Raw genomic sequence first — 54,194 nt, forward strand, 5'->3', positions numbered from 1 at the left:
GCTTTTCCACCGCCTCATAGGCCCCGGTCGACGCCCCAGACGGCACCGCCGCCCGACCCATCGTCCCGTCTTCGAGGATCACATCAACCTCAACCGTCGGATTGCCCCGACTGTCCAATATCTCGCGCGCGTGTATGTCTATGATCGTGCTCATCTGCGGGTCCTTAAGGCTACACATTGTTGCCCGCCTCTTATCAGCAACCCGTTCGATGTGCACCAGTCGCGCTATCGCTAACGCGGCTCTTTTTTGAATTTTAGGGCTAACGGTTTGTTGTTTGCGCCAACAGTCTCAGGCCGGAACCAATGCTCTGGCCAACCGCCGTTCGCGGACAAAGGTATAAAGACCTGACCCGATGATCAAACCCGCCCCTGTCAGCGTCATCGCATCCGGGCGTTCGTTGAACATCAGCATGCCCGCGATCATCGAAAACACCAGGCGCGTATAGCGGAAAGGCATCATGGCCGAGGCCTCGCCCACGCGCATCGCCGCGACGATGCCGTAGTAGCCCAACATGCTGAAGATCACCGCCGCCACATACGGCAGGGTCTGAGCCGATTGCACGGGCGCAAATGTTTGCCCGGTCGTGATCATCAGCGCTGTTCCCGCCAGTATCGACGCGATGTAGGCCTGCATCGCAACAACGGTCGAGGCCACCCGCACGTCCAGCTTGCGGGTAATCAGATCGCGCGCGGCTATCAAAAAGACCGTCGCGAGAACCAAAAGCGTTTCCGGCTGGAATCCATCCAATCCGGGGCGAATGATCATCAGAACACCAAGAAATCCGACGCCAATCGCGCTCCACCGTCGCCAGCCCACTTTTTCGCCCAGAAACAGCGCCGCACCCATGGTCACCGCCAAAGGCAGCGCCTGGAATACGGCTGCGACCGTCGAAAGATCGATCAACGACAGAGCCGTTACGAAAAGAACCGCTCCCAGACCTTCGGACGCGGCGCGCGCCATCGGCAATAGCTGCCATGCGGCCGGATCAAAGATCCGTTTGCGCGTCGCAACGGACAGCAGGGCGAAGCTCGTGCCGCAAAAGACACCCAACGCAATCAGAATTTGCCCGGTCGGAACAGAGGCCGACAGGTGTTTGATAAACATATCCTCGATTGCAAAAGCTGCCATCGATCCGACCAGCAGCAGGATGCCGTTAACGTTATTCATGCGCGTTTCCGTAGGGACAGGCGGCCAAAGACAGCCACCAGGTCAGCAGAACCGCAACTTTCGCGACGTCGCAAGCGTTATTGCGACATGTTTGATGAATAAGCGTGTGCCGAACTATTGCGGTTGGTGATGGATCAATCCTTTTCCAGCGGAACACCGTAGAGTTCCAGCCGATGGCCTTTCAGCTTGTAGCCCAGCTTGGCCGCGATCTTTTCCTGTAGCGCCTCGATCTCGGGGTCGACAAATTCGATCACCGCACCCGATTGCATGTCGATCAGGTGATCATGGTGATCGCGTTCGGCGTCTTCATAGCGCGCGCGCCCGTCCCCGAATTCCAGCCGTTCCAGGATACCGGCCTCTTCAAACAGTTTGACCGTGCGATAGACAGTGGCGATCGAAATGCCCGAATCTTCGGCCGAGGCGCGGGCATAGAGCTCTTCCACATCCGGGTGATCTTCGCTTTGCTCAAGCACGCGGGCAATGGTGCGCCGCTGACCTGTCATGCGCAGGCCCTTGGCCTCGCACCGGGCGATGATCGTGTCCGACATGGTTACCCCCAGTCTTGTTCGGGCTTCTGTCATAATACGTCGGCGCGCCGCGCGCCACAGGCGATTTCGCCTTCAGGCGCTGCGTTGCAAATCAGCCCAGACCGGCAGGTGGTCCGAGGCGATATGCGCGGGGCGCACATCATGCACCCCATGGGCCGCGGCGCGCAGCCCCTCGCCCAGCGCAATCCGATCCAGCGCGCCCAGGGGCTGGGCCGCTGGAAAACTGGGCACCGGGGGCAGGAACCGCATGTCAGGCGCTAGATGATCCAGGACGGGCTGGCGCGACCATTCATTGAAATCACCGGCCCAGACCGTTGGCATCCTGGTCAGATCAGATTCACTGCGCCGGATATGTGTGATCTGTCGACGGCGCGAGGCTGAAAGCAGGCCCAGATGCATACCCATCACACGCAAGGGACCAATGGGCGTCTCAAACTCGACCCGCACCGCACCGCGAGGCTCCAGCCCTGGCAGTTCGTGGTGTCCGGTCTGGCGAACCGAGATATGATCGCCTTTCCAGATGACGGCGTTTCCATGCCAGCCCAAACTGCCGGCCCCGCCCAGATCGACGATCTGCCAGCCGGCCTCGTCGAGCATGAAGTGCGGCAGCGCCGCGGGTCGTGGAGGCAAACGTTTGTCAGCCTCTTGCAACACAACGATGTCGGCCTGCATGCCCTCGATCACCTGCAGAATGCGCTGCGGTTGTCTGCGAAAATCCAGACCGATGCATTTTTGAATGTTGTAGCTGGCAATGCGAAGGGTCTGTGTCATGAAACGGTTTTGTTCGGCATTTGATGATCCCTGGCAACCCGGCCCTGCTCAAAACTGCGTAACCATCAGATGGACCGGCTCACTACCTTCTGCGGATGAGGCATGTCCCGTTCCCGTCACGTCTTCTGCCCAGAACAAATCCCCTGCAGTGAAATCACGCACCTCACCCGACCCGGCCTGAACGCGAAACGTGCCCGACAGCACCGTCGCAAGCTGTTTCTCGGGCGAGCGATGCTGAACCCCCGCCCATCCCGCAGGCAAAGTCAGAAAGACGAAACGTGCGGCGTCAAATTCGTCCGAGACATGGAACGGTTTGGCAGGCGGCGCAAACGATTTGAGTTCTAGGTCAACCTCCTGGTCTTCAAAATATGAAACGCCCTCGGCATCTTCCAACAATATGGAGTAGCGCATGACATTCTCCTCAAAATCACTCGGACCAGTTCGCCGTGCCAGTCATTATGCAATATTCTTCGGGGTTGGTAAGTCATCAACGAAAAGAGCGTTTCAACGGTTTGAAGCCGTCTGGCGCGCCGGGGCTTCATGTCTGTTGCCTGTTTACGTCCCGCAAAACGTGGCGTGGACCACCTCGTTCTGGGCCGGCGGGTACGTGAGGTCTGTTGCGCCCAGCTGGTCTTCATACGGCCGTGCCAACACATTGTTCAGGCGATGGAACGGGTCATAGTCGCCTTGCACGGCTGCCTGAATCATCTGTTCGATTCGGTGATTCCTGGGGATGAAGGCCGGGTTTGAGGCGGTCATGATCTGTTTCGGCGCGTCCTCATGCGTCAACCTGCTCTGCCAGTCCTGAGCCCAGGCGTCAAAAGCCTCGGGGTTGGTGAACTGATCGCGCGCCTTGTCGCCGCCCAGCGCCCGGAAGGTGTTGTTAAAATCCGCCTGGTTCTCGGCCATCAGGGTCAGCAGCTTTGTAATAAGTTCCTGATCTCCGTCGCAGGCAGTTGTCAGGCCGATTTTGGCGCGGAATTTCGCCAGCCAAGCAGCCTGGATCAGGTCGGGCATGGCATGAACGATCTCGGTCGCCTCTTCGACTGCGGCCTCTTTGTCTTCGAACTGCTGGATCAGGGCCGTGGCCAGTTGCGCGATGTTCCACACGGCGATTTCGGGCTGATTGGAATAGGCATAGCGCCCCATCCGGTCGATCGAGCTGAAGACGGTGTTCGGATGATAGCTGTCCATGAAGGCGCATGGGCCATAGTCAATCGTCTCACCGGCGATCGAGCAATTGTCGGTGTTCATCACACCGTGAATGAACCCTACTCCCATCCATGCCGCAATCAGACGCGCCTGCGCATCCCGTACCGCGCTGAGCAATCCCATCGGGCCTTTGGCGTCAGGATAGTGTCGGGCGATGGCATAGTCGGTCAGTTGCCGCAGGTTATCCATCTGCCCCCGCGCGGCAAACACCTGAAAACTGCCGACACGCAAATGGCTTTGCGCCACACGTGTCAGCACTGCGCCGGGCATTGGCCCTTCGCGCAGCACGATCTCGCCAGTCTCGACCGCGGCCAGGGCCCGGGTTGTGGGGATGCCCAGCGCGTGCATCGCCTCGGACACTATGTATTCGCGCAAAACGGGCCCCAACCAGGCTCGCCCGTCGCCTTGCCGCGAAAACGGCGTGCGCCCCGAGCCCTTAAGCTGAATGTCACGGCGCAAGCCATCGGTGCCGATCACCTCTCCCAACAGCACGGCACGTCCGTCGCCCAGCTGCGGGTTGTAAGTGCCGAACTGATGGCCGGAATAAAGCTGCGCCAACGGCTCGGCCCCGTCGGGCATGGCATTGCCGGCAAAGACCTGCGCCATATCCTGCACCTCGGCAGGAGAGATACCCAGCACCCCTGCCAGGTCGTCGTTGAATGCCACCAGTTTCGGCGCGCGCACGGGTTCGGGGGCCTGCCTCGCGTAAAACGTGTTGGGCAGCCGGGCAAAGCTGTTGTCAAAAGGGATCGTCAGGGTCATGCGGCAAACATATGCCCCTTGTGTGCGATTACCATAGCCCTGCTGCCCGACACGTGCATAATCGCCCAAAATCCGATGAGGCCCACAATGACCGCGCAAGAGATCATTGATCACCTGAACCTGCAAAAACACCCCGAGGGCGGCTGGTACCACGAAACCTTCAGGGCTGAGTCGCAAGGCCGGTCCACTGGCACCTGTATCTACTTTCTGCTCAGCGCAGGTGAAGTCAGCCATTGGCACCGCGTGGATGCTGCCGAAATCTGGCTTTACCACGCAGGCGCGCCGTTGGTTCTGTCTATGAGTGAGACCGATGCAGGTCCGGCCACCGACCACGTTCTCGGCCCAGACCTGTCCATCGGCGCTCTGCAATTGGTCGTGCCAAAGGACCATTGGCAGTCCGCTAGAACGACCGGAGACTACACGCTAGTCAGTTGCGCCGTCACCCCGGGGTTCGAGTTCGAAGGCTTCGAACTGGCCGCGCCCGGGTTTGACATCCCGCGGGCCTAGCCTCATGGATCACCGCGCCCTTATCGCATCGATACCGCCCGAGGCGAAAGACAGCCTGCAGCGTCGTTCGGATGCGGCAGGGTTGCGTCACCTGGTGCTCTATACGTGCGTGCTTGCGGTGCTCGGCACCGGTATCGCCCTGCGCGTGCCGCTTTGGCCGCTGCTTATCCTGCCGCAGGGAATTGCGCTGGTGTTTCTGTTTACGCTTAGCCACGAATGCACCCACAAGACACCGTTCCGCACCGGATGGGTCAACGAAGTTGTCGGGCATCTGGTTGCCGTTGCGATCGCCCTGCCCTTTGTTTGGTTTCGATACTTTCACCTGGCCCATCACAAATGGACAAACCATCCGGAAAAAGACCCCGAACTGGGCGGAAAGCCTCGGCCAAACGACTGGCGCAGCCTGACCCTCTACCTCAGCGGTTGGCCTTACTGGAAAGGGATGGCACAAGTCTTGTGGCAAAACGCATTCGCAGAGATCGACGCGCCCTATCTTCCCGAACGCCAGCATAAGGCTATGCGCTTTGAGGCGCGTGTTTTGCTCGCGATCTACGCGCTGGCTCTGATCAGCCTTTTGTTTTCATCCACGTTGTTCTGGCTCTGGTTCCTGCCTCTGGTGGTTGGTCAGCCCTTTCTGCGTCTATACCTGCTGGCCGAACACGGGCTCTGCCCGCCGGTCGCCAACATGCTGGAAAACTCGCGCACCACGTTCACAAACAGCATCGTCCGCTTTCTAGCCTGGAACATGCCGTACCATGCCGAACACCATGCGTTTCCAAATGTCCCATTTCATCAACTGCCTGCCTTGCACGGCTGGACCCAAGCCCACCTGAAGTCCACGTCCGACGGGTATTCCGAGTTTACGGCAGACTATGCGCGCGCATTGGGGCGCTGACGACGCCGCCGCCAATCAGAGCACTCACACCCGTTGTGCCGGGGCATGAGGTCGGCATGCCGCGCGCCACCCGCACAGCGAGATAGGCAAAGGCCTGCGCCTCGAGCATATCGCCGTTCAGGCCAACGGCCTCGACCGGCTCAACCGGGCAATCCAGCGAGACGCGCAGCATCTCCATCAAAACCGGATTGTGACGCCCGCCGCCAGTGACCAAAACCCGCGACGGGGCTTTGGGGCAATGCTCCATCCCTTTGGCGACACCGGCCGCGCACATCGCAGTGAGGGTGGCAACTGCATCTGCATCGCTTAATTCCTGCACCAGACCGATCATTTCTGCGAAATCGTTTCGATCCAGAGACTTCGGAGGCATCCGCACAAAATAGGGCTCGGCCAGAAACAGCTCAAGCGCGCCTGTTTCAACCGTCCCGTCCCGCGCAATGGCACCATCGCGGTCCATCGGCAGGCCAAGCCGCGCTTGCATCAGATCATCCACTGGCGCATTGGCGGGACCGGTGTCAAAAGCCAGCAGCGCGCCGGGCTCTTCCGGCCCTGCAAAGCTCGGGTCAACGTAGGTCAGGTTGCCCACACCGCCCAGGTTCAGGAAACACACCGGCGCAGTCTCGCCAATCCATTTGGCGCAGGCAAAGTGAAAGAACGGGGCCAGCGGCGCACCTTCGCCCCCCATCGCCACATCATCGCTGCGGAAATCCCAGACCACCGGCAGGCCAAGCGCTTGTGACAGGCCCAGCCCATCGCCCACCTGCAGTGTTCCCCGCCCTTTGGGCTCGTGCGCCAGGGTCTGGCCATGGCAGCCGATCAGGTCAACCTCTTCGAACTCGGACAGAACCTCGGCATGGGATCTTGTCACCACTTCGGACGCAAGCTCTACATCGGGGCCGTTCCACTGCCCCAAGGCGGCTTTCAACACGGCACGCTCTTGTCCGGAATACGCACGATAGAGGCTGGGTCCAAAACCGTAGATCTCACGTCCGTCCGTCTCGACGACCGCCGCATCCACACCATCCAGCGAGGTGCCCGACATTGTTCCCAAGGCCATAACCGGCCCTTTGCCCTTGATGGTCGCGTTCACTGCCCCCTCCTGAACTGGGAAAATGCGCTGTGGATCGATTGGCTCAACCCTACGGTGATTTGCCGACACGTTGCCCACCAACGCACGGCAAAGGCAAGGGCGTTGCGCCAGAGGCCCGACTTTTTCAAAACCCGTCGCAGGATCAGCACGCATCCTGCTTTGGCCCCTGAAACGCCCACCATGGGTCGCGATGCGCGCGGCTGCACCACCATGGATTTTCTTGGATTTGATGCCTTTTCCTTGGTTCTGACGCCGCCTATACAGTGCCCCGCAACATAAACCCAAAGGGCACGCTATGACCTACCACCCCAAATCAGATTTCATCGCCACGATGATCGAGCGCGGCTTTCTTGCCGACTGCACCGATTATCAAGGCCTTGACGACGCGCTGATCAATGGGTGCAAGCCGGCCTATATCGGCTTTGATGCAACGGCCAAGTCGTTGCATGTGGGTAGCCTGATCCAGATCATGATGCTCCGCTGGTTCCAGAAAACCGGCCACCAGCCAATCACCCTGATGGGCGGCGGGACCACCAAAGTGGGCGATCCGTCGTTTCGCGCGGATGAACGCCCCCTGCTGGGCCCCGAGCAGATCGATGAGAACATCGCGGGCATCAAAAAGGTGTTCTCGGCTTACATCGACTACGATTCAGACGCCGAGAACAAGGCCCTGATGCTGAACAATGCCGAGTGGCTGGACGATCTGAATTACCTCGATTTCCTGCGCGACATCGGGCGGCATTTCTCGGTCAACCGGATGCTGTCGTTCGAGTCGGTCAAATCCCGGCTGGACCGCGAACAATCGCTGAGCTTCCTCGAATTCAACTACATGATCCTGCAGGCCTATGATTTCCTTGAGCTGAACCGCCGCTATGGCTGCGTTCTGCAGATGGGTGGCAGCGACCAGTGGGGCAATATCGTCAACGGTATCGACCTGACCCGCCGTGTGCTGGATCACGAGATCTACGGCCTGACCTCACCCCTGCTGACCACCAGCGACGGCAAGAAGATGGGCAAATCGCAGGACGGTGCCGTTTGGCTGAATGCCGAGATGCGCTCGCCCTACGAATTCTGGCAGTTCTGGCGCAACACCACCGATGCGGATGTGGGCCGGTTCCTGAAGCTCTACACCGAATTGCCGGTGGATGAGTGTGACCGGCTAGGCGCGCTGCAAGGGTCCGAGATCAACGAGGCCAAGATCCGTCTGGCTAATGAGATCACAACCCTGCTGCACGGGGCCGAAGCCGCAGCAAATGCCGAGGCGACGGCGCGCGAAGTGTTCGAAAAGGGTGGCGTTGGCGATGACCTTCCGACCCTGACCCTGTCGGATGCGGACCTTCCGGTGTCGATCGTTCAACTGATCGTCAAATCGGGTCTGGCGAAATCCGGGAAAGAGGCCAAGCGTCTGATCGCCGAAAACGGTGCCAAACTGGACGATGCGCCGTTGACGGATGCGGGCCTGATGATCGATGCCGGGGCGCTGTCCTCACCCATCAAGCTGAGCGCGGGCAAAAAACGTCACGCTTTGGTGCAGATGGGGTAACACCTTTGATCGGCTAAAAGAAAAACGGCCACCGGATGCGGTGGCCGTTTGAGTTGGTGCCTACAAAGCCGTCAGTGAACTTCAGGCGAAAGGTTACTTTTTGCCTTTTTCGCCACCTTTTCCACCTTTGTCGCCGCCCTTGCCTTTGCCGCCTTTGTCGCCGCCTTTGCCTTTGCCGCCTTTGCTGCCGCCACCTTCGTCGTTATTGGCGTTATTGCCTTTGCCTGGGCTGCTGCCTTCAGGACCGTTTCCGCTCCCGTTGTTGCCCTTGGATCCGCCTTTTCCACCCTTGTCGCCGCCTTTGCCGCCACCTTTACCGGGTTTGCCGTCTCCGCCTTTGCCAGGCTTGCCGTCACCGCCTTTGCCGGGCTTGCCGCCACCCTTGCCGGGTTTACCGTCGCCACCTTTGCCGGGCTTGCCGTCGCCGCCCTTGCCAGGTTTACCGCCGCCGTTGCCGGGTTTACCGGGGCCGTCATCGCCGCCATCCCCTGGATCGGTTCCGCCGCCGTCACCTGGACCGGCTCCACCACCATCTCCCGGATCGGCTCCACCGCCGTCACCTGGATCAGTGCCACCACCATTTCCGGGGCCGGTGCCTCCACCGCCGCCTGCGCCACCGCCGGTTCCCGCTGAACCGCCGCCGCCACCAGAGCCAGAGTTGCCTCCGCCACCGCCGCCATTGCCGCCGCCGGTGTTTTCAGCAAAGCCACCAAACGAGCCGCCATCGCCCGATACGTCCGAGCTTCGGTTCTCACCGGACAAACCGGACCCCGACAGGCTGGCCGTCGGCAAGTCTGTCAGCACGTCTGTCAGCCCGGGGCATTGCGCCGCTGTGTTTTGCAATATGGCATCGAAATTTGAATGGTTCTTCAACCGGTTGACAAAGCCACGCGTCACATGCGTGCATTCGCACATCGTCGCGTAGTCGCCAGAGTTGGCCGCGTTCCGTGCCGTTTTCCAATCGCAAACCTCAGGCGCTGCAGCTGCGCTGCTGGCCATCAGAACGCCGATGAAAGGTGCAATGGCAAATGCACCCAGCTTGTGTTTCGTACTCTTTAACATGTCGGTACCTCCTGACTAAGAAACACCCGACCTTGTCAGGCTATTCGTTCACGAAATGGCGACGATGCGTGAAGTGTGAATGAACAGTTTCTGATGATTTGTTAATGTCGCTTTAGGCCGGTGGGATAATCAGACTGACCATTTCTCTGGACAGGCCACCGCAGAACCCATTATTGAACATGTGTTCATAAAACTGGGAGACATCCGCCATGCATCTGTCGAACACAGCCGCCATCGTCACCGGAGGCGCCTCGGGCCTGGGCGAAGCAACAGCGCGGTATTTTGCAGAACACGGCGCGCAGGTCACCATCCTTGACCGCGACGACAGCCGCGGGCCCAAAGTCGCGGGCGAAATCAACGGCCATTTTGTACGAACCGATGTCACCGATGAAAGCTCGGTCGCAGATGCGGTGGCCTTCGGCATGGAAAAAATGGGCAAAATCACAGCCACGGTGAACTGCGCGGGAATTGCCTATGGGATCAAAACGGTCGGCAGGGACGGCCCGCACCCGTTGGACGCGTTTCAGCGCACAATCGACATCAATCTGGTGGGTACGTTCAACGTCTCTCGGCTAACCGCTGTCGAAATGTCCCGGAACGACCCCGACCCTGACGGCGCGCGGGGTGTGATCATCAACACCGCCTCTATCGCTGCCTTCGACGGGCAAAAGGGACAAGCGGCCTATGCCGCATCGAAAGGCGGGGTTGCGGGCATGACTTTGCCGATGGCGCGCGATCTGGCCTCGACCGGCATCCGCGTCATGGCCATCGCGCCCGGTATCTTCATGACTCCGATGCTGGCCGGCCTGCCAGAAGAGGTGCAGGCCCAATTGGCCGCCGATGTCCCAAACCCTGCCCGTTTGGGCGACCCGCGCGAATTCGGGCGGCTGGCAGGGTTCATCGTCGAAATGGGCTATCTGAACGGAGAGGTCATCCGCATCGACGGTGCGCTTCGGATGCGATAGATCTGGTCCATGACCGAACGCGAGAAAATGATTGCCGGCGCGTGGTATTGCTGCCTCGACCCCGAGCTTGATGCCCTGCGCGCAGCGGCTCGGCGTGCGGTTCACGCGCATAACACCTGCCACCCCGACAAACGCGGCAACTTAGATCCCGCATTGCGTGCTCTGCTGGGTGATCCTGGCGACGATTGTTTCTTCGAGGCGCCGTTTCACTGCGCCTATGGTATTCATATCCACCTGGGCAAACGGGTCTATTTCAACGCTGGCTGCACCATTCTGGACACGGCACGGGTGCAGATCGGCGATGACACGATGTTCGGACCTCAGGCACAGATTTACTGTGCGCAGCACGCCAAAGACCCGGCAGAGCGCGCCCGTGGGCTGGAAATCGCGTTGCCCGTGACAATCGGGAACAACGTCTGGGTCGGCGGTAGCGCGCTAATTCTGCCCGGAGTGACAATCTGCGACAACGCCATCATCGGTGCAGGCGCGGTGGTCACAAAGGACGTCGCCGCCGGTGAAACCGTTGTTGGCAACCCTGCGCATCCTCTCTGACAGGGCTCAGGACAGAACCCGATTCTGACCCCAATCGGCAAGCGCCTCGATCACCGGACGCAACGCCTGCCCCTTTGGTGTCAGGCTGTATTCCACTTTGGGCGGTATCTCTGCATACACTTCGCGATGTACGATCCCATCGGCCTCCAACTCGCGCAATTGTTTGGTCAGGCTGCGCTGTGTCACAGTTCCCAACGCCCGTGACAATGCATTGAACCGCATTGTCCCGCCGAGCAAGTGATAGATCACCAGGCCTTTCCACTTGCCCGAGATCTGCTCCAACCCGGCCTCGACCGGGCAACCGCCGCTGCAATCATATCTTTCGAACCGATCCATCCCAGACCTCATGTTTTACAGTATACAAACGGTGCCTACCTGCAAAAATAGTGCGTACTTGTGCGATTGGCCTGTGTGTCACATATCTCAAACCATCGCAACAATTCACCCCAAGGACACACCATGGCCCTGACCATTCTCGCCCAAATCACCGCGCACCCCGGCAAAGAAGACCTTGTACGCGCCGAACTGGAAAAGCTGATCGACACCACACGCCGCGAAGAGGGTTGCATTCAATACGACCTGCATGTCGACACCACCAATCCCGGCTTTTTTGTCTTTTATGAAACCTGGGAATCGCGCGCGCTGTGGCAGACACACATGAATGCACCGCACCTTGCGGCCTATATGGCGGCGACCGAATGCAGCGTTGCCGACTTTACCCTGAATGAGATGGCACGGATCGGATAGACACCCGTCAAATACCCGGGGCCCTACGGCCCTGGGGCATCGAGTGTTTTGGGAAATCAGGTTAAGCTTGCCCTTAGCTCGCCTCGGCTTTTTCTTCGAGCGTCAGCCATTCTTCCTCAGCCGCGGCCAGCTTTTCCTGACGCTCAACCAACGCATCAGTCGCCTTCTGGAATTTCACCGGCTCACGCGTGAACAATTCCGGGTCGGACATCAGTTCTTCAAGCTTGGCAATCTCGGCTTCCAAACGCTCGATCTCTGCTGGCAGTTTCTCCAACCGGTGTTTTTCCGAGAATGACAAACCCACTTTTGGCCTTGAATCCTGCTTCACCTTCGGCTTTGAGGACTTTGTTTTTGCTTCTGTTTTTGCGACAAGATCACCCCGCTGAGCAATATAGTCGGTCCAGCCACCGGCATAGACCGTCGCGCGGCCATTGCCCTCCATCGCGATTGTGGTCGTGGCGACGCGATCCAGAAAATCCCGGTCGTGGCTGACCAGCAAAACCGTGCCATCAAAATCGTCCAACAACTCCTGCAACAAATCCAGGGTTTCGACATCCAGATCGTTTGTCGGTTCGTCCAACACCAACAAGTTCGACGATTTGGCCATCAGCTTGGCCAGCAACAGCCGCGCTTTCTCTCCCCCCGACAAGGATTTGACAGCCGCCCGTGCCTGCTGATCGTCGAACAAAAATTCTTTGAGATATCCCACAACATGTTTGGGCTGTCCGCGCACCATCACCTGGTCCGCCTTGCCCGACACGCGCATCTCGGGATCGCCGGTCAGGCTGTCCCACAGCGTCATCTCGGGATCCAACTGCGCTCGCGCCTGATCGAAAACCGCGACCTCCAGATTGGTCCCAAGGCTTACAACCCCTTCATCCGGGGCCTCCTGCCCCAAAAGCATCTTCAGAAGCGTCGTTTTGCCCACGCCGTTTGGCCCCACAAAGGCCACCCGGTCGCCGCGCTGAACCAATAGGTCAAAGTTCCGCACAATTTGCGTGTCGCCGAAGTATTTGACCAATCCCTTGGCCTCGATCACCTTGCGGCCGGATTTGGGACCAGCCTCAAGCGACATGGCCGCCGCCCCCTGCCGCTTGATCTGCGCGGCTTTCTCGGCCCGCAGGGCCTGCAAGGCGCGGACCCGACCCTGGTTGCGCTTGCGCCGCGCGCTGATGCCTTCCACAGCCCATTTGGCCTCAGACTTGATCAGGCGGTTCAGCTTATGGCGCTGCTGATCCTCTTCATCCCAAATTTTGTCACGCCATGCTTCGAACGCGTCAAAGCCCTGCTCCTGCCGTCGTACCGCGCCACGATCGATCCACAAGGTCGCTCTGGTCAGGGCCCGCAGGAACGCGCGGTCATGCGAGATCAGCACAAAAGCGGCGCGCGTCGCGCCCAGTTCCCGCTCCAACCAGGCGATGGCCTCGATATCCAGATGGTTGGTCGGCTCGTCCAGCAACATCAAATCGGGCGCTTCGGCCATCAACTTGGCCAAGTCCGCACGCCGCCGTTCCCCGCCCGAGGCGGTCTCAACCGCGCGCGAGGGATCAAATTTCAACCCTTCACCCGCGCGCTCAACTTTATAGAACTCTCCCGGCTCCAACCCGCTGGAGGCATAATCACCCAGCGTCGCGAACCCCTCCATCCCCGGGTCCTGCTCCATATACCCAACGGATTTTCCCGGCGGCACGACAATGTCGCCCTGATCAGCCTCGACCAGACCCGCCATCACCTTCATCAAAGTGGATTTACCCGACCCGTTCCGCCCCACTAGGGCCACACGGTCGCCGGGCTGGACCACCAGATCAAGGTCCGAAAACACCGGATCACCCCCGAAAGTCAGGGAAATGCCGGACATCTGCAACAAAGGAATTCTCGCCATGCCCGCCAGCTAAACCGGCAGGGCTGGCGCGTCAACGTCCGCATCTTCTTCTCGTTGAAAATACGGAAATTACACGACCACCGCCCGCAGCAGACGTTTCCGGGCTGGGGGAATCGCATCGATCTCAAGCCCGGTGAACACGTGCAGCGTATTCATGTGCCGGTCCACCACTGCATGATCACTGACCCAACCGCCCATCATCAGATAGGTGCGCAGCAAGGGCGGCATCCGCCGCATGGCCTGCTTCAAGTCCGGTCTGCGCCGCAGCCGAGCAGCAAAGCGGAAGACATCGGGGGCTTTCACCCTTGGCAACCAGCGTTTCGGGGCCAGATGCCGATGTTTTAGCATCGCAAAAGCATCCAGATACTCCGTCGTCTCGGTCCCTGCGAAGGAAGAGCACCCAAACAGCATCTGCACGTTGTTCTGGTCCACAAAGGCGGTCATAGCGCCCCATGCCACGCGCAGAATATCCGCGTCGGTCCGGTTGGGATGAATGCAAAAACGCCCAATCTCAACCATACGCCCCTCAAAGCCCTCCAGCCCGGACAGATCGTAAAACTGGGCCGAGTAACTGCGGCTCACCTCTGTCCCGCTGTCCATGGTCAACAGGCGAAAACAACAGACCAGTTGAAAATCTTCCCGGCTGTCTTCGACCAGAATATGTGTGCATCTGGTGTCAAAGACATCCCGATCCGGCTGCGTTGTGCCAAATGCTATGCTGCGCAGGTCCTGTGCGGCAGCGACATCGGCGGCCGATCGCGCCAGACGCGCGCGATACCGGCCCTTGTTCAACACATCTGCATTCGCCATGGTCGCATCCTCCGCGGTTGCTGACCCGATCTTCGGTGCGGCGTCCCTAACACTAGATGTGTGACCATCCGATGAAATCACAAGACGTCGCAGAAAATTAGTTGGCGCCCGGGATGTTCGCCGGGTTGAAGTTGCCGATGTTGCCCAACAGCTGACGCAGGAAGCCTTTGTCCTGAACGCCCGAATCCGTCACACGACGCTCCAGCGGGATGACAAGACCATCCTCCAGCCCAAAGCGTTCGATATTGCGCACGACCCCGCGCTGATCAAAGCTGATGGCCACCAGTTCGCGCTCGACCACTTCGGGCTTTTTCGGGCCATAATGCCGGATCCGAGACGACACGTAGTAATAGCCCGAGTCGCGGACGACGCCCGAAGCACTGGGCGCTCCAATGGTTTCTTCAACCGTTTCGCGGGTATCCACGCCGACCTTGATCTGCGCCAACTCTTCGGCCGGAGGGATATAGCCGTGGTTCTTGAAAACCGGCGTGCAGGCAACCGCCGCCAAGAGGGCTGCAAAGGCCAGCGATCTGGTCGCCGGTTTCAAACTGATTGCACGCTTCAACATTCACACCCTCTTGCCTTGGCCTTGCGCGGCTTCTATCCGATTACAGAAACCGGTGCTCCGGTTCAACACAGGAAAGGGTCACAAATGACCGCACAGAAACCGTTTCGCGTCGCCGATCTGCCGCAAAACGCCCCAACGCAGTTCGAATTGCGCCCCGATGCCGATGTTATGAACGCCCTGAAACAAGATCTGGGCCTGCTCGGTCTACGCAAGCTGTCGTTTGTCGGCACCCTGCGCACGCAGGGCAAGCGTGACTGGGTTCTGGACGCAAATCTCGGCGCGACGGTCATTCAACCCTGTGTGATCACCCTCGAACCGGTGACAACCCGGATCGAAACCCAGGTGCGTCGGGTCTTTGTGGCCGATTGGCACGAACCGGACGAGCCCGAGTTCGAAATGCCCGAAGATGATGAGACCGAACCCCTGGGCACTGAAATCGATCCCGCACAAGTCATGGCCGAGGCGCTGTCCCTTGCCCTGCCCCAATACCCACGCAAAGACGAGGCGGAATTGGGTCAGGCCAACTATACCGAACCCGGCAAACAGGCCATGACCGATGACGAGGCCAAACCCTTTGCCGGATTGGCGGGTTTGCGCGATGCGCTGAAAAAAGACGAGTGACAGGGGCCTGATTTCCTGTCATAGCAGGCCCCGAAAAAATCGCTTGAACATGTCGAGAATCGCAGTATTTTCGCGCGCTCATCGGAATTTGGGTTGGACATTGCGGGGCTCGTCCCCTAAACGCGCGTCAAACCACGAGAAAAACGAAGTACGAAACCCGGCCGGCAGCGAATCTGCCAGCCCATATCAGACAAAGGTTGAGACCATGGCCGTCCAACAGAACAAAGTTTCCAAGTCGCGTCGCAACAACCGCCGCGCACACGACGCTCTGGTTGCTGCAAACCCGAACGAATGCCCGAACTGTGGTGAGCTGAAGCGCCCGCACCATGTCTGCGCGTCCTGCGGCCACTATGATGATCGTGAAGTCGTCGCACAGGCCGACGAAATCGACCTGGACGAAGACGCGGCCTAAGCCTGATTGGACGCGGGCCAAGGCATGACGGATCAGCCCCAGCAAACCGGACGGATCACCATCTCGGTTGACGCTATGGGCGGAGATTCGGGCCCCGCCGTTGTTGTGGCGGGCATTGCCAAATCCGCGAACAAGAACCCCAAGATCGGGTTCATTCTGCACGGTCAGGAATCGCTCCTGCGTAAACTGGTTGCCAAACGGCGCGTCCTTGAGGGGCGCGTCGTTTTTCGTGATTGTCCGGACGTCGTCAAGATGGAGGACAAACCCAGTCAGGTTGTGCGCAGCGGCAAGCAGACCTCGATGTGGTCGACCCTGGAAAGCGTCAAGACCGGCGAGGCCCATGGTGCAGTGTCCTGCGGCAATACCGGCGCGCTGATGGCGCTGTCGATGATGCGCTTGCGCAAACTGCCCGGGGTGAACCGCCCCGCCATCGCCATTCTGTGGCCGTCGCGCAATCCGCAGGGCTTTAATGTCATGCTGGATGTGGGCGCAGATGTGCGCGCCGACGCCAAAGATCTGCTGCAATATGCGCTGATGGGTGCATCTTATGCCCGCAACGGCATGGCCCTGTCGCGCCCGCGGATCGGCCTGCTGAACGTTGGCACCGAAGAACATAAAGGGCGCGCGGAACTGAAAGAGGCGCATGCCCTGATCTCGGGGTTTGCCGAGCAGGCCAATTTCGATTTCGTCGGCTTCGTTGAAGGCAGCGATATTCCCGGCGACACGGCGGATGTCATCGTTACGGATGGGTTTACCGGCAACGTGGCGATCAAGACCGGAGAAGGCACCGCCAGCCTGATCGGCGATCTGCTGCGGCAGGCCTTCAAATATACGCCCCTGTCGCGTTTGGCCTCGATTTTGGCAATTACCTCGCTAAATCGTCTGAAAAAGCGGATCGACCCGCGCCGGGTGAACGGCGGTGTGTTTCTGGGCCTGAACGGGACGGTGATCAAATCCCACGGCGGCGCGGACGCCACGGGTGTTTCCGCGGCGGTCAAACTCGCCTTCACTTTGGCCGAGTCGGGCTTTTCGGAAAAATTGGCGGCACGGGTTGCATCCACAGCCGCCCTTGCACAAGATGCCGCGCAATCTGCGTCGCAATCGGAATAATAAGAAAAAGGCAGTACCCCAACATGGCAGGCCGTTCAGTTGTTGTAGGTGTCGGGCATTATTTGCCAGAGCGTGTTGTCCCAAATGCCGAGTTCGAAAAAACTCTGGACACAACGGATGAATGGATCAAGACGCGCTCGGGCATCGAACGCCGCCACTTTGCCGCCGACGGGGAAACCACATCGGACCTTGCAACGCATGCGGCAAAAGCCGCGCTTGAGGATGCCGGGCTGACAGCTGACGACATCGACGCCATCGTTCTGGCGACCTCGACCGCTGATCTGACTTTTCCATCTGCCGCCACCATGGTGCAGGCCCGGCTGGGCATGACCGGCGGTTTTGCCTTTGATGTTCAGGCCGTTTGCGCCGGGTTCGTCTTTGCCCTCAGCAATGCCAATGCGCTGATCCTGTCAGGTCAGGCAAAGCGCGTGCTTGTGATCGGGGCCGAGACCTTTTCGCGCATCATGGACTGGACGGATCGCGCCACCTGCGTGCTGTTCGGCGACGGCGCCGGCGCGCTTGTGCTTGAGTTGCAAGAGGGCGAAGGCACCCCGGAAGATCGCGGTATCCTGTCAACCGACCTGAACTCGGACGGGCGCTATCAGGACCTGCTGTATGTCGATGGCGGTGTTTCGACTCAAACCACCGGGCATTTGCGGATGCAGGGCAATCAGGTTTTCCGCCATGCCGTTGAAAAACTGTCGAAAACCGCAGAAACCGCACTGGATCGTGCCGGGTTGGGCTGTGATGATGTCGACTGGATTGTGCCGCATCAGGCCAATATCCGCATCATTCAGGGCACCGCGAAGAAAATGGGCCTGCCGATGGACCGCGTCGTTGTCACGGTGCAGGACCACGGAAACACCTCTGCCGCGTCCATCCCGTTGGCCATGTCCGTGGGCAAGCAACGGGGTCAGATCAAGCCCGGCGATCTGATCGTGACCGAGGCTATCGGGGGCGGTTTGGCTTGGGGCGCCGTGGCATTGCGCTGGTAACTGGCACAATCCGGCTTACGCAGCCGCTTGCAATTCATTGATATTGACAGCGAATTTGCCGTCAACATATGCTTTGATATCGAAAGGGGTGCTGGCATGAGCGATAAAACACTGACGCGGATGGATCTGAGCGAGGCGGTATTTCGCGAGGTTGGTCTTTCACGGAATGAAAGCGCGCAACTTGTGGAAAGCGTTTTGAACCATATGTCCGATGCTTTGGTCCGCGGCGAACAGGTGAAAATCTCATCCTTCGGCACGTTCAGCGTCCGGGACAAAACCGCCCGGATCGGAAGAAACCCCAAAACCGGTGAAGAGGTTCCGATCCAGCCGCGCCGCGTGCTGACCTTTCGCCCGTCGCACCTGATGAAGGATCGCGTCGCCGCCGGGAATCGCAAGTAAGCCCTGAGGCCCGCTGAGATGAGCAAGTCCCCCGACGCATTCCGCACAATCAGTGAAGTTGCGGATTGGCTCGGTGTTCAGGCGCATGTGCTGCGCTTTTGGGAAAGCCGTTTCACACAGGTCAAGCCGGTCAAACGGGCCGGTGGGCGCAGATATTACCGCCCCAACGACATGCGTCTGCTGGGCGGGATCAAGAAGCTGCTGCACGAAGACGGCATCACCATCAAAGGTGTGCAGCGTATTTTACGCGAACAGGGCGTGACCCACGTGGCCTCTCTGTCGCCTAGCCTGGATGATGAACCCGCAGGCACGGCCACTGACGACAGCACCGTGGTGCCGTTTTCACCAACCCCTGCCCCTGCCGCAGAACAGATTCGCCTGGACCTGCAAGAGCCACCGCACTCTGCAACACCCGAGGCGGTCAATGGCAAAACCCAGCCCAGCGACACGCCCGAAACCACTGTGGCCTCACCTGCAGTAGATACGGCCCCGTTGCTTGGGGGGGTGGCGTCCTTGGCCTGGAACCGGTCGGAATATGATGACGAGCTGCTGCATCGTATCGCGCCCATCGCCAAGGATCTGCGCAGCTGGCTGGACCGAGTGGAAAGCCGGTCGGCGGGATAAGATAAAAGGCGATGATTTCCTCTTGCCCCCGCCGGGAAAGTCTTTATGAACACTCCAACGTCGGGCTATGGCGCAGCCTGGTAGCGCGTCCGTCTGGGGGACGGAAGGTCGCAGGTTCGAGTCCTGCTAGCCCGACCAAATCACACCGACGTTTATGGCAAATTGGCCAGATCCCGCTCTGGCAACCGGGGGGATCAGAATGACAGGCGTGTGCGCAAGCCAGCAGATCGAAGCCATGATCGAGCGTGCGGAGATTACCGCGCAGCCCGGCATTATTCCCGAACAAATCCAACCGGCCAGCCTGGATCTGCGTCTGGGAACAGTAGCTTACCGTGTGCGCGCCTCGTTTCTGGCTGGTGAAGGCCGTTCCGTTGCAGATCGCCTGACCGAGTTCGAGATGCACCGCATCGATATCTCGGACGGCGCAGTGCTGGAAAAAGGCTGCGTCTATCTGGTGCCGCTGATGGAATCGCTGGCTTTGGACGCGGGCACCAACGCGGTGGCAAACGCCAAAAGTTCGACCGGACGGTTGGATCTGCTGACCCGCACGATCACAGATGGCGGCACCGAGTTTGATCGGGTGCCCGCAGGCTATTCCGGCCCGCTTTATGCCGAGATCTGTCCGCGGTCGTTTTCGGTTCTGGTCCGCCCGGGCATGCGTCTGAACCAGATCAGGTTTCGTCAGGGCCAAGCGGTACTGAGCGATGCTGAATTGTCGGCCCTGCACGCCGAATCGCCTTTGGTCGATGGGCCTGCTGTCATTCAGGACGGATTGGGCTTTTCAGTGGATTTGCGCCTGCCCGATACCGATCTGGTGGGCTATCGCGCCAAGCCGCACACGGGTGTCATCGATCTGGACCGGATCGGCGAATATGATCCGCAGGAATACTGGGAAGAGGTCCGCACCCGCGACGGGCGGATCATCCTTGACCCCGGTGCGTTCTACATTCTTGTCAGCCGTGAAGCGGTCCACATCCCGCCTCTTTATGCCGCCGAAATGGCCCCCTATCTGGCGATGGTCGGAGAGTTCCGGGTGCATTACGCGGGCTTCTTTGACCCCGGCTTTGGCCATGCCGAGGCGGGTGGAGCCGGGTCCCGAGGTGTTCTGGAAGTGCGCTGTCACGAGGCACCGTTTGTTTTGGAACACGGTCAGGTCGTGGGGCGGCTGGTCTATGAGAAAATGGCCGAACTTCCTGCGCAGCTCTACGGTGCGGGCATTGCATCGAACTATCAAGGACAAGGCCTGAAACTGTCCAAACACTTCAAAACAGCAGGCTAAGTCCTTAGAATTTCATGAAACGCCGTGCTTGCCGCGTCAACCGTTGGGCCTGCTTCATGTTCTGTTTCTGGCGCTTGGCGTCCTGCTGCATATGCCGCGCCGCCTCGGGGTCGGACCGATCCCCGGCCTGTTTCGAACCACCCATCCGGCTGGCCATGTCAAAGCCTTTGTCGACGCCCTTGTTCACAAGGCGGCGCGTGATCTGACGTATGATCATGTCGATGATCCGGTTGGCGTTCATGGTTCAACTCCGTTTGTTGCCCCTCAACATAGGTGAATTTTGAGGTTGCGAAAGGGGGTTTGGATCACTCTTCCTCGAACAGTTCCGATTGGTCCTGATCATCGTCTTCCGCCCCCTCGCCCAAGGGAACAACACCGGGCGGTGGACGGTTTTCCAAAAGGCCGGCGGCGCGGAGTTCCTTCAAGCCCGGCAGATCGCGCGCGTTTTCCAAACCGAAATGGTCCAAAAACTGCGGAGTCACTACAAAGGTCACCGGACGGCCCGGTGTCATGCGGCGACGGCCCAGACGGATCCACTCCATCTCCAGCAGCTGATCGATGGTGCCGCGCGACACCGACACACCGCGAATTTCTTCGATCTCAGCCCGGGTACAGGGCTGATGATAGGCGACAATCGCCAGCGTCTCGATCGCTGCACGGCTGAGCTTGCGCGTCTCAACGGTTTCCTTCTGCATCAGAAACCCAAGGTCCGGCGCGGTGCGGATGACCCAGGCCTCGCCCACACGGGTGACGCGCACGCCACGGCCTTCATATCGCTTCTGAAGCAATTCAAGGGCTTGCGCTGCATCGCTGCCATGCGGCATCCGCGCCTCAAGGTCGGCGATTGTAACGGGCTCGGCGCTGGCGAACAGCACAGCTTCGACCATGCGCTCCTGCTCGGCCAGAGGTGGCGCGTCAAACAGGGTTCCGGTGCCGTCTTCCTGCGGGGCGTCAGTCACGGGTGTCAGTCCTCTTGCGTAAGCTGATCGGGGCAAAGGTTTCGCTCTGCCGGATCTCCATTTGCCCTTCTTTAACCAGTTCCAGCGACGCGGCAAATGTCGCCGCCGTGGCCGACCGTCGGCGCACGGGATCAGCGTCCCACCCTTCGGGCAGATAGGTCTCCATGTCTGTCCAGGTGCCTGCAAAGCCAATCAAAGGCCGCATCCGTTCCAGCGCCTGCTCCATGGTAAATACGGCGTCGCGATCCATGACAAAGGGGCGAAATTCATCCCGCGTTCGGATACGCGCATATCCCTGCATCAGGTCCAGCAGAGTGGCGGAATAGGTCACAGTGCGAACACGGGTGATGTTCTCGCCCTGCCCGCGCTTGAAAAAGTCCCGGCCCAATTGGTCACGCGCCATCAGACGCGCCGCCGCGTCCCGCATTGCTTGCAGGCGTTCCAGCTGAAAGGCCAGATGCGCGGCCAGTTCCTCACCCGAGGGGCCATCGTCATCCGGGTCGGGCGGCAGCAGCAGGCGCGACTTCAGGAACGCCAGCCACGCGGCCATGACCAGATAGTCGGCAGCCAACTCAATCCGCAGCGCACGGGCCTTTTCGACAAAGGCCAAGTACTGCTGCGCCAGCGCCAGAACCGAGATTTTGCGCAGGTCGACCTTTTGGGTCCGCGACAGGGTCAGCAACACGTCCAGCGGGCCCTCGAACCCGTCCACGTCCACAATCAATGCCTCGGCGGCCAAGCGATCGGCGACCGAGGCAGGATCTTCGCTGAAAAGACTATCCGACATATACCTGCCCGCCCATTAGGGCAGATAGTTCCGCCTCGGCGGCAGGGATGTCAAGCGCCTGCGGTGCAACGCGCTGTGCCAGCGCCCGGTCGGCGCGGGTTTGCGCGGTATCCGTCATCTCTCCGGCAGTCTCAAGCACAGCTTTTCGGTCAGCATAAGAACCGTTGCAATGCAGAACCACATCACACCCCGCCGACAGCGCCTGCTGGGCGATGTCGGTTGGCGCGCCGCGCAGGGCTTTCATGGTGATGTCGTCGGTCACGATCAGACCGTCAAACCCGATACTCGTGCGGATCAGGTTGATCATATGGGCTGAAATCGTGGCAGGTTTCGGGTCGATCTGGTCATAGACAAGATGGGCGGTCATCCCCATCGGCAGATCGTTCAGGGCTCGAAACGGGGCAAAATCGGTCGCGGTCAACTCCGCCTCGGACAGGGTGATCTGCGGCAAATCGTGATGCGTGTCCAAGGTCGAACGACCATGACCCGGCATGTGCTTCATCACCGGCAGAACGCCGCCGTCCAAATGACCCTGCGTCGCAGCCCGGCCCAGACGGGCCACCTGAGCAGGGTCGCCCCCGTAGCATCTGTTTCGCAGGAAAGCGTGCGTTTCAGCCCGAGCCAAATCTAGCATCGGGGCACAATTGCTGTCGATGCCCAGCTCGAACAACTCGTTGGCGATCAGACGATACCGCAGGTACATGGCCCGCTCTGCCGCATCGCCGGCCTGTTCGACGTGATCCAGCGGCGGCATCCATTCGCGCGCCAACGGCGCCCGCAAGCGCTGTACGCGCCCGCCCTCCTGATCGATGGTGATGGGACAATTGCGTCCGACTGCCTCACGGAAATCGTCGCAAAGTCCGCGGACCTGATCGGCCGTGTCGATATTTCTGGCAAACAGAATGAACCCGAACGGGTTCATCTCGCGGAACAGGGATTTTTCGTCCGATGTCAGGCGTAACCCGGTGGCATCGGTGATGACCGCGCCAAATCTCAACGCACAGCGACCGGGATGCAATCTGCACCCTGCGCCACCAGCGCCGCGCAGAATTGGCGTGAGTCACTCAGGTTGTCAAAGCCAAGCACGCGCAGCCGATAGAACGTGCGACCACCGCTTGAGGTTTTCTGGATAACACGCTGTTTTCCATCCATATAATCGCCAAACTGCCCGCTCATCCGGTCCCATTGCGCGCGCGCGACTTCGGGGCTGTCATAGGCCCCCAGCTGCGCCAACCGAGTTCCTTTGGCCAGATCATCCGGGCTGACATCCAGACCTGCGGCGGCCTTCACGGCAGCATTGATTGTCTGTTCCGTTTGGCTTGAGGCTGAAATACCGGCAGGTGCGGCCCGGGCCGGCCTGACATGCGGACGCAAAGACCGGCGCACACCTGGCAAAGCGGCCAGTTTCGGGTCAGGCAGCTGCGCTGCATAATCCACCGGATCAATGGCAGGCTCTTCTTCCAACGATGCGATCTGAACGCCTTCGGCAGGCTGGTCGTCAGTCGTCGCGGCCTCGCCCGCCAATTCGGCGACCAGCGCATCAACGGCGTTTTGACGCAGTTTCAGCGCATCATCCTGCGAGATCTCTTCTTCGACGACATGCACGGCCTTGGTTGGGACAAGCGTGCCCATCGGTGCGTCTTCGTCGGTCAGTGATACGGGGCGGGGCGCAAGGATCAGGCGGTCCGCGGGTTTGGCAGCAGAACCCACAGCCGCGACCGCATTCACGGCAAGCCCCTGATGATCGGCGGTTGTTCCGCCGGGTTTCTCGGGTTGAATGCGCATCGGACCTTCGACGGCGCGCACGACCGGCACTCCGCTGACGTCCCGCATGACCAGCTTGTAACCCCAGACGGCGACGCCCGCCACCAGTGCAAGTGAAGCGACCGCACCCACTACATTCAAGGCACGCCCGATGCCGGAACCGGCGGGCGCCGTACCTTCGTAGTGCTGAGATTCGCCCGGATGATCATAGTCATCCTGCGCATACGGTTGATTCGTGTAATGCATATGCTCGGGGCGCATCTGCCCCGAGTAATCGTGACTCGTCATTTCCGCCTCACCGCCCGATTGCGCCTTAAAACGTGGCGCGCGGGTCATTTCTTGTCTGCCTCAATCCGGCGGTTCGGTCGGTATTGGTTACCGCATCTCCTGCGCCGGGGTGACACCAAGAATACCCAGACCTGCTGAAATCACAACAGAAACGGCACGGGCCAGTGCGATTTTTGATTGGCTTGTGGCAACATCGCCATCCTGGATAAATCGCAGCTGAGTTTCGTCATTGCCCTTGTTCCACAGCGCATGGAAATCCCCTGCCAATTCATAGAGATAGAAAGCAACGCGGTGCGGTTCATTGGTGCGGGCAGCAATTTCTACCAAGCGCGGCCATTCGGCCAGCTTCTTGGCAACCGTCAGTTCCGAAACGTGGTCGTTCTTGCTCAGATCAGCCGCGACAAGGGTCGCATCATCGGCGGCAATCCCGGCCTCAGCGGCGCGACGCAGCACGCTCATGACCCGGGCATGGGCGTATTGCACGTAGAACACCGGGTTCTCGCGGCTTTGTTCCAACACCTTGTCAAAATCGAAATCCAGCGGCGCGTCGTTCTTCCGGGTCAACATCACAAACCGGGTCACGTCGGGCCCGACCTGATCGACCACATCGCGCAGGGTGACAAAATTCCCCGCCCGCTTGGACATCTTGAACGGCTCGCCATTCTTCCACAGCTTCACCAACTGGGTCAGCTTGATATCCAGCGATACGTTACCATCGGACAGCGCCGAAACAGCCGCCTTCATCCGTTTGACATAACCGCCATGGTCTGCGCCGAACACGTCGATCAGCGCGTCAAAGCCACGGCTCACCTTGTCATAGTGATAGGCGATGTCGGGGGCGAAATAGGTCCACGACCCGTCCGATTTCTTCACCGGGCGGTCCACGTCATCCCCATGCTCGGTCGATTTGAACAGGGTCTGCTCGCGCGGTTCCCAATCCTCGGGCTTCTTGCCCTTTGGCGGCTCCAAAACGCCCTCATAGATCAGGCCCTTGTCGGTCAGCGATTGCAGAGCGGCCTCGATCCGGCCTGTGCCATAGAGAGATTTCTCTGAGAAGAATACGTCCATCTCGACGCCCAGAGCCTTCAGGTCTGCCCGGATCAGGTCCATCATCGCGTTGGTCGAAAACTCGCGCAGCTCTTGCAGCCATTCGCTCTCGGGCTTGTCGATCAGACTGTCACCGTATTTCTCTTTCAGCGCCTCGCCGATCGGGATCAGATAATCGCCGGGATACAGCCCCTCAGCAATCTCGGGGCTCAGCCCATTGGCCTCGCGATACCGCTCATAAGCGGACCGCGCCAGCACGTCGACCTGCGTCCCACCGTCATTGATGTAGTATTCCCGCGTCACATCATGGCCGGAATAAGCCAGCAAACTGGCCAGCGTGTCGCCGAACACCGCCCCCCGCGTATGGCCGACATGCAACGGACCTGTGGGGTTGGCCGAGACATATTCGACATTGACCTTTTGGCCATGCCCCATATCCGAGCGCCCATAATCGGTGCCTTTCTGAAGCACCGCAGCCAGAACACCCTGCCAGACCGATGGGGCCAGCCGCAGGTTCAGGAAGCCCGGCCCCGCCACTTCGGCACTCGTGACCCGATCATCTGCCGCAAGTTTCCCGGCCAGCGCGTCCGCAATGTCACGCGGTTTCATCTTGGCGGGCTTGGCCAGAACCATGGCCGCATTGGTTGCCATGTCCCCATGCGCGGCATCGCGCGGCGGTTCGACCGCCACGTTGTCAAAGCTCAGCCCGTCAGGCAGCGCGCCTTCGGACTGCATCTGTGCCAGCGCGTCCAGCACCAGGCCGCGGATCTCGGAAAACAGGTTCATTTCGAATGTCCTTTTGCTTGCCCGGCGGTTTACCACGCAAAGCGTCGAGGTCAATGGATGCATGTGTTTGACCTGCGACCTGACGCGTCGCAGAAAAGCTAAGCGCCCGTCAGTCGCGCGTGGTCCTGCAGGGCAAACCGGTCCGTCATACCGGCGATATAGTCCGACACGATACGCGCCAGCGCCGTTTCATCGCTGGCGGCTTCGATATCGCAATGCCACCGTTCCGGCATCTGCTTGGGATCGCCGAGGTATATGGGAAACAGGTCCTCGACCACTTTGCCCACCTCGGCACGCACCTCCATCACACTGGGGGCACGATACATGCGTGTGAACAGAAAGGCCCGAATTTGCTTGAGCTGCGCCCATAGCGTGTCCGAGAACTGAACGACAGGGTATCCAAGAGTGCGGATCGCTTCCACGCTTTGCGCCCCTGATCCGATGATCAACCCGCGCGACGTGTCGATGACATCGGCGACCATCACGCCAAACACGCGCCGCAACGCCTCATGCCGCCGGCGGTAAGCGTCGAGGCCCGGATATTTGCGATCCACCTCAGCGTAGCAATCGCCAACGATGGGCAGCGTCTGGATTTCTTCGTCCGTGAACAGCCCGGCCCGCAGCCCATCCAACAGGTCGTGGTTGTTATAGGCGATATCGTCGGCCAGCGCCGCAACCTGAGCCTCGGCGCTGGCATGGGTGTGCAGTTCCAGATCAAAGGCTGCGTTGCACTCGGCCAGAGCCCAGGGCAATTCGCCCGTCACCGGGCCATTATGCTTGGCAATGCCCTCAAGACATTCCCATGTCAGGTTGCAGCCATCGAAATCGGCATAGTGCCGTTCCAATTTGGTGACGATGCGAATGGCCTGCGCGTTGTGATCAAACCCTCCGTAGGGCTGCATCAGGTCATGCAGCGCGTCTTCGCCCGTATGGCCAAAGGGTGTGTGGCCAAGGTCATGCGCCAGCGCCACCGCCTCGGTCAGTTCGGGATTGAGCTCCAGGGCACCGGCAATCGTCCGCGCCACCTGTGCCACTTCGATGGAATGAGTCAGGCGCGTGCGATAGCTGTCGCCCTCATGCTCGACAAAAACCTGGGTCTTGTGTTTGAGCCGCCGGAAGGCGCTGGCGTGAATGATCCGATCCCGGTCGCGTTGAAAGCATGACCGGAAACTGCTTTCCTCTTCGGGCACCAAACGCCCCCGCGCGCGGGCCGGGTCCGAGGCAAAACCTGCTCTGTCCAAAGGTTGTGTCCTTGTCGCCTGTCTTTAGGTTTCATATATTGTAGCCAACTGAGGAAATAAACCTTTGGAGCCTGGCATGAACCTGCCCCCAACAGTCACTGAGCGCGCCTTTGACCGCCTGGCCGAAATTGGCGCCGCGGATCAGGGCCAGGCCCTGCGCGTCGCAGTGGAAGGCGGCGGATGTTCAGGCTTTCAGTATGAAATCGCTCTGGATCAGCCGAAAGAAGACGATCTGATCCTTGAAGGCAAAGGCCAAAAGGTCATCGTGGATGCCATTTCGCTGCCGTTCCTGGAGAACGCAGTGATTGATTTCACCCAGGAACTGATCGGCGCCCGCTTTGTCATAGACAATCCCAACGCCACGTCGTCTTGCGGCTGCGGTACATCTTTTTCGATGTAACGGTCTTGGGGGTTTAGCCCCCATATCGTCAGTTTTTTGACCATATGGGGCAAATCTGCGCCGCTACCCCCGAAGCCCAATGTCGTAAGTTGCGCTTTATTGCGTTGATCGGAAAAAGCTGCCGTTGGTTAAACGCCCGAACTTATCATCTCTCGAATTTTTACAGCTTTTTCAAAATGATCGAGCTGATGTGTTTTGATCCACCATTCGGCTGCCTCCATCAAAAGCTCAGGATCATCGTTCTTATTTGCAAAGAATGCATAAAACGAAAGGCCTACCGCCTCGCCTTTCTTGGCGATTTTGTCGTTGCAGACGCCGATGGCTTTTGTTCGCAGAGATTGTCGCACTTTGAAATTATCACTTTTTCTCAAATCGGATGGTGGGGACATATAAGGAACATTTAGGCTCTGCAACGTCGTTTTTGCTTCAAATCCGTCCTGCTGCCTTTCGCGTCCTTGCCTTTGCTTTATCGGAATGCTGCGGCGGAAATAGTTAAGCATTCGCTTCCTCCTCTGCCCGAAAATACCCCGGACCGCGCCACGGCGGGTCGCGAATCTGTTCTGCGGCTTGCCGACCGGCCCGTTCTGGGCGATAGGTTGGCACACAGCATCGGAGGGCCACCCATGAAAATCGCCACGTTCAATATCAATGGCATCAAGGCCCGGGCCGAGGCCCTGCCCCGTTGGCTGGACAGCGCACAACCGGATGTGGTTCTGCTGCAGGAAATCAAATCTGTCGACGAGAATTTTCCAAGAGAGCTTTTTGAAGAGCGCGGCTATAACGTCGAGACCCATGGACAAAAGAGCTTCAACGGCGTGGCCATTCTGTCGAAGTTGCCGTTGGAAGATGTCACGCGCGGTTTGCCCGGGGACGATGAAGACGAGCAGGCGCGCTGGATCGAGGCCACAATTGTGGGCAAGCAAGCGTTGCGTATCTGCGGCCTCTATCTGCCCAACGGCAACCCGACACCGGGGCCAAAATACGACTATAAGCTTGCGTGGATGGAGCGGCTATATGACCGCGCGCGCGATCTGCTGGCGTCGGAAGAACCAGCGCTGATGGCGGGCGATTACAACATTATCCCCCAGCCAGAGGATGCCAAACGGCCCGATGCGTGGCGTGAGGATGCCCTGTTCCGACCGGAAAGCCGCGCGGCCTTTCGAAAGATCCTGAACCTGGGCTTTACCGAGGCGTTTCGCGCCATCACCAGCGGACCGGATCACTATTCATTCTGGGATTATCAGGCTGGTGCATGGAACCGAAATGACGGCATTCGGATCGATCATTTCCTGCTGACACCACAGGCCGCAGACCTGATGAAAGATTGCCGAATTGATGCAGAAATCCGCGGCCATGAAAAGCCTTCGGATCACGTGCCGGTCTGGGTGGATCTGGATCTGTGATCATCTACGCCGTGGCGTCGTAGTCGTAAATCCAGTCATAGCGGCGGCTCAATCTGGGGCCCACGGTGGTCAGCACCATCTGGGCCGCGATACGCATCGGGCCGCGCAAGTGGAAATTCCGTGCATTGGCGGAGGCGGCATCAACAACCTGACGCGCTCTGGTCGCACGCTCAGCTTCATAGGCAGCCATTGAAGTTGCGATGTCAGCCTTGTCAAAGGATCGCGCCAGAACCCACGCATCTTCCAACGCAAGACAGGCCCCTTGCGCCATGAACGGCAGCGTCGGGTGCGCCGCATCCCCCAGCAAAGCGATGCGCCCATTCTGCCACTTTCTGGCAACGGGGCGCAAAAACAGCGCCCAAATATAGGGGTCCTGAACCTCTTGCAAAATCTCGCGTACTTTACCGCCAAAATCTGCAAAACGGGCGCGCAGATCGGTCGGGTCACCTTTGAGGCGCCAGCCTTCGTCCTGCCAATCGCTGCGCTCTTCAATCGCCACGATGTTCATGAGGCTTTGGTCGCGCAGCGGATAGGTCACCACATGACGGCCCGGCCCCATGGTCAGATGCGCTTTGGGCGCTTTCAGATGGGTCTGCCAGGGGATCGTTGCACGCCAGGCCACCTGATTGGTGAAGCCCAACAGCTCTTCCCCGTTCAGAAGCGGGCGGATCGCGCTGCGCCCGCCATCAGCGGCGACGAGGCAATCGGCAGCGATCGAGGCGCCTCCAACGGTTTGCACCACAACTCCGTCCGCGTGTTCTTCGACCCCGGTGACCTTGTGATCAAGCCGAATGTCTACCCCGGCGCTGATGGCGGCCTGTAACAACAGATCGATCAGATCGGCGCGGTGATAATAGTATGTGGCCCCTGCCGAGGGCGCGGGTAGGCGTGAAATGAAACGCCCCTTGGCGTAATCCCGAAGGACGGTGCCGTAAGACATTTGCCCTTTCTCCGGCACCTCTCCGATCACACCCAGGGCTCGCAGTACTTTCAGCCCATTGGCGCTGATCTGCAGCCCGGCGCCGACCTCGGCAATCTCCGGGGCCTGTTCCAGAACCAAAACTTCGGCACCCTTATTGCGCAGGGCCAATGCGGCGGCCAAACCGCCTATACCCGCGCCAACAATGACAAATTTCAGATCAACCAAATTCATGGCACCGGCATAGCCTACAAAAAAAGCCGGAGCCACAGGCCCCGGCGATTTGTTGCTGGTCTCAGCAAGCGATCAATCGTCGCGATGGACTTTCTCGCGCCGCTCATGACGCTCTTGCGCCTCAAGCGTCATGGTCGCAATCGGACGTGCATCAAGTCGCTTCAACGAGATCGGATCACCGGTCATTTCGCAATAACCGTACTCGCCTTCGTCAATCCGGCGCAGGGCCGAGTCGATCTTGGCCACCAGCTTGCGCTGGCGATCCCGGGTGCGTAGTTCAAGCGCACGGTCGGTTTCCTCGCTTGCGCGGTCGGCGACGTCCGGAATGTTACGCGTGTTGTCCTGCAGACCTTCGATTGTATCGCGGCTGCCCGCCAAAAGTTCGTTCTTCCAATCCAGCAGCTTGCGGCGGAAATATTCAAGCTGTCGATCATTCATGAAAGGTTCATCTTCGGCCGGGCGGTAATCTTCCGGCAGAAAAACTTCCTGCTTCATATTGGCTCCCTCGGTATGGCCAGAAACGTCGGTCGTGGTAGTTTCACCTGACATTTGGCACCCCCTTCTGCGCAGCGTTTATCCGACAGGCGAAGGAATGTCACTACACAAACGTAGGATGAACGCACGGTCGTTCGGACTGGTATAATTCTGAGACTTCTAACGGAAAAACACTGTTTTTGTGTGGAATTGGGCGGGCTATTTCATGGCAACGGATGACCAATTCTTAATGTTTGGCATCACGAATCATGGCTCGCGACCCAACGTCCCCTCGTGTTCCAAGCGATGCGCGTGCCCGGCCCGCTTGTAAAAGCGCGCGGCTCTCTGTAACTCGAACAGGGCAATCGCACGCAATTGAATGAGGGCCTTATGACCGCACGTTTCCAAGGTACGGCAGAATATGTCGCCACAGACGATCTGACCATCGCGGTGAATGCAGCCGTCACGCTGGAACGCCCGCTGCTGGTCAAGGGTGAGCCCGGAACCGGCAAGACCGAACTTGCCAAACAGGTGGCCGGTGCCCTTGGGCTGACCATGATCGAATGGAACGTGAAATCGACCACGCGCGCGCAGCAAGGCCTTTATGAATATGACGCTGTCAGCCGTCTGCGCGATAGCCAACTGGGTGACGAACGCGTCCATGACGTTGCGAACTATATCCGCAAAGGCAAGCTTTGGCAGGCGTTTGATGCGGATGAAAAAGTCGTGTTGCTGATCGATGAGATCGACAAGGCCGATATCGAGTTTCCCAACGACCTGCTGCAAGAACTCGATAAGATGGAGTTTCACGTTTACGAGACGGGCGAGACCATCCGGGCCAAGCATCGCCCGATTGTGATCATCACCTCGAATAACGAAAAAGAACTGCCGGATGCGTTTCTGCGCCGGTGTTTCTTTCACTATATCCGCTTTCCGGATGAAGCCACGATGCGTCGGATCGTTGAAGTGCATCATCCCGGCATCAAAGATGGGTTGCTGACCACGGCGCTGACCCAGTTCTATGAAATCCGGGAAACGCAGGGGTTGAAGAAAAAGCCATCAACCTCCGAGGTGCTGGATTGGCTGAAACTGCTGCTGGCCGAGGATCTGACCTCGGACGATCTGAAACGCGACGGGGCCAACGCCTTGCCCAAGCTGCATGGTGCGTTGCTCAAGAATGAACAGGACGTTCATCTATTCGAACGACTGGCATTCATGGCACGCAGCAAACGCTGACCACACGGCATCAACCCGCCCGTGCAGGGATCCCCGCTTGCCTTCATTGGCTGCGAATGTCAGCATTGCCGTCGCCGACCCCAAGCGTCGGAAGCCCATTGCCAAAACAGGATGCAGCCCGTGCCCAACGCCCCATTGATCCGACCCTTACGTCCGGAAGACCGCAAGGACTGGTCCGAATTGTGGGGCGATTATCTGGCGTTTTATGAAACATCGGTGCCCGAGAACGTCTACGACAGCACGTTTTCGCGACTTTTGGGAGATGACCCCCAGGATTTTTCATGTTTTGTCGCCGAAATCGACGGACAGCTTGTGGGGCTGACACATTACCTGTTTCATCGACACGCTTGGAAAGTCGAGCGCGTCTGCTACCTGCAGGACCTCTACGCGCGTCCCGAGGCACGTGGCACCGGCGTTGGGCGCGCACTGATTCAAGCGGTTTATGACGAAGCAGACAGGCAAGAGGCCCCCGCAGTCTATTGGCTGACGCAAGAAGACAATCGCACCGCACGCAAACTATATGATCGTATCGGCAAACTGTCGCCTTTCTTAAAGTATCAACGCCCATGATGCGGATCGCGCTGGCCCTTGTTCTTGGCGTTCTTGCGGGCTGCGACACCATCAGCAGCACCGAACAGCCCACGCGTGAGGCGTTTATCGAGGCCGCATTGCCGCCGGCGCGGTCGTTTTCCACCACCCGTCCTGTTTCCCCGGTGCGGTCTAATGCCAATATCGCTGCCGATTTTCTAGATCTGCATTTCATGCTGGAAAGCGGCGCGGAACTGCCTGTCTTTACGCGGTTCGAACAGCCGATCACCGTGCGGCTGACCGGAACGCCTCCGGCAACGATGCAACCTGATCTGACGCGGCTGTTGTCTCGCATCAGGCGAGAGACCGGGATCGACATTCAGCAGATCTCAGATGGTCCGGCGAATATCACGATCGAAGCGGTCAGCCAGAAACAGATCCGCCGCATTCTGCCGCAGGCCGCCTGTTTTGTGGTGCCGAACTCCTCCAGCCTTGAGGAATACCGCCAGGACCGGCGCAAGCGCAAAAGCAACTGGACCGAGCTGCGCAGCCGCGAACGGATCGGCATCTTCATTCCTTATGACGCCAGTCCACAGGAAATCCGTGATTGCCTGCACGAAGAACTTGCCCAGGCCATTGGGCCGCTGAACGACATCTATCACCTGCCGGATTCGGTGTTCAACGACGACAATTTCCACACCATCCTGACCGGGTTCGACATGCTGATCCTGCGTGCCACTTACGCGCCGGAACTGCAAAACGGCATGACACGGGAACAGGTGGCCGCCGCCCTGCCCCGCGTTCTGAGCCGCCTGAACCCGCGTGGCGACACGCTGCCGGTCCAACAGGTTTCAGAAACGCCGCGTGAGTGGATCAATGCAGTGCAGCGCGCGCTTGGGCCCGGCGCGCCCTCGCCCAAACGGATTCGCGCCGCGCAAGAGGCCGCCCGTATCGGCAAGACGCAGGGCTGGACGGACCAACGACGCGCCTACCCGCATTACCTGCTGGGTCGTATGGGTCAATTCGAAGACCCGGTTGCCGCGCAACAGCAATACCAGATCGCGATGCAGTACCTCAACGCCACGCCAGGCACCGAGGTTCACCGAGCGCATATCACCGCTCAAACTGCCTCATTCGCGCTGGCACAAGGGCGTGGCCCTGAAATGCTGCCCGAGTTGGACCAAGCCATCACCGTCATGACACGCGCCGAAAACGCAGCCCTTCTGGCCACGCTTCTGTTGCTCAAGTCCGAGGCCCTGCGTCAGGCCGGAAAACCGGATCAGGCGCGCTCGGTCAGGCTGGACAGTATTGGTTGGGCGCGATACGGGTTCGGCTCGGACGTGGTGGTCCGCTCGGTCTCGCAAGAGGTTGCCCGGCGGTCCGCTGCCAGCGCAGGTGGATAAAGACGCATGGTAGTAACCTTGGGCATGGCTATTCTTGGCGCGATACTGGGCGCGATGAAAGCACGCAAACGCAACGGCAGCGGTGCGGATATCGCCCAATATGCGGCTGGCTACGGCATTGCCTTTGCGCTGGTTGGCATGATTGTGTCGCTGATCATACTCAGGATGATTATCTGATCCGATGTTTCTGCCCTTTTTCGAAAACCTCCGCAAAGCTGGTATTCCCGTATCCTTACGCGAATACCTGACCTTTCTGGAGGGGATGAAAAAGGGGCTGGCCACCTATGACGTCGAGGCGTTCTATTACCTTGCCCGCGTGTCGATGGTGAAGGACGAGCGCAACATCGACAAATTCGACCGCGCCTTTGCTGCCAGCTTTGAAGGGCTGGACGAGATAACCTTTGATCAGGTGCTGGAGGCGGTGGATATTCCGGCTGAATGGCTGGCAAAAATGGCCGAAAAGCACCTCAGCGATGAGGAAAAAGCCGAGATCGATGCCTTGGGTGGCTTTGAAAAGCTGATGGATACGCTGCGCGAGCGTCTGAAGGAGCAGCAAGGGCGCCATCAGGGCGGCAATAAGTGGATCGGCACTGCCGGGACGTCTCCGTTCGGGGCCTATGGCTACAACCCCGAAGGTGTGCGCATCGGCCAGAAGGAAAGCCGCCATCAGCGTGCGGTCAAGGTCTGGGACAAACGCGAATTCAAGAACCTCGATGACACGGTCGAACTGGGCACGCGCAACATCAAGGTCGCGCTGAAACGCCTGCGCCGCTGGGCGCGCGAGGGTGCCGCCGAGGAATTGGATCTGGACAACACGATCCGCGCCACGGCCGAGCACGGATATCTCGACGTCAAAACCAGGCCCGAACGTCACAACGCGGTCAAGGTGCTGCTGTTTCTGGATGTTGGCGGCTCAATGGATCCGCATATCAAGGTGGTAGAAGAGCTATTTTCGGCCGCACGGACCGAGTTCAAGAACCTTGAATATTTCTATTTCCACAATTGCCTTTACGAAGGCGTCTGGCGCGACAACCTGCGTCGCTGGAACGACCAGACCCCAACCCACGAAGTCCTGCGCACCTATGGGCCGGATTACAAATGTATCTTCGTGGGCGACGCCTCGATGAGCCCCTACGAGATCGCCTATCCCGGCGGTGCCAATGAACACTGGAACCAAGAGGCCGGGCAGGTCTGGCTGCAACGCGCCCGAGACCAATGGGCCTCGAACCTGTGGATCAATCCGGTGCCAGAGAAATATTGGGAATACACCCATTCAGTCGGCATGATCCGAGAGATTTTCGAAGACCGCATGGTGCCCATGACACTGGCCGGGTTGGAACAGGGGATGAAAGAGCTGACGCGGTAGACTGTGGCGGTTCCATCAAGAACCTAAGGTTGCCTCACACATCGATTTCGACCTAGCGCGGCGCGCTCACCCGGCCTTGCATCTATGAATTCGAACTCGCCTTCCTTGACGATCCGGCCTGTTTTTCGCGCCTCGTCCGCCGCGTCGACCATATGTAAGTTGTATTCACCCCAGCCGATCATACCAAGTAATTCTTCGCGAATGGTGACCTTTGTGCCTTCCTCCGCGATGACTTGCTGACCGGGGCGATCGATTTGTTCGGCGGGCAGGACTTCACGATCGCCAACCCAGATGAAATAACCTTGAAACGCTGCACCGAGTTGTTCTGTGATGCCCAACTCATACGTGTAAGGACCTTCGAGAAGGCCGAAAAAGAACGCGCCGTATTCGATGTTACATTCATATGTGCCGACCATATTCGGAAATTCTTCGGCTGATTGCGCCAATCCGAGCGTCGGGCAGGCAGCAAACACCAGGCTTGGAAGCAGAGACTTCAACTGCACTTTCATATCCTCTGTAGTTCTTGGGGTCTAACAAGACACCTATTGATCGATCAGAGGGCAAAACATGGCAAGTTAAATCAATGAGCGGCGAATTTTCTATTTGTCGATCAAGTCAAAACACCCATATCTAAATCATGCTCCGCCTAACCCCGATCCTGCTGGCCGTTCTTTATGCGATTGCGATGTATCGCATTTCCGTCTGGCGCACGCATAAGGAACTGGATGCCAAGTCGACCGAACTCGCGGACCCGGCGCTCAAACGCATGACGGATCGGTTGGCGGCGGCACTGGGGATCGACCGGGTGCCGGTTTATATCTACGAGATCGATCCGGTGAACGGTTTGGCTGCGCCGGACGGACGGATTTTCATCACCCGCGGGTTTTATCGCAAGTTCAGCAATGGAGAGGTCTCGGCCGAGGAAATGGCCAGTGTGATCGCGCATGAACTAGGACATGTTGCTCTGGGCCATGCGCGACGGCGGATGATTGATTTTTCCGGTCAGAACGCGATGCGGGCCGCCTTGATGATGTTGCTGAACCGATTCATCCCCTTCATTGGCGCCTGGATTGCCAATATGCTGACGCATCTTCTGGCTTCGCGCCTGTCGCGCGGGGATGAGTATGAAGCGGATGAATATGCCGCGGCCTTGCTGACCAAGGCGGGCATTGGGATCGGTCCGCAGAAATCGCTGTTTCACAAGCTGGAGGACCTGACGCAACAGCGCGCGGGTGTTACCCCAGCCTGGCTGATGAGCCACCCCAAAACCGATGAGCGTATCGCAGCACTTGAGGCGCTGGAGCATCGGTGGAACGTGAGCAATCAAACCTAAATCCGGCCTTTCGCGCCATGCTTTGCGAGATGAAAAGGCTCCCAGCTAGGCGGCCAGGGCCTTGCCCAGCTTTGGCAGGCGCGCCTTTTTCATCAACCCGCGCAAGTTCCAGACATCACCTGACAGCCGGTTTGCCTGCCCCAGAACCCGTGTCGCGAGTGTTTCTATGCCTTGAGGATCATCTTCCCAAAACCCACGCAGCAGGGTGTCGGGGTCGCGGCGGTCCAATCCTTCTTCGGCGAGGATATTGCGTGGGAAATCCTTGGCGTTCATCGTGACGATCAAGTCGGCCGAGGACGCAATCGCCGTTGCCAACACGTGAATGTCGGCGCTGTCGGGAAGCCAAAGACGCTGTTCCAATCCCCCATCGTGGCGCTGTTCCGCCCGGGGCCATTGGGTTTGGGTCAGGGCAATTTCGGCGCGGGCCTGCACCTCGCCCTCGGGACCGAGCTTGCGGGCGGCGCGGGCCCATTCTTCGAGGATTCGCGCGGACCAGACCGGAGTGAAATGGCCAAGTGCCGCTGCGCCCAGCAACATCTCTCGCATCACCGTCGGGTAGATGACGCAGGTATCCAGAACGGCCTTCATAGACGGAAGAATACCGCCTTGAGGTACCCGCTTTCCGCCAGTTGCGGCAATTGCGGATGATCCGGTCCGGCAAAGCCCGTGTGGATCAGTTGCGCCTGACGTCCGGCCCGCCCGATACCGCGCGCCGAGGCGTCGCGAAACCGGCCCAAATCGGCCGCGTGAGAGCAAGAACATAGGCCCAGATAACCGCCCGGCTTTACCAATGGCGCGGCAAGGCGCGCAACGCGTTCATAGGCGCGCAAACCCGCATCGAGCGCTTGTTTTGACGGGGCAAAGGCCGGCGGATCGCAGATGACCACATCGAACCGGGCACCTTCTGCGCCCAGTTGGGTCAGCACGTCGAACGCATCGCCTTGCCGCGCCTGAAATCGGCTTTCAAAGCCCGAGGCGCTGGCCCCTTGTGTCGCCAGATCCAGCGCCGCAGCAGAGCCATCGACGCAGACCGCATGGGCCGCACCGCCTGCCAGCATGGCCAGACCAAAACCGCCCACATGGCTGAATACGTCCAGCACCTGTGCCTCTGCGCCAACCAGCCGCGCCGCAAAAGCATGGTTGGGACGCTGGTCATAGAACAGGCCAGTCTTCTGACCCCCGGTCAGGTCCGCCATATAGGTTGCGCCGTTCATAGGCACGGGCAAAGGCGCATCCGGGGCCGTGCCGCGCAGGGTATGGTTCTGATCATCCAAACCTTCGAGCCCGCGTGTGCGACCCGATGCGTTTTTGAGAACGGTTTTGATCCCGGTGACTTTGATCAATGCGTCGGTCAGCAAATCGAGACGTTCCTCGGCCCAGGCGGCGTTGGGCTGGATGACACAGGCATCGCCAAAGCGGTCGATGATGACACCGGGAAACCCATCCGCCTCGGCGTGGACCAGCCGGTAATACGGCGCATCAAACAACTGTTCGCGCATCTGCAGAGCGCGGTGCAGGCGGGTTTCGAACCATTCGGCGTTCAGTTGCGTGTCAAGGTCGCGATCCAACACCCGGCACATGATCTTTGAATTTGGATTGACCGCCACCAACGCGATCGGCGCGCGTTTGTCGTCTTCGAGAATGGCCAGCGCACCGGCGGCAATCTTGCGCGTGCGGCGATCCGTGACGATGTCATTGGCATAGACCCAGGGAATGCCATGGCGCAGGCCGCGCGCGTTGGCTTTGGGCTTGAGACGGATGCGGGGGGGATCGGCGGTTTGGGTCATGCCCGCCCTCTTAGTCGCGTTCGCGCGGGCGGGAAAGCCCTGTTATCGGTTGCGGGCGCGCCACCCTCCGCGACGTTTGGGCGTTCTTGCAGTCTCAAGCCCTTCTTTCAGAACCTGTGTCATGGGATGGTCAACGGCTTGTGCGGAATATGCGGCGTGCAGCGCGGTCAAAGCCTGTTGCTGGTCGCGATCTTCTGGCAGGGACAGAGCCCAATCCAGAAAAATGCTACGGCATTCGGGCAGTGCGATGCCATCTATGCGATAGGCCTCGCGGATCAGGCCCTTTGGATCGTTGGGATCATTGCTGCGTGCCATCCTGCCCCTCCTGCACCGCTGCACCGATCAGGTCAGCGGCGGTTGTGTAACTGTCGTGCAATGCCGCCTGCAAATCACCGACCTGCGCGAACCCCGTGGCCCGGCAAAGAAAGGCTGCTCCGCCTTCGCCGATCTTGTCCGCTTCGATCACCTTGCCCGACAGCAGACGCTCGGCGCATTGCACGGACCAACATAGATCATAGGAGTGCCCGAGGCTTTGCGCCCCGGCGACATCCAACAATCCAACCGCGACCGCGCCATCAAGCCCGGCGTGAACATCCCGATCCGCGCTGCCCGACAGCAAAGCCCCCGTCTGCGCGATGAGTTCGATATCCATCATGCGACCAGGACCGTTTTTTGCGTCCCAGATACCCGCTGGCGCTTTGGCCGCGGCCAGACGATCTCGCATCTCGGCCACTTCGCGCAGCACCTGAGCCCGGTCACGCGGATGGTGCAACAGCTCGGTGCGGAAATTTTCGATATCGGCTGCCAGACCACTGTCGCCGGCTATGACTTGCGCCCGCGTCAGGGCCAGATGTTCCCAGACCCATGCCTCGTTTTGCTGGTAATTGGTGAAACTGGCCCAGCTGGTAGCAACGGGCCCCTGATTGCCTGACGGGCGCAGGCGCATATCCACCTCGTAGAGCCGCCCCTGAGACATCGGGGCTGACAGCGCGGTGATCAATGCCTGCGTGAAGCGGGCATAATATGTACGCGTTGCCAGGGGCTTGCGCCCGTCCGACATATCCTGATCCAGAGGATCATAGATGACGATCAAGTCCAGATCGGATTGCGAGTTGATCTGCCCTGCCCCCAACGATCCCATACCCAGAACCGCCGCCCCCCGACCCGGGGCCGGTCCGTGCTTGGCGGCAAAGTTCTGTTCCACACAAGGAAGGATCGCCGCGATGACCGCGCGCGCAAGGTCGGCATATTGCTGGCCCGCCTGCGCGCTGTCGATCAGCCCGCGCAAGTGATGCACCCCGACCCGGAAATGCCATTCCTTGCACCAGCGCCGGGCGAAATCCAGTTGCGTTTCATAGTCGGTTTCGGTTGTAAGCGCCTCGGCCAATTCGGCTTGCAGCGTGGTCTGTCCCGGCCAGTCGGTGAAAAAGCTGCCGCCGATCACCGCGTCAAATACCGAGGCATTGCGCGACAGGTGCGAGGCCAAGGCGTGTGACGTCCCCACGATATCGACCAACAGGTCGATCAGATGCGGGTTGGCCTCGAACAGGGAAAACAACTGCACGCCTGCGGGCAGATCGGCCAAAAAACCGTCCAGCGCCAACAGCGCCTCCTCCGGTTTCGCGGTTTTGGCCAGTCGGGACAGAAGTTCGGGCTTCAGACGCTCGAATATCCGGGCGCCGCGTTGGGACCGAAGGGCCGGATAGGTCGGCCACCGGGCCAGCACGCCACTGTCGAACGTGACCTCTGGTGCCGCCGGGGCCGGCGCGGCGTGGCCCGGGGCAAAGAACCCCTCGGTCAACTCGTGGACCTCGGTCAGGCGTTGCCGCAAATCCGAGGTCAGCGCCTCACTGCTGATCCCCATCAGACAGGCCACACGCTCGATCCCGTCTTCGGATTTTGGCACCTTATGTGTCTGGGCGTCGTGGATCATCTGAATGCGATGTTCGACCTCGCGATGGGCGCGGTAATGGTCGGTGAGTTTCCGGGCCACGTCTTCGGGCACCCAATCTTTTGCCGACAGCGCGGCAAGGCCCGGCACCGTGCCGCGGAGGCGCAGTTCAGGATCACGCCCACCGGCAATCAATTGCCGGGTCTGGGTGAAAAACTCGATCTCACGTATCCCGCCCTGCCCCAGTTTCATGTCATGTCCAGGAATGGACAACGCGCCGCCGGTGCCTTTGTTTTCCCGAATGCGCAGGCGCATGTCATGGGCATCCTGAATGGCCGCGAAATCCAGATGCCGCCGCCAGACAAAGGGGCGCAGCGCCTCCAGAAACCGGTCCCCGGCGGCAATATCCCCGGCGCAAGGCCGCGCCTTGATATATGCCGCGCGTTCCCAGGTGCGGCCCAGGCTTTCATAGTACCGCTCTGCCGCCTCCATCGCGATACAGACCGGGGTGACCGCAGGGTCGGGCCGCAGCCTCAGATCGGTGCGAAAGACATAGCCATCCGCGGTCTTGTCGCTGAGCGTGGCGCAGAAATTCCGCGTGGCCCGCACCATGCCGTGGCGGGCATCGTAAAAGTCGTCCGGATCAAACCGGGTTTCGTCAAATAGAACGATCAGGTCGATGTCCGAGCTATAGTTCAGCTCGTGCGCGCCCATCTTACCCATGGCCAGAATGACCATACCTGCTGCCGTTTCGACATCATCGGCGGTCATCCCCGGCAATCTGCCCCGCCGGATCAGGTTGGCAATCTCGGCCTTGGCGGCAATATCCGCAGCCAAAGCGCCAAAATCAGTCAGGACCGTCGTAACGGTTTCAAGCGGCCAGGCCCCCGCGATATCCGCCAGGGCGGTCAGCAAAGCAATCCGGCGCTTGGCCTGCCGCAATCCCGGTTTCAACTGATCGGGCGGCAGATCGCGGGCGGCCTGCATCTCGGCCGCCAATGCATGATCGGGATCGTCCAGTGCCTGCGGCATCCAATCGCGTTCGCGCTCGATCAGGCCCTTGAGATAAGGGCTGGTGCCCGCAACCCCTGTGATCAAGGCCGCCTGATCAGGCCCCAAATCGCCCACAAGCGCGCTGGTTTCCGCGCCCAGAGCCGCGTCAAAGGCGCGCGGCACGCGCGTGACACGCAACGGGCCTGTCATGGGCGTTCTACCGGCGTGTCCTGGCTGAAGCTGTTGACCCAAACGTCATTCCGCCGCTCCCACAAGGATGAGATCAGCATCGCCTCCCATCCGGATTGGTTCGGGCGCAGGTAATCCGCGCGGTAGGACAGCAGCACGATATCGGGGCCAAGCACGCGCAGTCGCGTTTCGCTCAGCTCGTATTTGGCCATCGTCGGCGCATCGGCAAACTGGCCCACATGGTCATCCCGGTTGGCAAATCCGGTCGGATAAACACCCAGAAAATCCGGGCTCAGCAACGCCCGATCAGCCTGGGCATCGCCTTCGACCAACGCCGACCAGACCTGCCGTTCCAAAGCAAGGATATCGTCGAGACTCGGAGGAGATTTGTGTTCACTTATCTGCATATGCGGAACCTGCGCCCGATCCCGTTCGGCGTCAACCGATTGGCGTGCGCGAGAAAATGTAAATCTTTTTCACATACCCCCTTGCAAGCCACGGATTGGCACCCCACCTAGGGAATGTAAACAACATTTACATTAACCCGGAGACCACAACATGACCGCATTGTCCGACACCGCCGTCCCGCAGAACCCAGGTTGGCTTTACCGCGCCGAGGCCTGGCTGGATAGCAAGGGCAAAGGGGCCTGGATCGCCGCAATGGTCCTTGGCTTTATCTTTTTCTGGCCCGTTGGGCTGGCCTTTCTGGCTTATATGATCTGGAGCAAACGCATGTTCAGCAAATCCTGCAGCCGTCGTACCAACTGGAACAGCCACATGACGGCGATGAAACCGTCGGGCAACAGCGCCTTTGACGCCTACAAATCCGACACGCTGGCCCGTCTTGAGCGTGAGCAAAAGGACTTCGAGGCTTTCCTGCACCGCCTGCGCGAAGCCAAGGACAAGGCCGAGTTCGATCAGTTCATGGACGAACGCGCCCGCGACAATCGCGACGACAAGGATGGCGAGACCGCCTGATGCAAACTTGCCCTGCCCCGGAAATCGGGACAGGGTTCTTTATCACTTTTCAATTGGACCACCCTGAATGACTCATCTTCCCGATCCCGACAGACAGCCGGAATTCTATCAATCCGTCGCGACCAAAAGGTTTGTCGCCTGGCTGTTCGATATCGCCTTTATCTCATTGCTGTGCACGGTCGCGATTTTGTTCACCGCAGGGCTTGGCCTGTTCATTTTTGCCTTCATCTACGGCGTGGTCAGTTTCATCTATCGCGTCGTTACGATCTCGAACGGATCAGCTACGTTGGGAATGCGGTTCATGGGTGTCGAATTACGCGATGCCTTCGGTGAACGGATGGATACCGGCAAAGCGGTGGCCCACACCGCAGGTTACTTTGTCAGCATGGCCTTTCCGATCTTGCAGATTATCTCGGTCATCATGATGCTGACCAATGCCCGTGGACAGGGTCTCACCGACTCGGTTCTGGGAACGGTTCTGATCAACCGCCGGGCCTGAAACTGTGATCGCGTGAATCACTTGGCGGGCCCAGAAACCGTTGCTATCATCCCCCTTGCGGGAAACTTGGGACCTTCATGCGACACACCCTTCCAATTGCGCCACAGTTCTATGTGACGGCTCCTCAGCCCTGCCCTTACCTTGAGGGCAGGATGGAGCGTAAGCTGTTCACGGCCTTGCAGGGTGAAGGCGCGGACCAGTTGAACAATTGCCTGTCCCAACAGGGCTTTCGGCGATCCCAGAACGTCCTGTATCGCCCGTCCTGCACCGAATGTTCGGCCTGCCTGTCGGCGCGCATCGATGTGTCGGCCTTTCGCCCCAGCAAAAGCCAGAAGCGGGTTTTGCGGCGCAATTCCTACCTGAAACGCCGGGCGACCTCGCCCTGGGCAACCGACGAACAGTTCGATCTGTTCCGCCGGTACCTGGATGCGCGCCATGCGGATGGTGGTATGGCAGACATGGACGTGTTCGAATTCGCCGCCATGATCGAAGAGACACCGATCCGCAGTCGCGTTGTGGAATATGCTGACCCCGAAACCGAAGAGTTGATCGCCGTCAGCCTCACCGATGTCTTGGATGACGGGCTGAGCATGGTTTACTCGTTCTACGACCCCACGCTGCATGCGGATTCGCTGGGCACCTACATGATCCTCGATCATATCGAGATCGCGCGCGAGGCCGGTCTTCCCTATGTCTATCTGGGCTATTGGGTCCCCGGCAGCCCCAAGATGGGCTACAAAGCCAAGTTTTCAGGCTTTCAGGCCTATGTGCTGGGCGAATGGCAGGAAATCAAGAATCCCGACCGGTTCGCGGATGCGACGCATCATCCGCTTTCGTCTCCGCCCATTGCCGAGCAAGTGGCAAATATCCAACTGCCAGATCGTCACCCGACCAAAGGCTGACACAGGATGCGGCAGAGCCTGCACGCCGTCACGCTGGTGGTTCCGGACTACGATGCGGCGATTGCCTTCTATACCTCTGCGCTGAATTTCACACTGGTGAAAGATATTGATTTGGGCGGAGGCAAACGTTGGGTTCTTGTTGCCCCGCCCGGAGGCAACGGAGCCGCGCTTTTGCTAGCAAAAGCGCGCGGTGCGACCCAGTCAAAGGCCATCGGCAACCAGACCGGAGGACGAGTCGGGTTTTTCCTTGAGACTGACGATTTTCACCGCGATCATGCGGCCATGTTGAAGGCTGGCGTCGTGTTCGAGGAACAGCCCAGGGTCGAGGTTTACGGAACCGTCGCGGTCTGGAACGACCCGTTTGGCAACCGTTGGGACTTGATTGAGTTTTCTTAATCTTGAGTTAATGATATCTTTTTGTGATTTAAAAACAATTTGATACACCTCTACCCTAATGTGATCCACGGGGTTTGAGCGGCTGAAACGCCTCGATATACACCCCATCAAACCGCGTGCGGTTGAAACCTTACGTGGCGTCACCAGATTGGGCCAGCATCTTCATTAACGCCTCGCCTGCAGGTGCAGGACGTTTTCAGAATGCGCAGTTTCTTGTTCGACGGCAGGCCCCCAACCTGCTGTCGCCGTGTTTTAGGAGGGGAAATTATGGTGAACGCCGCACGCCGACTGGTTTCGGCCAACCTGACAACGCAGATCCTGATCGCCTTGGCGCTGGGATCCATCCTGGGACTGGTTCTCAACCACCTGAGCATTCCTGCATTGCAGGTGCATCTGGTGGATGGCGCCTTGTCCATGGTTGGACGGATGTTTCTGAACGCCCTGCAAATGCTGGTCGTACCGCTGGTGGTTTTTTCCCTTCTGTGTGGTGTGGTTGGTATTGGCGACGTCAAACTGCTGGGCCGCGTGGGCAGCATGACGTTTGTCACCTATCTGGCCACCACCGCCTTGGCCGTTATCACTGCGTTGGTCTTTGCCACGCTCATCGGACCCGGCAAGGGGTTTGAAAGCATGCACCTGGCCGCGGACGGTGTCGAAACGATGCTGCCCAACCAGACCACATGGGATATTCTGGCCAACATCATCCCGCGCAACCCGGTGCAGGCCCTGGCAAACGGAGAGATGTTGCAGATCATCTTCTACGTGATCGTCGTCGGCATTGCAGTGCTGATGATGGGATCCCGCGCCAAGGCTTTTGTCGAAGGCTGTGAATTCATGAACGAGCTGGCGATGAAAATCGTCGGGATCGTCATGGCCTTTGCGCCGATCGGCGTGTTCTGCCTGATCGCGCGGACCTTTGCGCTGGAAGGGTTCGGCCTGTTTGCACCCGTCATCGGCTATCTGACCACGATCAGCCTGACGCTGGTGTTCCACCTGTGTGTGACACTGATGGCGTTGCTGTATTTCGTCACCGGGCTGAGCCCGCGCGTTTTCCTGCGCAAAATCCGCTCGGCCCAGGTGTTCGCGTTTTCGACCTCAAGCTCGAACGCGACGATCCCGGCCACCATGCAGTGCGCGACACAGCGGATCGGCGTGGATCGTTCGGTTGCGGCCTTCGGCATTCCGCTGGGTGCCACGATCAACATGGACGGCACAGCCATCATGCACGGGGTCGCCACGGTCTTTCTGGCCAATGCCTATGGCATTGAACTCGGGCTGGCAGGCTATCTGACGGTGATCTCGATCTCGGTCCTGGCCTCGATCGGTACGGCTGGCGTCCCCGGTGTTGGCATCGTCATGCTGGCGATGGTTCTGAACCAGCTGGGCATGCCGCTGGAAGGGATCGGCATCATCCTAGCCGTCGACCGGATCATCGACATGATGCGCACGGTTGTGAACATCACGGGCGATGCGGTTGTAACGACGATCGTGGGCCAAAAGACCGGCAAACTGGATCAGAGCGTGTTCGACAATCCCGATGCAGGTCGGATCGATTTCTCGGAATTGGAAGTCGATCACGAAACAGAGCAGGCCTTTGCAAGGATCACGCATCCCCAGACCTGAAACTGAAAGGAGGCCCGGTGAGGCCTCCTTTTTTTCGTTGGATCAGTTCGGGATCAAATCCGGAACGATTGTCACGATTGTCGGGAAGAACCACAGGATCGCAATCCCGACCACCTGAATGATCACAAATGGGATGATCCCGCGATAGATATGCCCTGTCGTGACCTCTTTCGGGGCAACCCCGCGCAGATAGAACAGCGCAAATCCGAACGGTGGCGTCAGGAACGAGGTCTGCAGGTTCACCGCAACCATGATGGTCACCCATTTCGGATCGAACGACCCGCCATAGATCACCGGCCCGACAATCGGGATCACGATGTAGATGATCTCAAGGAAGTCCAGCACAAAGCCCAGAATGAACAGCACCAGCATCACGATCAGGAAGACCGTGAACTCGTTGTCAAAGCTCCGCAGGAACTGCTGGATGTAATGCTCCCCACCGAACGAGATCACCACAAGGTTCAGCAACTGCGACCCGATCAGGATAGTAAAGACCATCGAGGTCACCTTGGCCGTCTCGCGCACAACCGGCGTCAGAACGCCACCTGAATACAGAACCCAGCAGGCAAAGATCAGGCCGAACACCGCATAGAGATAGGCAGAATAGGCGACAATGAAGGCGATCCAGCTTTCGACCGAGACGTTTTCCTGGTTGATGCGCAGGTCAAAGTTCACGCCCATCAACAGGGCAATGATCACCGCGAAGGTTGACCAGATGATCACCCGACCCGACAATCCCTGATCCTGCAGCTTGCGATAGGCCGCCAGCATGATGGCACCACCCGCACCCAATGCCGCAGCAGGGGTCGGGTTGGTCACACCACCCAGGATCGAGCCCAACACGGCAATGATCAGAACCAGCGGCGGGAAAACCACCCGGATCAGGTCATTTGTCGCGCATCGCGCTGCGGCCTCTTTGCAGCCATACATGGCCAGGGCAAACGGAATGGCGAGGATCAGGAATGTGGCCCCCGAAGACGTTGTGGGCGACACAAACAGGATGTCGGCCAACAACATCAGCACCAATCCAATGCCGCCGACCATCAAAGGCTGCGGCGATTTCGACGGTGCGATACCACGCCCCAGGACCAGGGTCAGACCCAGCAGGATAGCCAGGACTGCGACACCGTTGCCAATCGGGGCTGCGGCCTCGATCTTGGCTTGCTGCGCAGCGGCCAGTTCCTCTTCGCTCAGGCGTTGTGATTCCGAGGCTCCGCCTGCGGCATCAATTGCCTCCTGCTCGGCCACCGCCTGATCCCAGGCGGATTGTCCGTGCAGCTCGATCATCGCGGCCTGACATTCAGGCGAGACATTCGTGCGCAGGGATGCACCTTCGGAAATGTCCGAGAAGGCCGAGACCGAGACGTTCTGGCTGCCGATTACGCCTGCGCTGCCCAGAAGCAACGCACCAACGATCAGGCCGACCGGTGCACCCAGCAGCCAGATCAGCCCTTCCGAGCGGGTGATCGTCTCACCCGTGCCGCCCGACAGTTCGACCGCCGGGGCCTTTTCCGGGTTCAGCAAGGCATAGCCAAAGGCATACAGCGCATAGAGCAGTGCCAACATGATCCCCGGCAGCAACGCGGCCTGGAACAGCGTACCCACTGAAACCACGGCAGGCTCGCCCAGATAGGTCAGCGCGTCCGTACACCCGGCCTCGACCGCGCGCGTTTCCTGTGCCGTTGAATACAGGTCACCGGCCAGCGTACCCAGCAGAACGATCACAATCGAAGGCGGAATGATCTGCCCCAGCGTACCAGAGGCCGCGATCACACCTGTGGCCAGTTCCGGCGAATAGTTGTTGCGCAGCATGGTCGGCAGGGCCAGCAAGCCCATGGTCACCACGGTCGCGCCCACAATCCCGGTCGAGGCTGCCAGAAACGCGCCCACAACCACAATCGACACGGCCAGACCGCCCGGCAGCGGCCCAAAGACACGCGCCATCGTGGTCAGCAGATCGTTTGCGATCTTCGAGCGTTCCAGTGTGATGCCCATCAGAACGAACATCAGAACCGCCAGAAGGGTTTCGATGGATTGCCCGGCCAGAACGCGTTCGTTCATACGGTTGACGATAAAGGATACGTTGCGGTCCAGCGCGGTTTCCCAACCCGAGGGGAAGACAGGCTCGCCTATCCTGGGCAAATCCGGGTATCGGAACACGGATATCACATCCGGTTTCACCCCCGCGTTGATCAGATCTCGATAGGCCGTCGAACTGGTGTCGATGGCCTGGTGGATCAACAACCCTGCGCTGTCCAGCGCGGCGATGATTCCGAATGAGATCACCCCGGCCCCACCGATGGCAAAGGCCACCGGAAAGCCGGAAAGAATGCCTCCGAAAAGGCAGAAGAATACGATTATGAGGCCGATTTCGACGCCATCAAGTCCGAATAACATAGTCTGGGTCTCCGTCCCTAATGTGCGCCTTCATAGGCTTCTTCACCCTCGCCAAGGCTGTCCTTGTCGAGGTGTTTTCCAACGCTCTCCGGTCCTTCGACATATTCCAGATAGGACCGATAGAGGAATGCGATAGCGTGCAGGAATACCATGCCTGCAAAGGCCACCAGCAGGATTTTGAACAGGAAATAGGCGTTGAACCCGTTGGGGCTGAAGCCGATGGTTTCCACGTTCCAGCGCAGCGCGCGGGACTTGGCCATCAGCCGGTCCAGTGTGTCGCTGGCCGATGGTTTCGGCACGATCAGGTGCCGCCACATGAAGTACCAGCCATACATCCAAGTCAGCACGGCCATGGGCATCATAAACAACATCGCGCCAAGCATATCGATCACGCGTTTGGCCCGGTGACTGATGCCTGCATAGATCAGGTCAACGCGCACATGACCGCCCTGCACAAATGTGTATGTGCAGCACAGGCAGACAACCATCGCGTTGTAAAGCTTAAGTTCCTCGGCGAACCAACTGATATCCATCTGAAAAGGGATACCAAAGCCAAAGGACATATCGGGACGGGTAAAGACCCGCTGCATGAAAACAATCACGATCTGCTGGATGACCATCAGCAACCCGGCCCAGGCAAAAAAGCGGCCTGTCGTGTTTGCAAACCCCTCCAACACGCGGACGATGCCCCACATGAAGTTCCGATAGTAAAGGCCAACTGCGGTCAGCACCAGAAACAGGGTGAAGATCACAAAGAAGAACTCAACCGAACCGCCGTAGTAGACGAACCGCATGATCGCTTCTTTGTCAGACCAATTCAGCCAGAGCTGCGGATGCGTGATGGCGTATCCGAAATTATAGAAAGCTTCGGCGATGTTTTGGATGAACCAGATCAGTCCATTCCACAGGGCGCCGAAGAACGAGATGCCGTTTTCGTCCTGCATATTGTCCCCAGGTCCTCTCGGTTGCGCGTGTGATTATTGCAGATTGTCCAGTCTGCTGCCCGCGCAACGGGAAAGGCCCCCCTGCGACGCAGGGGAACCCATTTTCTTGATCTCTGCCTTAGCCGCGTACGCGGTCACGCTCGGCGGTGTAGACGCCCGACGACAGGTTGTTCCAGGCCGAGGATTCAGCCATCGACTTCATCGCGCTGTCGTGGATGCGCGCGAACAGCTCGTCACCCATGTACTGGTCCAGAACTTCCTGGCTGGCTTTGCCGAAGGCATCCCAGACGGGCTGTGGGAATTCCATGACCTTGACGCCAGCGGCCTGCAGACGCTGCAGCGCCGCACCGTTGTTGGCCAGGAATTGTGCCAGGTTCCACTGGTGGCATTCCGCAGCTGCGATCTCGATGATCTTCTGCTGTGCGGCCGACAGGCTGTCATAAACCTCGCGGTTGGTGGCCAGCGACAGACCTGCGCCCGGCTCGTGGAAGCCCGCGGTGTAATAGGTCTTGGTGATCTCCTGGAAACCGGCTTTTTCGTCCGCCCAGGGGCCGATCCACTCGGTTCCGTCAATCGCACCGGACGACAGCGCCTGATACACTTCCGATCCCGGAATGTTCTGCACCGATGCGCCCAGTTTGCCCAGCGCTTCGCCGCCCAGACCGGGCATACGGAACTTCAGGCCGTTGAAATCTTCGGGGCTGTTGATCTCTTTCGAGAACCAGCCACCCGCCTGCGCACCGGTGTTACCAGCCAGGAAGGATTTCAGGCCAAAGATTTCGCCCAGTTCATCATGCAGCTGCATGCCACCGGCGTGGTAGTACCAGTTCACCAGTTCCTGCGCGGTCATGCCAAACGGAACAGCGGTGAAGAACGCATAGCCCGGGTGCTGACCGACAAAGTAGTAGTCGGCGGCGTGGTACATATCAGCCTGACCGGACGACACGGCGTCGAACACTTCGAACGCGCCAACCAGTTCACCGGCAGCTTTGATCTCAACGTTCAGGTTGCCGTCCGACATGGTGGTGATGCTGTCGGCACAACGTTGTGCGCTGTCGAAAACGCCCGCAAGGCCACGGCCCCACGATGTCACCATGGTCAGCGTGCGCTTGCCCTGCGCATATGCCGGTGCTGCCAGTGTGGTGGCTGCAGCAGCCGAGCCGCCCAGTGCTGACGTTTTCAGAAACTTACGACGATCCATATGAGTGATCCTCCCCTACATATTCAACGCCCGGATTCTGTCCGGGGCGATCGTTTACAGTGCGGCCACCCTAAAGACGCGTTAATGAATGTGAATACCTAGTACTGCGTAGACCGGGGGCTTTTTTCGCGGATTTGGCGAGTTTTTCGGCGATTTTTGATCGCTGAGTCAGGGTGACAGACAGCTTGCGACCCGGTAACGCCCAATCCTTTTGCAATTTTCCCGCAGCTTGCGTAACGATTCGACCATGCGAGGATTCCGAAACCTGTTCTCATTGACCTACGCGCAGAAGCTGTCGCTTGTCGCTGCGATCCCGCTGATCCTGGCGGTCGCGGCGATTGCGCTTGTCGTGGCATACGAGTCCCGTGCCACAGCCGAACGGGAAATCCAGGCCCTGGAACGCCGCCTGATTGCGGCCAAGAAGGACGAATTGCGCAATTACGTCACGCAGGCGCGCAACGGCTTTGCCTATATCTACGGTCGCGCGGCACCCGATGACGAACAGGCCAAAAAGGTTGTCTCGCAAATCCTGTCCGCGATGATCTATGGAAAGGACGGGTTCTTTTTTGTCTATGACTACGACGGCAACAACCTTGTCAGCCCGCGGCAGACCGAGTTCATCAACCGCAACTGGGCCGACCTGACCGACAGTGATGGCACGCCAATCGTGAACGAGTTTATTCGTCTCGCCCGCGAAGGCGCAGGGTGGCACACGTTCATGTGGCAAAAGCCGTCGTCCGGGGAAGAAGCGCAAATGATTGCCTATGTCGTCGGTCTGCAAGACTGGCGGTGGGTGGTTGGCACCGGTGTGTTCATCGACGATATCGTGGCAACCGTCGCCAATGCCCGGGCCGAAGTTGAGGCGCGTGTGCAGCGGACATTCATGTATATTGGCGGCATCGTCCTAGCCGCTGTTCTGATCGTTTTCGCTTCGGGGATGCTGCTCAACATCCGCGAGCGTCGCCTGGCGGATGCCAAGCTCAAGGAACTGACGCAGCGCGTCTTTGATGCCCAGGAAGAAGAACGCGGGCGCGTGGCCCGAGAGCTTCACGACGGGATCAGCCAAATTCTGGTCGGCGTTCGCTATGCGTTGGACAATGCGCGCAGGCGGTTGGGTAAAGGTGACGACAAAGGTGCTCAGGTCCCATTGGAAAAAGGGATCGACAGTCTGGGCTCTGCGATCACCGAGGTTCGACGCATCAGCCGCGATCTGCGCCCCGGCGTTCTGGACGATCTGGGGCTGGGCCCTGCCCTCAAGACGCTGACCGACGATTTCCGCGACCGCACCGGGATCGAGACGGAATTCTCGACCGTTGTGTTTCGCAACCGGCTGGATCAGGACAGCAAGATCGCGCTCTATCGTATCGCGCAGGAGGCACTGACCAATATTGAACGCCACGCGGGCGCCTCACGGGTCACCATCGATCTCAGGGGCCACAAGAAGGGGGCCACAATGCGGATTACCGATAACGGGCGGGGCCTGCGCAGCAATTCAAGCCAGATCAACACCGGAATCGGGTTGCGCAACATGCAAGAGCGCATAGAACAGCTGGACGGCTCGTTGCGCATCCTGTCCTCGCGAACCGGCACGGTGATCGAAGCCAGCCTGCCCCTGAGCCACCTGCTGTCTCCGCAGGAAGAATCCACAAGCTCGCGAAAGGCTGGCACCTGATGTCCGATACAATCCGGGTCCTGATCGTTGACGACCATCCCATGGTTGCAGAAGGCATCCAATCCTTGCTGGAAAGCTATGATGAGATCGAGGTTGTCGGCACGTTGTCCAGTGGACAGGAAGCCGTTGACCGGGTCACGCGCCTTTTGCCGGATGTTATCCTGATGGATCTGAACATGCCCGGGCTTGGCGGTCTCAGCGCGACCGAGATCATACTGGAGCGTTTGCCGGAAACGCGCATCCTGATCCTGTCGATGCATGACAGCCCCGAATACATCTCGACCGCGCTCAGCCACGGCGCCAAGGGGTATGTGCTTAAAGATGTACCCACCGATGAGATCAAGCAGGCAATCGATGCAGTCATGCGGGGCGAGCAATACCTGTGCACCGGCGCCAGCGGTTCGCTGAAACCCAAGGCCGAGGACACCCGAGAGGCCCTGACAGGGCGCGAACAAACGATCCTGCTGGAATTGGCGCAAGGCAAATCGAACAAAGAGGTTGCCCGAATTCTGGATATTTCCGTTCGAACCGTGGAAACCCATCGCAAGAACATCAAGCGCAAGCTGGGAATTTCTTCCACTGCGGGCCTGACCAGATACGCCCTGGAACACGGCATGCTTCAGGGAACCGGGCACAGGTTCTGAGGTTTCGGCTTAGCTTTTTCCACACGAAACAGGCGCAGCCCCTCGTATCTTTGGTTCAATGTATCCAGAGGTTTGAAGCAGCTTTCTGCACTGCGGTATTCAACATAGACCCGAGCACCAGGCATTTGTGACCTAAAGACCGGAGCGCGGGACTAAGCTGCCGATGAACAGACCGATTTGAATGTCTTCTTTCCGTTGGCCTTAGGTCGCTCATGGGCTAACCAAGGTGTCGCAGAGGTTTGGGAGAATGATCATGCTGAAGGTGCTTGTAACTGGTTCGTCGGGTCGGATTGGGCGAGCATTTATTACAGCCTATCGTGAGAAGTATGAGTTTGTGCTGACGGATTTGAAGGAACCTGCCCAATCCTTTCCCGAACCACATCGCTTTGAGCAATCTGATCTGTCGGAGGCAAATGCCGCAGCGGACTTGTGCCAAGGCGTGGACACCGTTGTACATCTCGCAGGCGTACCCGACCCGAACGCAGAGTTTGACGATGTGTTGCCTGCCAACATACTGGCGACAACGCACTTGATCGAAGCTGCTCGTCAAGCAAACGTCCGCCGCTTCGTCTTCGCGAGTAGTGCGCAAACCATCGAAGGATACCCCGTAGACCGGCAAATCGTTCCGGGGATGGCTGTTGCTCCGGCCAATCTGTACGGCGTCTCCAAGTGCTATGGGGAAGCCTTATGTTCGCTTTATGCGACCCAGCACGGCATGTCTTGCGTCTCTTTGAGGATAGGGGCGTTTGAGCCTGCCGACGGCCCACCACTTGAAACCCTGCGTGATCTCAGCGCTTGGCTCAGTCATCGCGACGCGACTCATTTGATTGACCGAGCGATACAAGCCGAACTCAAAGGAAGCTTTATTGCGCACGGCATCTCTAACAATCGATTTAAGCGGCTTGATCTAACTGAAACTTGCAAAGTGCTTGGGTACGCACCGCAGGACGACGCCTTTTCGACCTTTCCAATACCATCCGCTTGAAGGCGACGTTCGTTAACGTCGCAGCATCGGTTGAGTTGGGCTCATAGCGGTCTTTTGATAACACAGCGACCTTTGCTTCCTTCTATTTCCCGAAATCTGATGCCAGAAGTTTAAGAGTTTCACCCGAGCAATTTAAAAAGTGTCCTGACGAAACAGCCCAACATCTCTGACGTTCGGCGGTTGGGCGGAACCCAAATCGCGCGGCCCTCGGGGTGCCAAAACGAAATCAGGTGATATCTTCCCCAAAAAAGACCAGCGTTCCGTCTTCGTCCAGCACATGAAACTCTCGCTGGCCGTAAGGCTGATCAAAGGGCGCGCGCACGCGGCCTGTTGGCAGATCGGCCAGACCGGGCTGAAGGCTTTCAAACAACTCATCAATGCCCGACACATCAATATAGAACGA

At 59.1% G+C, this 54,194-nt stretch carries 60 protein-coding genes, 1 tRNA gene and 1 pseudogene (1 of these 62 running past the window's edge); 30 read left to right on the plus strand and 32 right to left on the minus strand.

Going from position 1 to position 54,194, the window contains the following annotated elements:
- From eno to ACR0AG_RS13065, 6 genes and pseudogenes are all read right to left on the minus strand, one after another.
- Window positions 1-154, minus strand: a pseudogene (eno, locus tag ACR0AG_RS13040) (phosphopyruvate hydratase); the annotation flags it as partial.
- A 135-nt stretch (window positions 155-289) separates the two neighbouring features.
- Window positions 290-1,168 carry a DMT family transporter gene (locus ACR0AG_RS13045; RefSeq protein WP_480839505.1) on the minus strand — a complete coding sequence of 293 codons (879 nt, stop codon included), beginning with the start codon at window positions 1,166-1,168 and terminating at the stop codon, window positions 290-292.
- Between the two features lie 134 nt (window positions 1,169-1,302).
- Window positions 1,303-1,716: a Fur family transcriptional regulator gene (locus ACR0AG_RS13050; RefSeq protein WP_480839507.1), complete on the minus strand. Its 414-nt coding sequence runs from the start codon at window positions 1,714-1,716 to the stop codon at window positions 1,303-1,305.
- Window positions 1,717-1,788: 72 nt separating this feature from the next.
- Window positions 1,789-2,487: an endonuclease/exonuclease/phosphatase family protein gene (locus ACR0AG_RS13055; RefSeq protein ID WP_480839509.1), complete on the minus strand. Its 699-nt coding sequence runs from the start codon at window positions 2,485-2,487 to the stop codon at window positions 1,789-1,791.
- Between the two features lie 48 nt (window positions 2,488-2,535).
- Window positions 2,536-2,898 (minus strand): cupin domain-containing protein, encoded by a 363-nt coding sequence (locus tag ACR0AG_RS13060; protein WP_480839511.1) that lies wholly within the window; start codon window positions 2,896-2,898, stop codon window positions 2,536-2,538.
- A gap of 144 nt (window positions 2,899-3,042) precedes the next feature.
- The gene (locus ACR0AG_RS13065) at window positions 3,043-4,461 is read right to left on the minus strand and encodes a protein adenylyltransferase SelO (protein WP_480839513.1); all 1,419 of its coding nucleotides are present in this window, start codon (window positions 4,459-4,461) and stop codon (window positions 3,043-3,045) included.
- 87 nt (window positions 4,462-4,548) lie between these two features.
- Here ACR0AG_RS13065 and ACR0AG_RS13070 point away from each other — a divergent pair, with 87 nt between their 5' ends.
- Window positions 4,549-4,968 (plus strand): cupin domain-containing protein, encoded by a 420-nt coding sequence (locus ACR0AG_RS13070; protein WP_480839515.1) that lies wholly within the window; start codon window positions 4,549-4,551, stop codon window positions 4,966-4,968.
- Window positions 4,969-4,972: 4 nt separating this feature from the next.
- A complete protein-coding gene (locus tag ACR0AG_RS13075) occupies window positions 4,973-5,863 on the plus strand; it encodes a fatty acid desaturase (RefSeq protein ID WP_480839518.1) in 891 nt (296 codons plus the stop codon).
- Here ACR0AG_RS13075 and ACR0AG_RS13080 read toward each other — a convergent pair.
- The gene (locus ACR0AG_RS13080) at window positions 5,829-6,920 is read right to left on the minus strand and encodes an anhydro-N-acetylmuramic acid kinase (protein WP_480839859.1); all 1,092 of its coding nucleotides are present in this window, start codon (window positions 6,918-6,920) and stop codon (window positions 5,829-5,831) included. The genes ACR0AG_RS13075 and ACR0AG_RS13080 overlap by 35 nt on opposite strands.
- Before the next feature lie 328 nt (window positions 6,921-7,248).
- Between ACR0AG_RS13080 and tyrS the strand changes: the two genes are divergently transcribed.
- Entirely contained in the window at window positions 7,249-8,496 is a 1,248-nt protein-coding gene (tyrS, locus tag ACR0AG_RS13085; RefSeq protein WP_480839520.1) for a tyrosine--tRNA ligase, read from the plus strand.
- Between the two features lie 93 nt (window positions 8,497-8,589).
- Here tyrS and ACR0AG_RS13090 read toward each other — a convergent pair whose 3' ends face one another.
- Window positions 8,590-9,558 (minus strand): hypothetical protein, encoded by a 969-nt coding sequence (locus ACR0AG_RS13090; RefSeq protein ID WP_480839522.1) that lies wholly within the window; start codon window positions 9,556-9,558, stop codon window positions 8,590-8,592.
- Window positions 9,559-9,767: 209 nt separating this feature from the next.
- Between ACR0AG_RS13090 and ACR0AG_RS13095 the strand changes: the two genes are divergently transcribed.
- Window positions 9,768-10,523 (plus strand): 3-hydroxyacyl-CoA dehydrogenase, encoded by a 756-nt coding sequence (locus ACR0AG_RS13095; RefSeq protein WP_480839524.1) that lies wholly within the window; start codon window positions 9,768-9,770, stop codon window positions 10,521-10,523.
- Window positions 10,524-10,532: 9 nt separating this feature from the next.
- On the plus strand, window positions 10,533-11,075 hold the full coding sequence (locus tag ACR0AG_RS13100) for a sugar O-acetyltransferase (RefSeq protein WP_480839526.1): 543 nt from the start codon (window positions 10,533-10,535) through the stop codon (window positions 11,073-11,075).
- A 6-nt stretch (window positions 11,076-11,081) separates the two neighbouring features.
- Here the strand turns inward: ACR0AG_RS13100 and ACR0AG_RS13105 are convergent, their stop codons facing one another.
- Complete coding sequence (locus ACR0AG_RS13105; protein WP_480839528.1) at window positions 11,082-11,423, minus strand: winged helix-turn-helix transcriptional regulator; 342 nt, start codon at window positions 11,421-11,423, stop codon at window positions 11,082-11,084.
- A gap of 111 nt (window positions 11,424-11,534) precedes the next feature.
- Between ACR0AG_RS13105 and ACR0AG_RS13110 the strand changes: the two genes are divergently transcribed.
- A complete protein-coding gene (locus ACR0AG_RS13110; RefSeq protein WP_480839530.1) occupies window positions 11,535-11,822 on the plus strand; it encodes a putative quinol monooxygenase in 288 nt (95 codons plus the stop codon).
- A gap of 73 nt (window positions 11,823-11,895) precedes the next feature.
- On the opposite strand, the gene ACR0AG_RS13115 is transcribed toward ACR0AG_RS13110, so the two are convergent.
- The 3 genes from ACR0AG_RS13115 to ACR0AG_RS13125 form a co-directional block, all read right to left on the minus strand.
- Window positions 11,896-13,704 (minus strand): ABC-F family ATP-binding cassette domain-containing protein, encoded by a 1,809-nt coding sequence (locus tag ACR0AG_RS13115; RefSeq protein WP_480839532.1) that lies wholly within the window; start codon window positions 13,702-13,704, stop codon window positions 11,896-11,898.
- Between the two features lie 69 nt (window positions 13,705-13,773).
- Window positions 13,774-14,514, minus strand: coding sequence for a GNAT family N-acetyltransferase (locus ACR0AG_RS13120; RefSeq protein ID WP_480839534.1), 741 nt, complete (start codon window positions 14,512-14,514; stop codon window positions 13,774-13,776).
- 97 nt (window positions 14,515-14,611) lie between these two features.
- Window positions 14,612-15,082 (minus strand): outer membrane protein assembly factor BamE, encoded by a 471-nt coding sequence (locus ACR0AG_RS13125; RefSeq protein WP_480839536.1) that lies wholly within the window; start codon window positions 15,080-15,082, stop codon window positions 14,612-14,614.
- Window positions 15,083-15,166: 84 nt separating this feature from the next.
- Between ACR0AG_RS13125 and ACR0AG_RS13130 the strand changes: the two genes are divergently transcribed.
- The 8 genes from ACR0AG_RS13130 to ACR0AG_RS13165 all read left to right on the plus strand — a co-directional run bounded on the left by ACR0AG_RS13130 (window position 15,167) and on the right by ACR0AG_RS13165 (window position 20,522).
- Window positions 15,167-15,703, plus strand: coding sequence for a YceD family protein (locus ACR0AG_RS13130; protein ID WP_480839538.1), 537 nt, complete (start codon window positions 15,167-15,169; stop codon window positions 15,701-15,703).
- Window positions 15,704-15,908: 205 nt separating this feature from the next.
- Window positions 15,909-16,115 carry a 50S ribosomal protein L32 gene (gene rpmF, locus ACR0AG_RS13135; protein WP_008756996.1) on the plus strand — a complete coding sequence of 69 codons (207 nt, stop codon included), beginning with the start codon at window positions 15,909-15,911 and terminating at the stop codon, window positions 16,113-16,115.
- Between the two features lie 24 nt (window positions 16,116-16,139).
- The gene (gene plsX / locus ACR0AG_RS13140; RefSeq protein WP_480839540.1) at window positions 16,140-17,225 is read left to right on the plus strand and encodes a phosphate acyltransferase PlsX; all 1,086 of its coding nucleotides are present in this window, start codon (window positions 16,140-16,142) and stop codon (window positions 17,223-17,225) included.
- A 23-nt stretch (window positions 17,226-17,248) separates the two neighbouring features.
- Complete coding sequence (locus ACR0AG_RS13145; protein WP_480839543.1) at window positions 17,249-18,220, plus strand: beta-ketoacyl-ACP synthase III; 972 nt, start codon at window positions 17,249-17,251, stop codon at window positions 18,218-18,220.
- A 96-nt stretch (window positions 18,221-18,316) separates the two neighbouring features.
- Window positions 18,317-18,619 carry an integration host factor subunit alpha gene (gene ihfA / locus ACR0AG_RS13150; protein ID WP_037316145.1) on the plus strand — a complete coding sequence of 101 codons (303 nt, stop codon included), beginning with the start codon at window positions 18,317-18,319 and terminating at the stop codon, window positions 18,617-18,619.
- An 18-nt stretch (window positions 18,620-18,637) separates the two neighbouring features.
- Window positions 18,638-19,243, plus strand: a complete 606-nt coding sequence (locus ACR0AG_RS13155; RefSeq protein ID WP_480839545.1) for a MerR family transcriptional regulator — start codon at window positions 18,638-18,640, stop codon at window positions 19,241-19,243.
- Between the two features lie 61 nt (window positions 19,244-19,304).
- Window positions 19,305-19,381 (plus strand) — tRNA-Pro (locus tag ACR0AG_RS13160).
- Between the two features lie 61 nt (window positions 19,382-19,442).
- Entirely contained in the window at window positions 19,443-20,522 is a 1,080-nt protein-coding gene (locus ACR0AG_RS13165) for a 2'-deoxycytidine 5'-triphosphate deaminase (protein WP_480839547.1), read from the plus strand.
- Between the two features lie 4 nt (window positions 20,523-20,526).
- On the opposite strand, the gene ACR0AG_RS13170 is transcribed toward ACR0AG_RS13165, so the two are convergent.
- The 7 genes from ACR0AG_RS13170 to ACR0AG_RS13200 form a co-directional block, all read right to left on the minus strand.
- Window positions 20,527-20,763 (minus strand): hypothetical protein, encoded by a 237-nt coding sequence (locus ACR0AG_RS13170; RefSeq protein ID WP_480839549.1) that lies wholly within the window; start codon window positions 20,761-20,763, stop codon window positions 20,527-20,529.
- 64 nt (window positions 20,764-20,827) lie between these two features.
- A complete protein-coding gene (scpB, locus tag ACR0AG_RS13175) occupies window positions 20,828-21,481 on the minus strand; it encodes an SMC-Scp complex subunit ScpB (RefSeq protein ID WP_480839552.1) in 654 nt (217 codons plus the stop codon).
- A complete protein-coding gene (locus ACR0AG_RS13180) occupies window positions 21,474-22,268 on the minus strand; it encodes a segregation and condensation protein A (RefSeq protein ID WP_170570007.1) in 795 nt (264 codons plus the stop codon). Before ACR0AG_RS13180 ends, scpB begins: the two co-directional genes overlap by 8 nt.
- The gene (gene nagZ, locus ACR0AG_RS13185) at window positions 22,258-23,265 is read right to left on the minus strand and encodes a beta-N-acetylhexosaminidase (RefSeq protein ID WP_480839554.1); all 1,008 of its coding nucleotides are present in this window, start codon (window positions 23,263-23,265) and stop codon (window positions 22,258-22,260) included. Before nagZ ends, ACR0AG_RS13180 begins: the two co-directional genes overlap by 11 nt.
- Window positions 23,262-24,368 (minus strand): SPOR domain-containing protein, encoded by a 1,107-nt coding sequence (locus ACR0AG_RS13190; protein ID WP_480839556.1) that lies wholly within the window; start codon window positions 24,366-24,368, stop codon window positions 23,262-23,264. The genes nagZ and ACR0AG_RS13190 overlap by 4 nt, the downstream gene beginning before the upstream one ends.
- Window positions 24,369-24,407: 39 nt before the next feature.
- Window positions 24,408-26,153, minus strand: coding sequence for an arginine--tRNA ligase (gene argS / locus ACR0AG_RS13195; RefSeq protein WP_480839558.1), 1,746 nt, complete (start codon window positions 26,151-26,153; stop codon window positions 24,408-24,410).
- Between the two features lie 98 nt (window positions 26,154-26,251).
- Window positions 26,252-27,394, minus strand: coding sequence for a deoxyguanosinetriphosphate triphosphohydrolase (locus tag ACR0AG_RS13200; protein WP_480839560.1), 1,143 nt, complete (start codon window positions 27,392-27,394; stop codon window positions 26,252-26,254).
- Window positions 27,395-27,470: 76 nt separating this feature from the next.
- Between ACR0AG_RS13200 and ACR0AG_RS13205 the strand changes: the two genes are divergently transcribed.
- Window positions 27,471-27,794, plus strand: a complete 324-nt coding sequence (locus ACR0AG_RS13205; RefSeq protein WP_480839562.1) for a HesB/IscA family protein — start codon at window positions 27,471-27,473, stop codon at window positions 27,792-27,794.
- Window positions 27,795-27,922: 128 nt separating this feature from the next.
- Here the strand turns inward: ACR0AG_RS13205 and ACR0AG_RS13210 are convergent, their stop codons facing one another.
- Window positions 27,923-28,294: a DUF6500 family protein gene (locus ACR0AG_RS13210; protein WP_480839564.1), complete on the minus strand. Its 372-nt coding sequence runs from the start codon at window positions 28,292-28,294 to the stop codon at window positions 27,923-27,925.
- 123 nt (window positions 28,295-28,417) lie between these two features.
- Between ACR0AG_RS13210 and xth the strand changes: the two genes are divergently transcribed.
- Window positions 28,418-29,197 carry an exodeoxyribonuclease III gene (xth, locus tag ACR0AG_RS13215; protein ID WP_480839566.1) on the plus strand — a complete coding sequence of 260 codons (780 nt, stop codon included), beginning with the start codon at window positions 28,418-28,420 and terminating at the stop codon, window positions 29,195-29,197.
- Between the two features lie 4 nt (window positions 29,198-29,201).
- Here the strand turns inward: xth and ACR0AG_RS13220 are convergent, their stop codons facing one another.
- Together ACR0AG_RS13220 and dksA are read right to left on the minus strand one after the other, a co-directional pair.
- Window positions 29,202-30,350, minus strand: a complete 1,149-nt coding sequence (locus ACR0AG_RS13220) for an FAD-dependent oxidoreductase (protein WP_480839568.1) — start codon at window positions 30,348-30,350, stop codon at window positions 29,202-29,204.
- Between the two features lie 72 nt (window positions 30,351-30,422).
- Entirely contained in the window at window positions 30,423-30,845 is a 423-nt protein-coding gene (gene dksA / locus ACR0AG_RS13225; RefSeq protein WP_039531267.1) for an RNA polymerase-binding protein DksA, read from the minus strand.
- 369 nt (window positions 30,846-31,214) lie between these two features.
- On the opposite strand from dksA, the gene ACR0AG_RS13230 reads away from it, so the two are divergent.
- The 5 genes from ACR0AG_RS13230 (at window position 31,215) to ACR0AG_RS13250 (ending at window position 35,357) form a co-directional block, all read left to right on the plus strand.
- Complete coding sequence (locus ACR0AG_RS13230) at window positions 31,215-32,060, plus strand: AAA family ATPase (RefSeq protein ID WP_480839570.1); 846 nt, start codon at window positions 31,215-31,217, stop codon at window positions 32,058-32,060.
- Between the two features lie 111 nt (window positions 32,061-32,171).
- Window positions 32,172-32,630 (plus strand): N-acetyltransferase family protein, encoded by a 459-nt coding sequence (locus ACR0AG_RS13235; RefSeq protein WP_480839572.1) that lies wholly within the window; start codon window positions 32,172-32,174, stop codon window positions 32,628-32,630.
- Window positions 32,627-33,991: a DUF2927 domain-containing protein gene (locus ACR0AG_RS13240; protein ID WP_480839574.1), complete on the plus strand. Its 1,365-nt coding sequence runs from the start codon at window positions 32,627-32,629 to the stop codon at window positions 33,989-33,991. The genes ACR0AG_RS13235 and ACR0AG_RS13240 overlap by 4 nt, the downstream gene beginning before the upstream one ends.
- Window positions 33,992-33,997: 6 nt before the next feature.
- Window positions 33,998-34,168: a hypothetical protein gene (locus ACR0AG_RS13245; RefSeq protein WP_480839576.1), complete on the plus strand. Its 171-nt coding sequence runs from the start codon at window positions 33,998-34,000 to the stop codon at window positions 34,166-34,168.
- A gap of 4 nt (window positions 34,169-34,172) precedes the next feature.
- Entirely contained in the window at window positions 34,173-35,357 is a 1,185-nt protein-coding gene (locus tag ACR0AG_RS13250; protein ID WP_480839578.1) for a vWA domain-containing protein, read from the plus strand.
- Between the two features lie 23 nt (window positions 35,358-35,380).
- On the opposite strand, the gene ACR0AG_RS13255 is transcribed toward ACR0AG_RS13250, so the two are convergent.
- Window positions 35,381-35,866: a hypothetical protein gene (locus tag ACR0AG_RS13255; RefSeq protein WP_480839580.1), complete on the minus strand. Its 486-nt coding sequence runs from the start codon at window positions 35,864-35,866 to the stop codon at window positions 35,381-35,383.
- Window positions 35,867-35,994: 128 nt separating this feature from the next.
- Here ACR0AG_RS13255 and ACR0AG_RS13260 point away from each other — a divergent pair, with 128 nt between their 5' ends.
- On the plus strand, window positions 35,995-36,690 hold the full coding sequence (locus ACR0AG_RS13260; RefSeq protein WP_480839582.1) for a M48 family metallopeptidase: 696 nt from the start codon (window positions 35,995-35,997) through the stop codon (window positions 36,688-36,690).
- Window positions 36,691-36,735: 45 nt separating this feature from the next.
- Here the strand turns inward: ACR0AG_RS13260 and ACR0AG_RS13265 are convergent, their stop codons facing one another.
- The 5 genes from ACR0AG_RS13265 to ACR0AG_RS13285 are packed head-to-tail and all read right to left on the minus strand — an operon-like array spanning window position 36,736 to window position 41,957.
- Window positions 36,736-37,278 (minus strand): RSP_2648 family PIN domain-containing protein, encoded by a 543-nt coding sequence (locus tag ACR0AG_RS13265; RefSeq protein WP_480839584.1) that lies wholly within the window; start codon window positions 37,276-37,278, stop codon window positions 36,736-36,738.
- On the minus strand, window positions 37,275-38,477 hold the full coding sequence (locus ACR0AG_RS13270; protein ID WP_480839586.1) for an RSP_2647 family RNA methyltransferase: 1,203 nt from the start codon (window positions 38,475-38,477) through the stop codon (window positions 37,275-37,277). The genes ACR0AG_RS13265 and ACR0AG_RS13270 overlap by 4 nt, the downstream gene beginning before the upstream one ends.
- A 42-nt stretch (window positions 38,478-38,519) precedes the next feature.
- Window positions 38,520-38,792 (minus strand): hypothetical protein, encoded by a 273-nt coding sequence (locus ACR0AG_RS13275; protein ID WP_480839588.1) that lies wholly within the window; start codon window positions 38,790-38,792, stop codon window positions 38,520-38,522.
- Entirely contained in the window at window positions 38,776-41,571 is a 2,796-nt protein-coding gene (locus tag ACR0AG_RS13280) for a [protein-PII] uridylyltransferase family protein (protein ID WP_480839590.1), read from the minus strand. The genes ACR0AG_RS13275 and ACR0AG_RS13280 overlap by 17 nt, the downstream gene beginning before the upstream one ends.
- Window positions 41,568-41,957, minus strand: a complete 390-nt coding sequence (locus ACR0AG_RS13285) for a DUF4440 domain-containing protein (protein WP_480839592.1) — start codon at window positions 41,955-41,957, stop codon at window positions 41,568-41,570. The genes ACR0AG_RS13280 and ACR0AG_RS13285 overlap by 4 nt, the downstream gene beginning before the upstream one ends.
- Before the next feature lie 151 nt (window positions 41,958-42,108).
- On the opposite strand from ACR0AG_RS13285, the gene ACR0AG_RS13290 reads away from it, so the two are divergent.
- The 5 genes from ACR0AG_RS13290 (at window position 42,109) to ACR0AG_RS13310 (ending at window position 45,948) form a co-directional block, all read left to right on the plus strand.
- A complete protein-coding gene (locus ACR0AG_RS13290; protein ID WP_480839594.1) occupies window positions 42,109-42,528 on the plus strand; it encodes a DUF2852 domain-containing protein in 420 nt (139 codons plus the stop codon).
- A 67-nt stretch (window positions 42,529-42,595) separates the two neighbouring features.
- Window positions 42,596-43,027: an RDD family protein gene (locus tag ACR0AG_RS13295; protein WP_480839596.1), complete on the plus strand. Its 432-nt coding sequence runs from the start codon at window positions 42,596-42,598 to the stop codon at window positions 43,025-43,027.
- Window positions 43,028-43,104: 77 nt separating this feature from the next.
- Window positions 43,105-43,929: an arginyltransferase gene (locus tag ACR0AG_RS13300; RefSeq protein ID WP_480839598.1), complete on the plus strand. Its 825-nt coding sequence runs from the start codon at window positions 43,105-43,107 to the stop codon at window positions 43,927-43,929.
- A gap of 6 nt (window positions 43,930-43,935) precedes the next feature.
- Window positions 43,936-44,325, plus strand: coding sequence for a VOC family protein (locus ACR0AG_RS13305; protein WP_480839600.1), 390 nt, complete (start codon window positions 43,936-43,938; stop codon window positions 44,323-44,325).
- A gap of 267 nt (window positions 44,326-44,592) precedes the next feature.
- Window positions 44,593-45,948, plus strand: coding sequence for a dicarboxylate/amino acid:cation symporter (locus tag ACR0AG_RS13310; protein WP_480839602.1), 1,356 nt, complete (start codon window positions 44,593-44,595; stop codon window positions 45,946-45,948).
- Window positions 45,949-45,990: 42 nt separating this feature from the next.
- On the opposite strand, the gene ACR0AG_RS13315 is transcribed toward ACR0AG_RS13310, so the two are convergent.
- From ACR0AG_RS13315 to ACR0AG_RS13325, 3 genes are all read right to left on the minus strand, one after another.
- The gene (locus ACR0AG_RS13315; protein ID WP_480839604.1) at window positions 45,991-48,345 is read right to left on the minus strand and encodes a TRAP transporter large permease; all 2,355 of its coding nucleotides are present in this window, start codon (window positions 48,343-48,345) and stop codon (window positions 45,991-45,993) included.
- Window positions 48,346-48,362: 17 nt separating this feature from the next.
- Window positions 48,363-49,289 carry a TRAP transporter small permease subunit gene (locus tag ACR0AG_RS13320; RefSeq protein ID WP_480839606.1) on the minus strand — a complete coding sequence of 309 codons (927 nt, stop codon included), beginning with the start codon at window positions 49,287-49,289 and terminating at the stop codon, window positions 48,363-48,365.
- Between the two features lie 118 nt (window positions 49,290-49,407).
- A complete protein-coding gene (locus ACR0AG_RS13325; RefSeq protein ID WP_480839608.1) occupies window positions 49,408-50,490 on the minus strand; it encodes a TRAP transporter substrate-binding protein in 1,083 nt (360 codons plus the stop codon).
- Between the two features lie 247 nt (window positions 50,491-50,737).
- Here ACR0AG_RS13325 and ACR0AG_RS13330 point away from each other — a divergent pair, with 247 nt between their 5' ends.
- The 3 genes from ACR0AG_RS13330 (at window position 50,738) to ACR0AG_RS13340 (ending at window position 53,791) form a co-directional block, all read left to right on the plus strand.
- On the plus strand, window positions 50,738-52,162 hold the full coding sequence (locus tag ACR0AG_RS13330) for a cache domain-containing protein (protein ID WP_480839611.1): 1,425 nt from the start codon (window positions 50,738-50,740) through the stop codon (window positions 52,160-52,162).
- Window positions 52,162-52,806, plus strand: coding sequence for a response regulator transcription factor (locus ACR0AG_RS13335; protein WP_480839613.1), 645 nt, complete (start codon window positions 52,162-52,164; stop codon window positions 52,804-52,806). The genes ACR0AG_RS13330 and ACR0AG_RS13335 overlap by 1 nt, the downstream gene beginning before the upstream one ends.
- Window positions 52,807-53,059: 253 nt before the next feature.
- Window positions 53,060-53,791 carry an NAD-dependent epimerase/dehydratase family protein gene (locus ACR0AG_RS13340; protein WP_480839615.1) on the plus strand — a complete coding sequence of 244 codons (732 nt, stop codon included), beginning with the start codon at window positions 53,060-53,062 and terminating at the stop codon, window positions 53,789-53,791.
- Window positions 53,792-54,017: 226 nt separating this feature from the next.
- Here ACR0AG_RS13340 and ACR0AG_RS13345 read toward each other — a convergent pair whose 3' ends face one another.
- On the minus strand, window positions 54,018-54,194 hold the end of the coding sequence (locus ACR0AG_RS13345; protein WP_480839617.1) for a bleomycin resistance protein. The gene runs 198 nt beyond the window's last position; only the last 177 of its 375 coding nucleotides appear in the window; its start codon lies off the right edge, out of view; its stop codon occupies window positions 54,018-54,020.

This window comes from Ruegeria sp. H6 (assembly GCF_056532975.1).

What these genes read in the sequence shown, in the direction of transcription:
- ACR0AG_RS13070 (WP_480839515.1), top strand. Translation starts at nt 4,549, where the DNA reads ATGACCGCGCAAGAGATCATTGATCACCTGAACCTGCAAAAACACCCC.
- ACR0AG_RS13290 (WP_480839594.1), top strand. Translation starts at nt 42,109, where the DNA reads ATGACCGCATTGTCCGACACCGCCGTCCCGCAGAACCCAGGTTGGCTT.
- ACR0AG_RS13310 (WP_480839602.1), top strand. Translation starts at nt 44,593, where the DNA reads ATGGTGAACGCCGCACGCCGACTGGTTTCGGCCAACCTGACAACGCAG.
- ACR0AG_RS13170 (WP_480839549.1), bottom strand. Translation starts at nt 20,763, where the DNA reads ATGAACGCCAACCGGATCATCGACATGATCATACGTCAGATCACGCGC.
- ACR0AG_RS13285 (WP_480839592.1), bottom strand. Translation starts at nt 41,957, where the DNA reads ATGCAGATAAGTGAACACAAATCTCCTCCGAGTCTCGACGATATCCTT.
- ACR0AG_RS13220 (WP_480839568.1), bottom strand. Translation starts at nt 30,350, where the DNA reads ATGAATTTGGTTGATCTGAAATTTGTCATTGTTGGCGCGGGTATAGGC.
- plsX (WP_480839540.1), top strand. Translation starts at nt 16,140, where the DNA reads ATGACGGATCAGCCCCAGCAAACCGGACGGATCACCATCTCGGTTGAC.
- xth (WP_480839566.1), top strand. Translation starts at nt 28,418, where the DNA reads ATGAAAATCGCCACGTTCAATATCAATGGCATCAAGGCCCGGGCCGAG.
- tyrS (WP_480839520.1), top strand. Translation starts at nt 7,249, where the DNA reads ATGACCTACCACCCCAAATCAGATTTCATCGCCACGATGATCGAGCGC.
- ACR0AG_RS13270 (WP_480839586.1), bottom strand. Translation starts at nt 38,477, where the DNA reads ATGACCCAAACCGCCGATCCCCCCCGCATCCGTCTCAAGCCCAAAGCC.
- ACR0AG_RS13055 (WP_480839509.1), bottom strand. Translation starts at nt 2,487, where the DNA reads ATGACACAGACCCTTCGCATTGCCAGCTACAACATTCAAAAATGCATC.
- ACR0AG_RS13250 (WP_480839578.1), top strand. Translation starts at nt 34,173, where the DNA reads ATGTTTCTGCCCTTTTTCGAAAACCTCCGCAAAGCTGGTATTCCCGTA.
- ihfA (WP_037316145.1), top strand. Translation starts at nt 18,317, where the DNA reads ATGAGCGATAAAACACTGACGCGGATGGATCTGAGCGAGGCGGTATTT.
- ACR0AG_RS13330 (WP_480839611.1), top strand. Translation starts at nt 50,738, where the DNA reads ATGCGAGGATTCCGAAACCTGTTCTCATTGACCTACGCGCAGAAGCTG.
- ACR0AG_RS13205 (WP_480839562.1), top strand. Translation starts at nt 27,471, where the DNA reads ATGAACCTGCCCCCAACAGTCACTGAGCGCGCCTTTGACCGCCTGGCC.
- rpmF (WP_008756996.1), top strand. Translation starts at nt 15,909, where the DNA reads ATGGCCGTCCAACAGAACAAAGTTTCCAAGTCGCGTCGCAACAACCGC.
- ACR0AG_RS13325 (WP_480839608.1), bottom strand. Translation starts at nt 50,490, where the DNA reads ATGGATCGTCGTAAGTTTCTGAAAACGTCAGCACTGGGCGGCTCGGCT.
- ACR0AG_RS13095 (WP_480839524.1), top strand. Translation starts at nt 9,768, where the DNA reads ATGCATCTGTCGAACACAGCCGCCATCGTCACCGGAGGCGCCTCGGGC.
- ACR0AG_RS13320 (WP_480839606.1), bottom strand. Translation starts at nt 49,289, where the DNA reads ATGCAGGACGAAAACGGCATCTCGTTCTTCGGCGCCCTGTGGAATGGA.
- dksA (WP_039531267.1), bottom strand. Translation starts at nt 30,845, where the DNA reads ATGAAGCAGGAAGTTTTTCTGCCGGAAGATTACCGCCCGGCCGAAGAT.
- argS (WP_480839558.1), bottom strand. Translation starts at nt 26,153, where the DNA reads ATGAACCTGTTTTCCGAGATCCGCGGCCTGGTGCTGGACGCGCTGGCA.
- ACR0AG_RS13090 (WP_480839522.1), bottom strand. Translation starts at nt 9,558, where the DNA reads ATGTTAAAGAGTACGAAACACAAGCTGGGTGCATTTGCCATTGCACCT.
- ACR0AG_RS13130 (WP_480839538.1), top strand. Translation starts at nt 15,167, where the DNA reads ATGACCGCACAGAAACCGTTTCGCGTCGCCGATCTGCCGCAAAACGCC.
- ACR0AG_RS13125 (WP_480839536.1), bottom strand. Translation starts at nt 15,082, where the DNA reads ATGTTGAAGCGTGCAATCAGTTTGAAACCGGCGACCAGATCGCTGGCC.
- ACR0AG_RS13155 (WP_480839545.1), top strand. Translation starts at nt 18,638, where the DNA reads ATGAGCAAGTCCCCCGACGCATTCCGCACAATCAGTGAAGTTGCGGAT.
- ACR0AG_RS13120 (WP_480839534.1), bottom strand. Translation starts at nt 14,514, where the DNA reads ATGGCGAATGCAGATGTGTTGAACAAGGGCCGGTATCGCGCGCGTCTG.
- ACR0AG_RS13275 (WP_480839588.1), bottom strand. Translation starts at nt 38,792, where the DNA reads ATGGCACGCAGCAATGATCCCAACGATCCAAAGGGCCTGATCCGCGAG.
- ACR0AG_RS13340 (WP_480839615.1), top strand. Translation starts at nt 53,060, where the DNA reads ATGCTGAAGGTGCTTGTAACTGGTTCGTCGGGTCGGATTGGGCGAGCA.
- ACR0AG_RS13190 (WP_480839556.1), bottom strand. Translation starts at nt 24,368, where the DNA reads ATGACCCGCGCGCCACGTTTTAAGGCGCAATCGGGCGGTGAGGCGGAA.
- ACR0AG_RS13115 (WP_480839532.1), bottom strand. Translation starts at nt 13,704, where the DNA reads ATGGCGAGAATTCCTTTGTTGCAGATGTCCGGCATTTCCCTGACTTTC.
- ACR0AG_RS13305 (WP_480839600.1), top strand. Translation starts at nt 43,936, where the DNA reads ATGCGGCAGAGCCTGCACGCCGTCACGCTGGTGGTTCCGGACTACGAT.
- ACR0AG_RS13315 (WP_480839604.1), bottom strand. Translation starts at nt 48,345, where the DNA reads ATGTTATTCGGACTTGATGGCGTCGAAATCGGCCTCATAATCGTATTC.
- ACR0AG_RS13110 (WP_480839530.1), top strand. Translation starts at nt 11,535, where the DNA reads ATGGCCCTGACCATTCTCGCCCAAATCACCGCGCACCCCGGCAAAGAA.
- ACR0AG_RS13050 (WP_480839507.1), bottom strand. Translation starts at nt 1,716, where the DNA reads ATGTCGGACACGATCATCGCCCGGTGCGAGGCCAAGGGCCTGCGCATG.
- ACR0AG_RS13245 (WP_480839576.1), top strand. Translation starts at nt 33,998, where the DNA reads ATGGTAGTAACCTTGGGCATGGCTATTCTTGGCGCGATACTGGGCGCG.
- ACR0AG_RS13210 (WP_480839564.1), bottom strand. Translation starts at nt 28,294, where the DNA reads ATGCTTAACTATTTCCGCCGCAGCATTCCGATAAAGCAAAGGCAAGGA.
- ACR0AG_RS13145 (WP_480839543.1), top strand. Translation starts at nt 17,249, where the DNA reads ATGGCAGGCCGTTCAGTTGTTGTAGGTGTCGGGCATTATTTGCCAGAG.
- ACR0AG_RS13230 (WP_480839570.1), top strand. Translation starts at nt 31,215, where the DNA reads ATGACCGCACGTTTCCAAGGTACGGCAGAATATGTCGCCACAGACGAT.
- ACR0AG_RS13280 (WP_480839590.1), bottom strand. Translation starts at nt 41,571, where the DNA reads ATGACAGGCCCGTTGCGTGTCACGCGCGTGCCGCGCGCCTTTGACGCG.
- ACR0AG_RS13045 (WP_480839505.1), bottom strand. Translation starts at nt 1,168, where the DNA reads ATGAATAACGTTAACGGCATCCTGCTGCTGGTCGGATCGATGGCAGCT.
- ACR0AG_RS13235 (WP_480839572.1), top strand. Translation starts at nt 32,172, where the DNA reads ATGCAGCCCGTGCCCAACGCCCCATTGATCCGACCCTTACGTCCGGAA.
- ACR0AG_RS13060 (WP_480839511.1), bottom strand. Translation starts at nt 2,898, where the DNA reads ATGCGCTACTCCATATTGTTGGAAGATGCCGAGGGCGTTTCATATTTT.
- ACR0AG_RS13105 (WP_480839528.1), bottom strand. Translation starts at nt 11,423, where the DNA reads ATGAGGTCTGGGATGGATCGGTTCGAAAGATATGATTGCAGCGGCGGT.
- ACR0AG_RS13260 (WP_480839582.1), top strand. Translation starts at nt 35,995, where the DNA reads ATGCTCCGCCTAACCCCGATCCTGCTGGCCGTTCTTTATGCGATTGCG.
- ACR0AG_RS13255 (WP_480839580.1), bottom strand. Translation starts at nt 35,866, where the DNA reads ATGAAAGTGCAGTTGAAGTCTCTGCTTCCAAGCCTGGTGTTTGCTGCC.
- ACR0AG_RS13295 (WP_480839596.1), top strand. Translation starts at nt 42,596, where the DNA reads ATGACTCATCTTCCCGATCCCGACAGACAGCCGGAATTCTATCAATCC.
- ACR0AG_RS13240 (WP_480839574.1), top strand. Translation starts at nt 32,627, where the DNA reads ATGATGCGGATCGCGCTGGCCCTTGTTCTTGGCGTTCTTGCGGGCTGC.
- ACR0AG_RS13080 (WP_480839859.1), bottom strand. Translation starts at nt 6,920, where the DNA reads ATGGCCTTGGGAACAATGTCGGGCACCTCGCTGGATGGTGTGGATGCG.
- ACR0AG_RS13265 (WP_480839584.1), bottom strand. Translation starts at nt 37,278, where the DNA reads ATGAAGGCCGTTCTGGATACCTGCGTCATCTACCCGACGGTGATGCGA.
- ACR0AG_RS13165 (WP_480839547.1), top strand. Translation starts at nt 19,443, where the DNA reads ATGACAGGCGTGTGCGCAAGCCAGCAGATCGAAGCCATGATCGAGCGT.
- ACR0AG_RS13065 (WP_480839513.1), bottom strand. Translation starts at nt 4,461, where the DNA reads ATGACCCTGACGATCCCTTTTGACAACAGCTTTGCCCGGCTGCCCAAC.
- ACR0AG_RS13100 (WP_480839526.1), top strand. Translation starts at nt 10,533, where the DNA reads ATGACCGAACGCGAGAAAATGATTGCCGGCGCGTGGTATTGCTGCCTC.
- ACR0AG_RS13300 (WP_480839598.1), top strand. Translation starts at nt 43,105, where the DNA reads ATGCGACACACCCTTCCAATTGCGCCACAGTTCTATGTGACGGCTCCT.
- ACR0AG_RS13335 (WP_480839613.1), top strand. Translation starts at nt 52,162, where the DNA reads ATGTCCGATACAATCCGGGTCCTGATCGTTGACGACCATCCCATGGTT.
- ACR0AG_RS13180 (WP_170570007.1), bottom strand. Translation starts at nt 22,268, where the DNA reads ATGTCGGATAGTCTTTTCAGCGAAGATCCTGCCTCGGTCGCCGATCGC.
- ACR0AG_RS13075 (WP_480839518.1), top strand. Translation starts at nt 4,973, where the DNA reads ATGGATCACCGCGCCCTTATCGCATCGATACCGCCCGAGGCGAAAGAC.